The following is a 57,671-nucleotide window of genomic DNA, read 5'->3' on the forward strand; positions in this document are numbered from 1 at the left end:
GATTGTCGAAACCGCCATTCAACAGCATCGCGGCTGGGTGAAAGCGGATGACAGCCCGCTGGGGGGATTGCGGTTAGTTATCTGGCTGCCGCTATATAAACGTTCGTAATTAACGCTGTGGCGCCGGATGGCGGCGTAAGCGCCTTATCCGGCCTACGGAACTCGTAGGCCCGGTAAGCGCAACGCCACCGGGCATCACATCAGCCCTGCAAACGTCGTGACTGATTTTCAATCTTGCCGCTCAGGCGACGCTTTTGCATGGTTCGGGTCCAGCTTTTCGATAATCCCGCCGCCGACAGCAACCGGTGATACTGCTCATCGTCAAACGGCATATGCCAGGCAATGGCGATCGCCTCCTGCACGCTGACATCGCTCACGCGGGAAACCAGCGCCAGCGGCGCATCTGTCGCTACCTTGCCTGGCGCTATCACGCTGTAGAGCCAGCCGGTTTTACCCACGTTTTGTATCTGGCTTGCCATGTCGCTAATCGCAAAATGGTAATTGAGCTTAAAGCACGGCGAACGCGGCTGCGTTACCTGAATGAGCGCCTCTCCCCAGCGAAAAATGTCGCCGATATAAACATTTTGCTCGGTCAGACCGTCGGTGGAAAGGTTCTCGCCAAACGCCGGGGCGACAAACCGTTCCGCCAGTTCCGGAAACTCCTGCGCCCAGTAACGATAATGCTCGCGCGGATAGTGGCACAGCGCGCGGTCGGGACCGCCGTGAATTTTTTTCTCCGCCTGCTCATCACCTTCCAGACCCAGCTCCGTCAGCATGAGTTCGCCATCGACCTGCACTTTCGCGATAGCGCTGGGGCGGCTTCCCGCGTAATCCTGAATTTTGCCTGTGAATACCTCAACCGGATAATGCATCGCGACTCCTTATGCAGATACAAAAAAAGCGAGTCATCAGACTCGCTTCTCACGGGCTTCAATGCAACTTTATTTTTTCGCAGCGAAGCGGGCAGCCGCTTCATCCCAGTTCACTACGTTCCAGAACTCTTTGATATAGTCCGGACGACGGTTCTGGAATTTCAGATAGTAAGCGTGTTCCCAGACGTCCAGACCCAGGATCGGGAAACCGGATGCGCCGGAAATGGCTTCGCCCATCAGCGGAGAGTCCTGGTTAGCGGTAGAAACAACAGCCAGTTTATCGCCTTTCAGCACCAGCCACGCCCAGCCGGAACCAAAACGGCTGGCGGCCGCTTTTTCAAACTCTTCTTTGAATTTCTCAACAGATCTGAAATCACGCTCGATCGCCGCTTTCAGATCGCCCTGCAGAGTGGTGCCTTTTTTCAGCCCCTTCCAGAACAGGCTGTGGTTAGCGTGACCGCCCGCGTTGTTGCGCAGTACGGTTTTTTTGTCCGCGGGTAGTTGATCCAGTTTGGTGATCAGCTCTTCAGCAGACAAGTTAGCGAATTCCGGCAGACTTTCCAGCGCCGCATTGGCGTTATTCACATAAGTCTGGTGGTGTTTGGTGTGGTGAATCTCCATCGTCTGCTTATCGAAATGCGGTTCCAGTGCATCATAAGCGTACGGCAGGGATGGCAGTGTATAACTCATATTCCTCTCCAGTATTGTCGAGCGGCCGGGTGTTAACGCCGCGTAAGCAGTTGGTTCATTATAGTTAATTAAATGATATTGAAAATGATTATCAATGCCGTACTTTTCGTAAGGATATAATTTTTCATAACATTGCCTAAGATGTGAGCCAAATCACCCACTTATCCTGATGATTGCCAGGAAGATCGGAACGACGGCAACTGGCGAAAGGTTAATCATCTGCGCACTTTTTACACTCGTCTCATCGCAGCAGTAACAAGACGATAAAAACGACGAGGATTAAGTGATGAGTAACGCGATTACGATGGGTATTTTCTGGCATTTGATAGGTGCGACCAGTGCAGCCTGCTTCTATGCCCCGTTCAAGCAAGTGAAACAGTGGTCATGGGAAACCATGTGGTCAGTGGGCGGCATTGTCTCCTGGCTTATTCTGCCGTGGACAATTAGCGCCCTCTTACTGCCCGATTTCTGGGCCTATTATGGACAGTTTAACCTCTCCACCCTTTTACCGGTTTTTCTGTTCGGCGCCATGTGGGGCATCGGCAATATTAATTACGGTCTGACCATGCGTTATCTCGGGATGTCGATGGGTATCGGCATCGCTATCGGCATTACGCTTATCGTCGGCACGCTGATGACGCCTGTCATCAACGGTAACGTCGAGGTGTTAATCCATACCGAAGGGGGACGCATGACGCTACTTGGCGTTTTTGTCGCGCTGATCGGCGTCGGAATTGTGACGCGCGCCGGACAGTTAAAAGAACGCAAAATGGGCATTAAAGCAGAGGAGTTCAATCTGAAGAAAGGGCTTCTGCTGGCAGTAATGTGCGGTATTTTCTCGGCGGGGATGTCCTTTGCCATGAACGCGGCTAAACCGATGCATGAGGCCGCTGCCGCGCTTGGCGTTGACCCGCTCTATGCTGCGCTGCCGAGTTACGTAGTGATTATGGGCGGCGGCGCGCTGGTTAACCTCGGTTTCTGTTTTATCCGCCTGGCAAAAGTACAAAATCTGTCGATAAAAGCCGACTTCTCGCTGGCAAGGCCGTTGATTATCAGCAATATTCTGCTGTCCGCGCTTGGCGGTCTGATGTGGTATTTACAGTTCTTTTTCTATGCCTGGGGTCACGCGCGCATTCCGGCGCAATATGACTACATGAGCTGGATGCTGCACATGAGCTTCTATGTGCTGTGCGGGGGGCTGGTCGGTCTGGTGCTAAAAGAGTGGAAAAATGCTGGTCGCCGTCCCGTTGGCGTCTTAAGCCTCGGCTGCGTGGTAATTATTATCGCGGCGAATATTGTCGGTTTAGGCATGGCCAGCTAATCGCTTTGATTACTGAGATGACGCCACTGGCTCGGCGTCATCCCGGTTTCCCGCGTGAACACCACTGAAAAATAGTTACTATCTTCAAAACCGCACTGCATCGAAATCTCGCTAACCATCAGCGGGCTATGCTGAAGCAGATACTGCGCGTGGCAGATACGGATCTGGCGTAAGTATTGGTTAATCGTCATCCCGGTTTGGGCGCGAAACTGCTGCCGCAGCACCCGTTCGCTACATTGTTCCTGCTGGCAAAACGCATCCAACGCAAAGGGACGCTCAAGGCTATTAGCCAAAGCGGTAATTAATTTATCCAACAGGGTTTCTCTGGAGGTTGCCGGAAGATCGTCGGTCGCGTAGCGATGCCGTTTTAACGTCATCACCAGTTGACCAAACAGCAATTCCGCCATCTCATTCGCCAGCGGATCGCGTCCATTATTCTCATGTTCAAGCTGGTTAATGACCTGCCGCGCCTGATTCATTCCCATACTGCCCAGCCGCCAGTGAGGATGCCACTGCGCTCCCTGAAAGCCGGGAATCATCGCCTGCCAGTTTACATTGAGTTTCAAACGCTCCGGGCAGTAAATGATATTTTGCAGCACCAGATCGTTAACGGAGGTATAGGAGTGTTTGTCTTCAGCACGAATGTAAAACAGATCGCCGCGGGTAATTCTATATGGACGGTCATTAAGAACGTGTAGGCCGTTGCCCCGCCAGACCATCACCAGTTCACAAAACTCATGCGTATGTTCCGCAAAAACATCCTGTGGATAGCGATCGGCAACCGTAACGGCCTGCTGCTCATCAGTAAAAAAATCTTTTTTCAAAAGGATTAACTGATTTGCCACCGCAGCACCTCACGTTGAATGCTTGCCGGTTGGCGCTACGCTTATCCTGTCTACCGCTCGCCGCCGTAGGCCAGGTAAGGCGCAGCCGCCATCCGGCATTAAAGGGTATAATTATCAGCACATTGGCGACGAAAAACGTTGATAGCGTTTGCGTTACTGGAGTATCGCATCGCGTCCCTGACGGATATCCCGCGGCGACCAGTTAAATTCGCGGCGAAACAGAGTCGAAAAGTGGTTACTGTCGCCAAAACCGCAGCTATACGCGATTTCTGTCACGCTATGATCGCTATGGCGCAATAAATGCCGGGCTTTGATCAAACGCAGGCGATTAAGGTAACGTTGCGGCGTCAGCCCGGTATGCTGCTTAAGCTGACGATGCAGCGTACGTAGCGACAGCGAAAACTGTTCAGCTACCGCCTCCCAGCAGACCTCCTCCGCAAAATGGTCTTCCAGCCATGCCATCAGTTGGTTAAGTTTGGCGTCGTTATCGGTCGCGCCTTCCATCAGGCTACTGCGGCGTAACAATACCAGTAGTTGCATAAACAAAATTTCGCGATTCGCCACGGCAGGCGCATCCATGCCGTCTCCGGCGCGCTCCATCAATCCGACCAACTGGCGCACCTGCTGCAACGCGCTCTGATTCACCCGCCAGTGAGAAGGATAGTAACCATCCTGCTCCTGCGGCAGCAATTGCTCCAGCCCCGCCAGGAACTGAAAGGCTTGCGGCGAACGCCACAGTACGTTCGTCAGGCATAAGTTGTCGGTATGTTCATATAAATGCCGGTCGTGATCGCGAACAAAACACACGGTACCGCCGCTAATGGTATACGGCAGCCCGTTGAATACATGGATGCCCGTACCGTGTTCCACAATCACAATTTCATGGAAATCATGATGATGTTCAGGGAAAGCGGCTTGCGGCAGACGAGGTTCAATCGCCACGGGAGCTTTACCTGATGGAAAAAAATCCACGCTATGCAGTACCGTCATGATGTATCCCTTCCTGATGAATGAAACTGACTGAAGCCGTTCGCCCAAAAGGCGCGCCAGCCTCGCCTCCAGGCGTTTTCGCCGAATTTCTCCGGCCTGGTGATAGTAATTAAGGGTTATCGGTCTCACCTTAAATTTTTGACGCTAAAGCGCGCAAACATGGTCTTTTTTTCAAGAAAAGGCGGGAAAAAGCGGGAAATGCGGACGACATCACACCGGCCTATTAGTAGAAACTGTGAACGCTATCACGTTCATCTTTGCCTTGTTGCCAGCGGCTCATTTTCCTGTCAGTAACGAGAAGGTAGGCCTTTGAGGGCTTTTTTAGACTGTGTGCAATGACTCTAAGAAGGACCTCATTATGACTTTTCGCCATTGTGTCGCGGTTGATCTCGGCGCATCCAGCGGGCGCGTGATGCTGGCGCGTTATGACCGCAAACACCGTACCCTGACGCTACGTGAAATCCACCGTTTTGTGAACTGCCTACAAAAAACAGACGGGTTTGACACCTGGGACATCGACAGTCTGGAAAAGGATATCCGTCTTGGTCTGAAGAAAGTCTGCGATGAAGGCATTCTTATCGACAGCATCGGCATCGACACCTGGGGCGTCGATTATGTCCTGCTGGATAAACAAGGTCAGCGTGTCGGCCTGCCGGTCTCCTACCGCGATAACCGTACCATGGGCATCATGTCGCAAGCGCTGGTCCAGATCGGCAAAAGCGAAATCTATCGCCGCAGCGGGATTCAGTTTCTGCCGTTTAACACCGTCTATCAGCTACGCGCGCTGACGAAGCAACAGCCTGAGTTAACGGCGCAGGTCGCTCATGCGCTGCTGATGCCCGATTATTTCAGCTACCGCCTGACCGGTGAAATGAACTGGGAATACACCAACGCCACGACCACCCAGTTGGTCAATATCAATACCGATGACTGGGACGATACCCTACTGGCGTGGACCGGCGCGAAAAAAAGCTGGTTCGGTCGCCCCTCGCACCCGGGCAATATTATCGGCGACTGGATTTGCCCGCAGGGCAACCGTATTCCGGTGATAGCCGTCGCCAGTCACGATACCGCCAGCGCCGTTATTGCCTCTCCGCTGGCAAATAAACATAGCGCTTACCTGTCTTCAGGCACCTGGTCGTTGATGGGTTTTGAAAGCAAAATGCCTTACACCACAGATGACGCGCTGGCCGCCAATATCACCAACGAAGGCGGCGCGGAAGGGCGTTATCGGGTACTGAAAAACATTATGGGTTTGTGGCTGCTCCAGCGCGTGCTGAAAGAACGGCGCATTACCGATCTACCTGCGCTTATCGCCCAAACAGAAGCGCTGCCGGCCTGCCGTTTCCTGATTAACCCGAATGACGATCGCTTTATCAATCCTGACGATATGCGCACCGAAATTCAGGCTGCCTGTCGCGAGACCGGCCAGCCCGTTCCCCTCAGCGATGCCGAACTGGCGCGCTGCATTTTCGACAGTCTGGCGCTGTTGTATGCCGACATTCTGCACGAACTGGCAAATCTGCGCGGCGAAGCATTTACCCAACTGCATATTGTCGGCGGCGGATGCCAGAACGCTCTACTCAACCAGTTGTGCGCCGATGCGTGTGGTATTCGCGTGATGGCTGGGCCGATTGAAGCCTCCACCCTTGGCAGTATTGGTATTCAGCTTATGACCCTCGACGAATTAAACAACGTCGATGACTTCCGTCAGGTCGTCAGCGCCAACTACGACCTGACAACCTATATCCCTAATCCTGATAGTGAAATTGCCCGCCACGTTGCGCAGTTTCAACCCAAACGACAGACAAAGGAGCTTTGCGCATGACCACTCAACTGGAACAAGCCTGGGAACTGGCAAAACAACGTTTCGCCGCAGTAGGTATTGATGTCGAGGCGGCGCTGCGCCAGCTCGATCGCCTGCCGGTTTCCATGCACTGCTGGCAGGGCGACGATGTTGCCGGATTCGAGAACCCGGAAGGTTCGCTGACGGGCGGAATTCAGGCGACCGGCAACTATCCGGGCAAAGCGCGTAACGCCACCGAACTGCGCGCCGATCTGGAACAGGCGCTGCGTCTGATCCCGGGGCCAAAACGGCTAAACCTGCACGCCATTTACCTTGAGTCGGATACGCCGGTTGCCCGCGATCGGATCAAACCCGAGCATTTTAAAAACTGGGTAGCGTGGGCAAAAGCCAATAAGCTCGGCCTGGACTTTAACCCGTCCTGCTTTTCGCATCCGCTGAGCGCCGACGGTTTCACCCTGTCGCACGCTAATGACAACATCCGCCAGTTCTGGATCGATCACTGCAAAGCCAGCCGCCGCGTCTCGGCATACTTTGGTGAGCAGCTCGGTACGCCGTCGGTGATGAACATCTGGATTCCGGACGGCATGAAAGACATTACCGTCGACCGTTTAGCCCCGCGTCAGCGCCTGCTGGAAGCGCTGGATGAGGTCATTAGCGAGAAATTCGACCCGGCGCACCACATCGATGCCGTTGAGAGCAAACTGTTTGGCATCGGCGCGGAAAGCTACACCGTCGGCTCCAGTGAGTTCTACATGGGCTACGCCACCAGCCGTCAGACCGCGCTGTGCCTGGATGCGGGACACTTCCATCCCACTGAAGTGATTTCCGACAAAATTTCCGCCGCCATGCTCTACGTGCCACGGCTGCTGCTGCACGTCAGCCGCCCGGTACGCTGGGATAGCGACCACGTAGTGCTGCTGGACGATGAAACCCAGGCAATTGCCAGCGAGATCGTCCGTCATAACCTGTTCGACCGCGTGCATATCGGTCTGGATTTCTTCGACGCCTCTATCAACCGCATCGCCGCGTGGGTTATCGGTACCCGCAACATGAAAAAAGCGCTGCTGCGCGCTCTGCTGGAACCCACAGTTCAACTGCGTCAGCTTGAGGCCAGCGGCGATTACACCGCGCGTCTGGCGCTGCTGGAAGAGCAAAAATCTCTGCCGTGGCAAGCCGTCTGGGAAATGTATTGCCAGCGTCACGACACGCCGGCAGGCAGCCAGTGGCTGGAAAGCGTGCGGGCGTATGAGAAAGACATTCTGAGTAAACGTCGCTAAACATCACAAATTGTAGGCGGATAAGGCGCTTATCCGGCCTACATGACATCCGAGAGGTTTCGGATAATCAACAGGAACACGAACATGCAAAATATTACCGATTCCTGGTTTGTCCAGGGCATGATTAAAGCCACGTCTGATGCGTGGCTAAAAGGGTGGGACGAACGTAATGGCGGTAACCTGACGCTACGTGTGGATGAAGCCGATATCGCGCCTTTTGCGGCTAATTTCCACGAAAAACCACGCTATATCGCGCTAAATCAACCAATGCCGCTGCTGGCGAATACACCGTTTGTCGTTACCGGCTCCGGCAAATTTTTTCGCAACGTTCAGCTCGATCCGGCAGCCAATTTAGGCGTGGTTAAAATTGACAGCGACGGCGCAGGCTACCACATTCTGTGGGGCTTAACCCATGACGCCGTACCCACCTCTGAACTCCCGGCGCATTTCCTCTCCCACTGTGAACGCATCAAAGCCACCCACGGCAAAGACCGCGTCATTATGCATTGCCATGCGACTAACCTGATCGCCCTCACCTACGTGCTGGAAAACAACACTGCGCTGATTACCCGCAAACTGTGGGAAGGCAGCACCGAATGCCTGGTGGTATTCCCGGACGGTGTCGGCATTCTGCCGTGGATGGTGCCAGGCACCGATGAAATCGGCCAGGCCACCGCGCAAGAAATGCAGAAACATTCGCTGGTACTGTGGCCGTTCCACGGCGTGTTCGGAAGCGGACCTACGCTGGATGAAACCTTCGGTTTGATCGATACCGCAGAGAAATCCGCTGAGGTATTAGTCAAAATCTATTCGATGGGCGGTATGAAACAGACGATCGCGCGTGACGAGCTGGCGGCGCTCGCTAAACGCTTTGGCGTGACCCCGCTGGCCAGCGCCATAGCGCTGTATTGATATCCCAGAGCCGGATGGCGGCTGTTGCCTTATCCGGTCTACATTCCAGCGTAGCGCCATCGGGCGACAACGCAATAGGGATCTATTTTCAAGGAGAATGTTTATGAGCTTTATGTTGGCATTGCCGAAAATCAGCCTGCACGGTGCAGGGGCCATTGGCGATATGGTCAATCTGGTCGCCAATAAGCAATGGGGCAAAGCGCTGATCGTCACCGACGGTCAACTGGTCAAACTTGGCCTGTTAGACAGCCTGTTTAGCGCGCTGGATGCGCATAACATGCCTTACCATCTGTTCGATGACGTCTTCCCGAATCCAACGGAAGCGTTGGTGCAAAAAGGGTTTGCGGCCTGGCAGGACGCGAACTGCGACTACATTATCGCCTTCGGCGGCGGCAGCCCAATCGATACTGCAAAAGCAGTGAAAATACTTACCGCCAACCCTGGTCCTTCCATCGCCTACTCCGGCGTCGGCAAAGTGAAAAACGCTGGCGTACCGCTGGTAGCGATTAATACCACGGCAGGCACCGCGGCGGAAATGACCAGCAATGCGGTTATCATCGACTCCGGGCGTCAGGTAAAAGAAGTCATTATCGATCCGAACATCATCCCGGATATCGCGGTGGATGACGCCAGCGTCATGCTGGAGATCCCCGCTTCTGTGACCGCCGCGACCGGGATGGATGCGCTCACCCACGCGGTGGAAGCCTATGTTTCTGTCGGCGCGCATCCGCTTACCGACGCCAATGCGCTGGAAGCGATTCGCCTGATTAGCCAGTGGCTGCCGAAAGCGGTTGATGACGGTCATAATCTCGGCGCGCGCGAGCAGATGGCATTCGGCCAGTACCTGGCGGGTATGGCGTTCAACAGCGCCGGTTTGGGGCTGGTTCACGCGCTGGCGCACCAGCCGGGCGCAACCCACAACCTGCCGCACGGCGTCTGCAACGCTATCCTGCTGCCAATTGTCGAGAACTTTAACCGTCCGAACGCCATCGCGCGTTTTGCCCGCCTCGCACAGGCGATGGGCGTGGATACGCGTGGTATGTCTGACGAAGCCGCAAGCCAGGAAGCGATTAACGCTATCCGCACGCTGAGCAAACGCGTCGGCATTCCAGAAGGTTTCAACAAGCTGGGCGTCACCAAAGAAGATATCGAAGGCTGGCTGGATAAAGCCCTCGCCGACCCGTGCGCGCCGTGTAACCCGCGCGCCGCCAGCCGCGATGAAGTTCGCGAGCTGTACCTGGAGGCGTTATGATTCGCAAAGCCTTTGTGATGCAGGTAAATGCCGACGCGCACGAGGAGTATCAGCGTCGTCATAACCCAATCTGGCCGGAGCTGGAAGCCGTATTAAAATCTCACGGCGCGCATCACTACGCGATTTATCTCGATCAGGAGCGCAATCTGCTGTTCGCTACCGTTGAGATTGAATCCGAAGCGCGCTGGAACGCCGTCGCCAGTACCGATGTTTGCCAGCGCTGGTGGCGACATATGCGCGATGTGATGCCCGCGAATCCGGATAACAGCCCGGTCAGCACAGAGCTGAAAGAGGTGTTCTATCTGGCGTAAACCTTTGCCCGGTGACGGTGGCGCTGACCGGGCCTGGCATTCTCAATTCTGTTCCGCCACCAGGATAGCCTGGGTATCCGGTTCCAGCGCTTTAAAGATATGCGCCTGGTCGCCGGGATAACAAATGTAATCCCCCTCCGCCAGCTCTTCCGGTGCTTCGGTTAAACCGACGAGGGCTTTTCCCTGCGTAACAATAATATGTTCCACCGACCCTGGCGGATGCGGGTGAGAGATCCGGTCGGCCCCCGGCTGCGTCAACAGCAGATAGATATCACGCCGGGCGCCGGGCGGACACGCCGCCAGTAATATCGCCTGATAATGCGCCTGTTCCGCCACCACTTTGGTGCCTTCCCCGCGGCGAATCACCTGCGTTTTTTGTACCTGCGGCTCCAGCAGCCTGGCAAAGGGAATATCGAGCGCGACGCACAGCGACCATAGCGTCTCCAGGCTGGGGTTGCCGTTCCCCGCTTCCAGTTGTGAAAGCGTAGATTTAGCAATGCCTGCGCGCCGCGCAATCTCCGCCAGCGACAGCCCGGTTCGCTGGCGCTCGCGCACCAGGCTTCTGGCGATAACGCTAATAGGTTGTGTCATAAAGCATCCAATGTTCACTATAACGAACGAAACGTTCGTCTTGTAAAGCGAATCTGTTCCGTTCATTATAATGAAAATTCGTTCGATATGACTAAAGAAGATGAAACACTATTTTTCCTGTCTCAAGGGAGACACGATAAAAGCGATATTTTTAGTGTGCCTGGCCGTGGGCGTCGTCGGCATGTCCTATGGCTCGCTGGCGATGGCCTACGGTTTCCCGATGTGGGTGCCGTTTGTACTCTCTATTTTTGTGCTGGCAGGCGCGTCCGAATTTATGTTTATCGGCATTGTCGCCAGCGGCGGCAATCCGCTGGCGGCGGCGGCGGCAGGATTGTTGGTGAATGCCCGCCATGTGCCGTTTGGCGTAACGGTGCGCGATTTGGTTGGCACCCGCGCCGCCAGCTTTTTCGGCTGCCATATCATGAATGATGAGAGCGTGGTGTTCGGCCTGTCGCAAAAAACGCCGGAACAGCGTAAAGCGGCTTACTGGCTGTGCGGGTTAGGCGTCGCCATTTTATGGCCGACAGGGACACTACTCGGCACACTGGTCGGCAAATTGCTGCCCGCGCCGGAGACCATTGGTCTGGATGCCGTATTCCCGGCGATCTTACTGGCGCTGGTGATCCCGGCGTTTAAAAATCGCACCACATTGATTCGTGGTTGTAGCGGTGCCGCGCTGTCGCTTGCCGCCGTTCCCTTTGTGGCTGCCGGATTGCCGGTGTTGCTTTCGCTGCTTGGCCTACTGGCGAGGAAAAAATAATGGGCAATATGACGCTATTTATCATCGGTATTGCTCTTTTATCCGCGGGAACCTATTCGATGCGCCTCGGCGGCGCGAAACTTGGCAGCCGTCTGGCGCTGTCTGAGCGTTCACAGGCACTACTCTCGGATGCGGCAACGGTGCTGTTATTCTCTGTCGCGCTGGCCACAACCTTTTACGAAGGCGAACATTTTGCCGGAATGGCGCGCGTATTGGGCGTCGCCTTCGCCGTATTTTTAGCCTGGCGTAAAATGCCGCTGATTGTGGTGATTATCGCCGCCGCGGTAGTGACGGCACTGCTGCGGCTGGCAGGATTACATTGAACCCATCGTAACCCTGACATGGAAAAATTCATCAGGGTTATACAATGCCGTATAGTGTGTGACACTCCGCAAAATTGAGAAGTAACTCAACGGCATATTGTCACTCCCTCCCGACATATTACCGCTCATCTCTTGACCGTCTCCTCGTTAAAATCAGATTAAACAGATTTTAATGGAGCCCCATCATGACCGCCCTTACAACGAACTGCATCGATCTCAATATTCAGGGCAACAGCGCTTATTCCATTCTCAAACAACTGGCAGAGATGGCGTTCCAGAACGGCTATACCACCGATTGCCATCAGTTCCTGCAAACTCTGCTACTGCGGGAAAAGTTGCATTCCACGGGGTTCGGCTCAGGCATCGCCGTACCGCATGGTAAAAGCGCCTGCGTGAAGCATCCCTTTGTTTTGTTTGCGCGCAAATCTAAAAACGTGGACTGGAAGGCCAGCGACGGCGAGGGCGTGAACTGCTGGATCTGCCTCGGCGTGCCGCAGGCCGGCGAAGACGATCAGGTCAAAATTATCGGCACCCTGTGCCGCAAAATCATCCACCAGGATTTTATCAACCAGTTAAAGCAAGGGAATACCGACCAGGTACTTTCTTTGTTAAATCAAACTCTAACCTCATAAGGAAGCGACAATGGAGTCATCCTTACGTTTAGTGGCGATCACCAACTGCCCGGCGGGAATCGCCCACACCTATATGGTGGCGGAGGCGCTGGAGCAAAAAGCGCGTTCGCTCGGCCATACCATTAAAGTGGAGACCCAGGGTTCAAGCGGCGTTGAAAACCACCTCACCCAGGAGGAGATCGCCGCCGCCGATTATGTGATTCTGGCAATCGGGCGTGGCTTAAGCGCTGAAGACCGCTCGCGCTTCGCCGGGAAAAAGGTCTATGAGATTGCGATTTCCCAGGCGTTAAAAAATATCGAGCAGATTTTTAACGAGTTACCGACACATTCGCAGCTTTTCGCCGTCGATAACGGCGTCAAGTTGGGTAAGCAGGATGTGCAGCAGGGTAGCGTGATGAGCCATCTGATGGCGGGCGTTTCCGCCGCGCTGCCGTTCGTGATTGGCGGCGGGATACTAATCGCTATCGCCAATATGCTGGTGCAGTTCGGTTTACCGTACACCGATATGTCGAAAGGCGAACCGTCGTTTACCTGGGTGGTCGAATCCATCGGCTACCTGGGCTTCACCTTTATGATCCCGATTATGGGGGCCTATATCGCGTGGTCCATCGCCGATAAACCGGCGTTCGCTCCGGCGTTTCTGGTCTGCTATCTGGCCAACGATAAAGGGCTGCTGGGCACCCAGTCCGGCGCGGGTTTTCTCGGCGCAGTGGTGCTGGGGCTGGCGATCGGCTACTTTGTACTGTGGTTTCGCAAAGTCCGTCTCGGTAAAGCGCTTCAGCCGCTGCTCGGCTCGATGCTTATCCCGTTCGTCACGCTACTGCTGTTCGGCGTGCTGACGTATTACGTCATCGGCCCGGTGATGTCCGACGTGATGGGCGGTCTGCTGCACTTCCTGAACACCATTCCACCGACGATGAAAATGGGCGCGGCCTTCCTCGTTGGCGCGATGCTGGCGTTTGATATGGGCGGGCCAATCAACAAAACCGCCTGGTTCTTCTGCTTCTCGCTACTGGAAAAACATATCTACGACTGGTACGCCATTGTCGGCGTGGTGGCGCTGATGCCGCCCGTCGCGGCGGGTATCGCTACGTATCTTGCGCCGAAGCTGTTTACCCAGCAGGAGAAAGCCGCCGCCAGCAGCGCAATTGTGGTAGGCGCTACCGTCGCCACCGAACCCGCGATCCCTTATGCGCTGGCCGCACCGCTGCCGATGATTACCGCCAATACTCTCTCCGGCGGCATTGCCGGCATGCTGGTTATCGCCTTCGGAATCAAACGCCTGGCGCCAGGTTTAGGTATCTTTGACCCGCTGATTGGTCTGATGTCACCGGTAGGGGCATTTTATCTGGTGCTGGCGATTGGTCTGGCGCTGAACATTTCGTTAATTATCCTTTTGAAAGGATTGTGGCTCAGGCGTAAAGCCGCGCAGCAGGAGCTTGCCCATGAACATTGATTTACTTCAGCAGCTATGCGAAGCCAGCGCCGTCAGCGGCGATGAACAGGAAGTTCGCTCGATTTTGATCAATACGCTGGACCCCTGCGTGGATGAAATCACCTTTGACGGCCTCGGCAGCTTTGTCGCCCGCAAAGGCAACCGCGGGCCGAAAGTGGCGATTGTCGGCCATATGGATGAAGTCGGCTTTATGGTGACACATATCGACGATAGCGGTTTTTTGCGCTTCACCACGATAGGCGGCTGGTGGAATCAGTCGATGCTCAATCATCGTGTCACGATTCGCACCCACAAAGGATTGAAAATTCCCGGTATTATCGGCTCCGTTGCGCCGCACGCTTTAACGGAAAAGCAGAAACAACAGCCGCTCTCGTTTGATGAGATGTTTATTGATATTGGCGCGAGCAGCCGTGAAGAGGTGGAAAAACGCGGCATCGCCATCGGCGATTTTATCAGCCCGGAGGCGAATTTCGCCTGTTGGGGCGAGGACAGGATTGTCGGCAAAGCGCTGGATAACCGCGTCGGCTGCGCCCTGATGGCGGAGCTTTTACAGGCGGTAGATAACCCTGAAATTACGCTTTACGGCGTCGGCTGCGTGGAAGAAGAGGTTGGGCTGCGCGGAGCGCAAACCTCGGCGGAGCATATCAAGCCCGACGTGGTGATCGTGATGGATACGGCGGTTGCAGGCGACGTGCCCGGCATCGATAGCATCAAATATCCGCTGAAGCTGGGCGCCGGACCGGGGCTAATGCTGTTTGATAAACGCTATTTCCCCAATCAACGGCTGGTCGCCGCGTTAAAAGAGCGCGCGCAAAGCAGCCAGGCGCCTCTGCAGTTCTGCACCATGAAAACCGGGGCGACAGACGGCGGACGCTACAACGTGATGGGCGGCGGTCGTCCGGTGGCGGCGCTGTGCCTGCCGACCCGCTATCTGCACGCCAACAGCGGCATGATTTCGGCGACGGATTACGACGCGCTGTTCACTCTGGTCCGCGAACTACTGGCCTCGCTGACGGCGGATAAGGTCAGTGCCTTCAGCGATTTTCGTCAGGTGAGATAATGTTAAACGAACGCCAGTTAACCCTTGTCGAGCTCCTTGAACAGCAGCGATGGTCGTTGAGCGAACTGGCGCGACACACTGGCGTTTCGAGCCGCACCATTCTGCGCGATATTGATTACCTGAACTTCACGCTCAGCGATAAAGCGCGTATTCAGCCTGGCGGTAATGCGGGTTATCAACTGGACATTGTGGACAGACGTCGCTTTTTCCAGTTGCTGCAACGGCATGATAATGACGATCGGTTGCTGGCATTCCTGTTATTGCAGGCCTTTTCCACCCGCGCCCAGCTCGCGTCGGCGCTCAATTTACCGGAGACGTGGGTGACGGACAGATTGCCGCGCCTGAAACAGCGTTATGAACGCGCATTCTGCATGGCCAGCCGTCCGGGCGTTGGGCATTTCATCGATGAACCGGAGGAAAAGCGCATTATTCTGCTGGCGAATCTGCTGAAAAAAGATCCGCTGCTGATTCCCTTACCGGGCATTACGCGAACAGTTATTGAACAGTTGCAGCAGGCATGTGAAGAGGTGGATGATTTTCCCCTCGTGCCTGGCGAGTATCTCGCCAGCCTGACGCTGGCGGTTTACGCCCTGCGCAATCAGCTCACTACCGCATGGCCGGAATGTCGGCATACGTCACTGAAAAAGGCGGTGGCGCAGGGAGGGATCGACATGGGCGAGAACGCGTTCGGAACGCTTATCGGCCTTCTGGAAACACAGCAACAGCAGGCAATGACCCTCTCCGCTGACGCCGTATGTTCTCTACTGCAACGCGTCCCCGGTGCCGCCTCGTTGAACATTATTGATACCCAACTCATTGATAACATTACCGGTCATCTGCTCAGATGCGTATCCGCGCCCATATGGTTACCGGAGCATCGTCAGAGCAGTATGAATAACCTGAAGTCCGCGTGGCCCGCCGCGTTCGACATGAGCCTGTGCTTTATCGCCCAGTTGCGTGAGCAGGTAGAGATTCCGCTGTTCGATAGCGATCTGATCGGCCTCTATTTTGCCTGCGCCCTGGAGCGACATCAGAATGAGCGGCGTCCTATCGTTTTGTTATCCGATCAAAATGCGATTGCTACCATTAATCAGCAGGCCATTGAACGGGATGTGCTGAATTGTCGGGTCATGATTGCGCGAACGCCCGGCGAGGTGAAGGCGATAAGTCAGGAGATTGTTCCGGTCCTTATCATCAATAACAGCCACTATTTGCTCGATGAGGGGCAAAAGAATGTACTGTCGTTCAGGAATATCATTACCGCCTCCGCTACCGAGCAGATCAAAAACTTTCTTGCCACGGCCTTTATTCGCCAACAGCCTGAACGCTTCTTTTCTAAGGCAGGAAGTTTTCATTACCCGAATATCCCAGGGGAAGACTGGAATACCATCACCAGGCAAATTTGTGACCGGTTAGTGAGCCAGGCCCACATCACCGAGGATGACGCGCTGCGAATCTGCGCCAGGGAAAACGAAGGCGAGAACCTGATTATCAATCACCTCGCCATCCCCCACTGCTGGAGCGAACGGGAATCACGTTTCCGCGGATTTTTTATCACCCTGGCGCACCCTGTGCAAGTTAATAATGAGCCCGTTGACCGCGTGCTGCTCGCCTGCGCTGCCGCTGCTGCGCGTCACGAGCTGAAAATCTTCAGTTATCTGGCGAGCGTTATATGCCGCCATCCGGCCGACACGGTTCGCAGATTAGACGGCTATGAAGCATTTATTGCGCTGTTAAATCAGTGAGAGCAACAAAACGCCTCAAGAGCGCTCTTTCGACGGTATAGCGATTGTTATTTCAGCAGTTCAGCGGTCATATGTACGCGGTTGCCGGTATATGCCTGGGTAATTTTATAAGCGCTTGCGCCTGCTTGTTCAGCCTGAGCGGCAATCTTCGCTTCGGTGTTTTCCAGCGTCGTACCGGTTGCGGTCACAGACTGGGCAGCAAATGCGCCGAAAGAGGTAGCAAGAGCGATAACTGCGACAAAATTTTTGATTGTTTTCATGATGTAAATCCTTCCGGTTTGTTGTTTGGTTAAGGTGCGGTGCCTTGATAAGATAAATAATAGGCTGATACCTAAACAACTAAAAGCGGAAGGGTTTGCCATTCTATTTCAAATTAATTGAATATAAATTATGCATCGATCAATCGTTGCGGATGGGTATAAACCGTCGCCCGGCCCGGCTTACAGAACCCCACCAGAGTAAGATTACACCGTTCAGCGACGTCAACCGCGAGCGTTGTCGCGGCCGACACGGCAAACAGGATCTCCACGCCGCACATCGCCGACTTCTGTACCATTTCATAACTGGCGCGACTGGAAACCAGCACCGCGCCCTGGTGCCAGCATTCACCTTCAACGGCGCGACGGCCTAAAAGTTTATCAAGCGCGACATGACGCCCGACATCCTCATGACCGCCAGCCAGATCGCCAAATGACGTCACCCATGCAGCAGCATGAGTACAACCGGTCAGCTTACCCGTCGGTTGAAAATCATTCAGATGCTTTAACGCGCGATCAAGGTTAGCGAGATTGAAGGTTTGGGTAAACGGTAGCGGCTGCACTGGCTTACCGATGTCATTGAGCTGTTCAACGCCACACACGCCGCAGCCAGTGCGACCCGCCAGCGCGCGGCGGCGTTCTTTCAGCCCCATAAAGCGGCGGCTGGAAAGTTCTATCTGCACTTCGAGTCCGTTACAGGACGGCACAATGTCCATGCCAAAAACGTCACGCGGGCTGTCAATGATCCCTTCCGACAGAGAAAACCCCATTGCAAAATGCGTCAGATCTTTCGGAGAAGCCATCATAACGACATGCGAAATGCCGTTATACACCAGCGCAACAGGCACTTCCTCGGCAACATCATCAAGTTGGGGGTGCTGCAAATCCTCGCGTTTCCAGAGAGTCAACTGGCGTGAGGTTGTGAAATTAGTCACATTTAGGACTTCTTCAGACAGTATATTGTTCACTTTCTTTTAACCATATAAGAACACACACACCAACATTATGGTATTCTGTCACAACTCCTCCCGGATGGAGGAAAATTTACCCAATTCTGAACTTTTGCGGGCCCGCCCGCAAAGAAAAATAACAACCACTCCCTGAGCGTTTCGGATAGAGAAATGTGAAAGAGAAGTGACAATGTCGAAACAAGGAGCAAACCATGCAGGTCAGCAGAAGGCAGTTCTTTAAGATCTGCGCTGGCGGTATGGCAGGCACCACGGCAGCGGCACTGGGCTTCGCGCCCGGCGTAGCGCTAGCGGAAACACGGCAATATAAACTGCTGCGCACCCGCGAAACCCGTAACACCTGCACCTACTGTTCCGTTGGCTGCGGGCTGTTGATGTACAGCCTCGGCGACGGTGCGAAAAACGCCAAAGCATCTATTTTCCATATCGAAGGGGACCCGGATCATCCGGTAAACCGTGGCGCGCTGTGCCCGAAAGGGGCCGGTCTGGTGGATTTCATCCACTCTGAAAGTCGCCTGAAATTCCCGGAATACCGCGCGCCTGGTTCAGATAAGTGGCAACAGATCAGCTGGGAAGAAGCGTTTGACCGCATCGCTAAACTGATGAAGGAAGATCGCGACGCCAACTACCAGGCGCAGAACGCCGAAGGCGTTACCGTTAACCGCTGGCTCACTACCGGGATGCTGTGCGCTTCCGCATCCAGTAACGAGACGGGTTATTTAACGCAAAAATTCTCCCGCGCGCTGGGTATGCTCGCGGTCGACAACCAGGCGCGTGTCTGACACGGACCAACGGTAGCAAGTCTTGCTCCAACATTTGGTCGCGGTGCGATGACCAACCACTGGGTCGACATCAAGAACGCCAACCTCGTCGTGGTGATGGGCGGTAACGCTGCGGAAGCTCACCCGGTCGGGTTCCGCTGGGCGATGGAAGCTAAAATTCACAACGGCGCGAAGCTGATTGTGGTCGATCCGCGCTTCACGCGTACCGCGTCGGTGGCCGATTTCTATGCGCCAATACGCTCGGGTACTGACATTGCCTTCTTGTCAGGCGTGATGCTGTATCTGCTGACCAACGAAAAATACAATCGTGAATACACCGAGGCCTATACCAATGCCAGCCTGATCGTGCGTGAAGATTTTGGCTTCGATGATGGTCTGTTCACCGGCTATGACGCAGACAAGCGGCAGTACGATAAAACCAGTTGGCACTATGAGCTGGACGAAAACGGCTTTGCCAAACGCGATACGACACTGCAACACCCGCGCTGTGTCTGGAATCTGTTGAAACAGCATGTCTCTCGTTACACGCCGGATGTGGTAGAAAATATCTGCGGTACGCCGAAAGCGGACTTCCTGAAAGTGTGCGAGTACATTGCAGAAACCAGCGCAAAAGATAAAACCGCGTCGTTCCTGTACGCGCTGGGCTGGACGCAGCACTCCATCGGCGCGCAGAATATCCGCACCATGGCGATGATCCAGCTTCTGCTCGGCAACATGGGGATGGCAGGCGGCGGCGTTAACGCCCTGCGCGGTCACTCCAACATTCAGGGGCTGACCGACTTAGGACTGCTGTCGCAAAGTCTGCCGGGCTACCTGACGCTGCCGAGCGAAAAACAGACCGATTTGCAAACCTATCTGGCTGCCAATACGCCGAAACCATTGCTGAAGGATCAGGTCAACTACTGGGGCAACTACCCGAAATTCTTCGTCTCGATGATGAAGGCCTTCTTTGGTGATAAAGCGACAGCGGAAAATAGCTGGGGCTTCGACTGGCTGCCGAAGTGGGACAAAGGGTATGATGTGCTGCAGTACTTCGAGATGATGAAACAGGGCAAGGTCAACGGTTATATCTGCCAGGGCTTTAACCCGGTGGCCTCATTCCCGAACAAAAACAAAGTGGTCGCGTCGCTTTCCAAACTGAAGTACCTGGTGACTATCGATCCGCTCAACACCGAAACGTCCACCTTCTGGCAAAACCACGGTGAGTCGAACGACGTTGATCCCGCGAAAATCCAGACCGAAGTGTTCCGTCTGCCTTCCACCTGCTTTGCCGAGGAAAATGGTTCCATCGTTAACTCCGGTCGCTGGTTACAGTGGCACTGGAAGGGCGCGGACGCCCCGGGGATTGCCATGACCGACGGCGAAATCCTCGCCGGTATCTTCTTACGCCTGCGTAAGATGTACTCTGAACAGGGCGGCGCCAACCCGGAACAGGTGCTGAATATGACCTGGAACTACACCAAACCATACGAACCCGCCTCTGAAGAAGTGGCGATGGAGAGTAACGGTAAAGCATTAGCCGATCTTATCGACCCGGCAACCGGCGCGGTGGTGGTGAAGAAAGGCCAACAGCTCAGTTCGTTCGCGCAACTGCGCGATGACGGTACGACTTCCAGCGGCTGCTGGATTTTCGCCGGTAGCTGGACGCCGGAAGGCAACATGATGGCGCGTCGTGATAATGCCGACCCGTCTGGTCTCGGCAACACGCTGGGCTGGGCATGGGCATGGCCGCTTAACCGCCGCATCCTCTATAACCGCGCCTCCGCAGATCCACAGGGCAATCCGTGGGACCCGAAACGTCAGCTCCTGAAATGGGAAGGCGGAAAATGGGCCGGATGGGATATTCCGGACTACAGCGCCGCCGCGCCGGGCAGCGACGTCGGGCCATTTATCATGCAACCAGAAGGGATGGGCCGCCTGTTTGCCATCGATAAGATGGCGGAAGGGCCGTTCCCGGAACACTACGAACCGTTTGAAACGCCGCTGGGCACTAACCCGCTGCACCCGAACGTTATCTCTAACCCTGCCGCCCGTATCTTTAAAGACGATGCCGACGCGCTGGGTAAAGCGGATAAATTCCCGTATGTCGGAACCACTTACCGTCTGACCGAGCACTTCCACTACTGGACCAAGCACGCGTTGCTTAATGCTATCGCCCAGCCGGAACAGTTTGTGGAAATTGGCGAGAAGCTGGCGAATAAGCTCGGCATCGCGCATGGCGATACCGTGAAGGTCTCCTCGAACCGCGGCTATATCAAAGCCAAAGCAGTAGTGACCAAGCGTATTCGCACGCTGAAAGCGGACGGCAAGGATATCGATACCATCGGTATTCCTATTCACTGGGGCTATGAAGGCGTGGCGAAAAAAGGCTTTATCGCCAATACGTTAACGCCTTTCGTCGGCGATGCGAACACGCAGACGCCGGAGTTTAAATCCTTCCTTGTGAATGTGGAAAAGGTGTAACGGAGACGACCTATGGCTTATCAATCGCAAGACATCATTCGTCGTTCCGCCACTAACGGTTTCACCCCCGCGCCCCAGGCGCGGGACCATCAGGAAGAGGTGGCGAAACTCATCGACGTCACCACCTGTATCGGCTGTAAAGCGTGTCAGGTGGCGTGCTCAGAGTGGAACGATATCCGTGATGAAGTGGGCAATAACGTCGGGGTCTACGATAACCCGGCGGACTTAACCGCTAAATCCTGGACGGTGATGCGCTTCTCGGAAGTGGAACAGAACGACAAACTGGAATGGCTGATCCGTAAGGATGGCTGTATGCACTGCGCCGATCCCGGCTGCCTGAAGGCATGTCCGGCGGAAGGGGCTATCATCCAGTATGCCAACGGCATTGTCGACTTCCAGTCCGAGCAGTGTATCGGCTGCGGCTACTGTATCGCTGGCTGCCCATTCAACGTGCCGCGCCTTAACCCGGAAGATAACCGCGTCTATAAATGTACGCTGTGCGTTGACCGCGTGGTGGTCGGCCAGGAACCGGCCTGCGTGAAGACCTGTCCAACTGGCGCCATTCATTTTGGCTCGAAAGAGGACATGAAAACGCTGGCGGGCGAGCGGGTGGCGGAACTAAAAACCCGGGGTTATGACAACGCGGGTCTGTACGATCCGGCGGGTGTAGGCGGTACGCATGTCATGTACGTGCTACACCATGCCGACAAGCCGAATCTGTATCACGGTCTGCCGGAGAATCCGGAAATCAGCGAAACCGTCAAGTTCTGGAAAGGCGTCTGGAAACCGCTCGCCGCGTTCGGTTTTGCCGCGACCTTTGCCGCCAGCGTCTTCCACTATGTCGGCGTCGGTCCGAACCGTGCGGAAGAGGAAGATGATAACCTGCATGAAGAGAAAGACGAGGTGCGCAAATGAAACGACGTGACACCATCGTGCGCTATACGGCGCCGGAACGCATCAACCACTGGATCGTCGCCTTCTGCTTCGTGCTGGCGGCGGTGAGCGGGCTGGGCTTTTTATTCCCATCCTTCAACTGGCTGATGCATATCATGGGCACCCCACAACTGGCGCGAATTCTGCACCCGTTTGTAGGCGTTGTTATGTTTGCCTCGTTTATCATCATGTTTTTCCGCTACTGGCACCACAATCTAATCAATCGGGATGATATCTTTTGGGCGAAGAATATTCGTAAGATCGTCGTCAACGAGGAAGTGGGTGACACCGGGCGTTATAACTTCGGTCAGAAATGCGTATTCTGGGCGGCGATTATCTTCCTGGTGCTGCTGCTGGTGAGCGGGGTGATTATCTGGCGTCCGTATTTTGCGCCTGCTTTCTCAATCCCGGTGATCCGATTCGCGTTAATGTTGCATTCTTTTGCCGCAGTAGCGTTAATTGTGGTTATCATGGTGCATATCTACGCCGCCCTTTGGGTGAAAGGCACCATTACCGCGATGGTGGAAGGCTGGGTAACCCGGTCGTGGGCGAAGAAACATCACCCACGCTGGTACCGAGAAGTCCGCAAGACAACGGAAAAAGAAACTGAATGAGTATTCGCATAATCCCGCAAGATGAGCTGGGTTCGAGCGAGAAACGTACGGCGGATATGATTCCGCCGTTATTGTTCCCCCGACTCAAAAACGTCTACAACCGCCGCGCCGAACGTCTGCGCGAGCTGGCTGAAAATAATCCGCTGGGCGATTATCTGCGTTTTGCCGCGCTTATCGCGCACGCGCAGGAAGTGGTGCTGTACGACCATCCGCTGGAAATGGATCTAACCGCACGCATTAAAGAAGCGAACGAACAGGGCAAGCCGCCGCTGGATATCCATGTGCTGCCGCGTGACAAGCACTGGCAAAAACTGCTGAATTCGTTGATTGCCGAGCTAAAACCCGAGATGAGCGGCCCCGCGCTGGCGGTGATCGAGAATCTGGAGAAAGCATCAGAGCAGGAGCTGGAGCAGATGGCGAACGCGCTGTTTGCCTCGGATTTTGCCTCCGTCAGCAGCGATAAAGCCCCGTTTATCTGGGCCGCGCTCTCCCTTTACTGGGCGCAAATGGCCAGCCTGATCCCAGGCAAAGCCCGCGCGGAATATGGCGAAGCGCGCCAGTATTGCCCGGTGTGCGGTTCGATGCCGGTCTCCAGCATGGTGCAGATCGGTACCACGCAGGGGCTGCGTTATCTGCACTGTAACCTGTGCGAAACCGAGTGGCATGTAGTACGCGTAAAATGCAGTAACTGCGAACAGAGCCGCGACTTACACTACTGGTCGCTGGAAAATGAGCAGGCCGCGGTGAAGGCCGAAAGCTGTGGCGATTGCGGGACTTACCTGAAGATTCTGTATCAGGAAAAAGACCCGAAAGTCGAAGCCGTTGCCGACGATCTCGCCTCGCTGGTGCTGGACGCGCGCATGGAACAGGAGGGCTTCGCCCGCAGTTCCATCAACCCGTTCCTGTTCCCTGGCGAAGGGGAATAAGTTTTTTACTCAGACCGGGCGAAGTTTGCCGTCCGGTCTACAAGTGATACGGCGTGATCACTCCTGGAATGCCGGCAAAGTCTTTTGTATTACGCGTCACAAGCTCACAACGATGGACTTGTGCAGTGGCCAGAATGATCGCATCCGGGAGTTTCATGCCATACTCCTGCCTGACAATAACGCTTCGTTCCGCGATTTCTTGTGTCACACCAATAACATTAAACGCACTTAATGCAATTCGCGTGCGGTTTTCCTGATGATATTTCTTAGCGCCCACCATCACTTCCATCCATGTGATAAGGCTAATCGCATTCTGTGGCGGATACGCTTCCAGCGCATGTTTCGCTTCAATACGACCGCTAAACAGGTCGATGAGGATATTGGTATCAAAAAGCGCAGACCCTTTGACCATTACCATTCCTCACGAAGTTTACGTTGGTATTCAACGCCATCTTCCTCACAGCCTTGCCAGAGCCCCAATGCTTTCGAAATTGTGGTCTCAGCCCGATCCTGTCTTTCCAGATACTGCTCAACAGCCTCCCGCAAGAGTTCTGCACGAGGTAGGTTGCGTTGCACCTTGAGATCGTCAAGCCGTTTAATCACATCGTCTGATAAATCGAGTAAAATTCTGCCCATATCCATCCCAGCCATCATACTCACATATACCTCCAGTATATCATTCGCGCTTATTTTTCAAACAACATACACCTGAGACTGACGAGAAAATAGTTATTACGCGAACGATTTTTATTTTTGCGAGCCGCTTTCCAGAATCGTACGCAGCCCAATTTTCCCATTTTCATTCGTACCAAATCGGGTTATAAAACTGTATATCCATACAGATAAAGGCAATGAAAAATGGCACTGGAAAGCGGGATTGCGCAGTTAGTGGAGGAATTTATCGCGGCGGGACGCCCCTCTTCTCGCGAACAGAATATTGATGACCGGAGGGCGGGCTACATCGCCAGCACGACACTGGCAGGAGAAACTGAAACCCGCGTCCAGGTTGAAGATATTGAACTCAATGCCATGACGTTTCGCGTGGTTTCGCCGCTCAATGCCACAGGGAAATTACCCTGCATCATTTATTATCATGGTGGTTGCTTTGTCAGCGGCGGTTTTGCCACTCACGATAACCAGTTAAGGCAGTTAGCTTTTTACAGCCGTTGTCGCGTGATTGCGGCGCAGTACCGACTTGCACCAGAGCACACCTTCCCGGCCGCACATAACGATGCCGAAACCGGAGCCAATACTATCTGGAAATATGCCCAGAAACTGGGGATAGATCGCGAGAACATTACGCTTGCCGGTGACAGCGCGGGTGGGCATCTGGCGCTGGTCACTGCGCTACGCCTGAAAGCCGCCCGTCAATGGCAACCTGCACAGCTGATTCTGATCTACCCCATGCTGGACGCAACCGCCAGGTTTGCGAGCTACACCTGTAATGGGCTGGATTACATTATCACGCGTGACACGCTGCTTTCAGGCTACGAGATGTATATGCCGCGAACCGATCCACTGCATCCTGAAGCCAGTCCGCTCTGGCGTGAGGACTTCGCCGGTCTGCCATCCACGCACATCATTACTGCCGAATTCGACCCACTGCGCGATGAGGGCGAGGCCCTGTATCAACGGTTCCAGGAACAGGATGTGGAATGTACTTGCCAGCGCTCTCGGTGTCATTCATGGCTTTTTCCAGCTCGGAGGCGTGAGCCAGGCGGCACGAAGCGCCATGCGAGATATGGCCTGGCGTGTTGTAAGCCATCAACAGGCAAAATGACCTAAAATTCAATTTTGTTTTCAACTTGAAAACTTTATGACGTTGCGCTAAATTATTTTCAGGTTGAAAACTTTGTAATGGAACTACATTGTGCATGTTATCAGCCGAAAACCGTTCAATGAAGCGATGCTCATGTATCCAAACCATGAGCTTGCCCTCACTGAGTTGCTGAATGTTCTTGAGAAAAAAACATTCACTCAGCCTGAAGAGATGAAGCGGTATATTCCTTCACTGGATAATTTTAAGTACAGAGATAAATGGTGGGTGATTGATGTTTCTGGTAATAGCCTGAGACTCATTTCCTACATAGATTTCAGGTTACATAAGATATTTGTGAAACATATCGTTTCCCATGCCGAATATGACAAACTGACCGCATATTATCGGGGTAATAAAGAATGAGAACTCATCGTCAGATGGATGCAACCAGCGCAAAAAAGATCGTTGATACCTTCAGCGATGCGGTAAAAACCGTCCCACTGATGGGGGAAGACCGAAATGACAATGAGTATCGCAGGGCACTAGCGCTAGTGGAGTTTCTGGTCGACCACGACGATCTTGAAAACCCACTATTTGAATTGCTCTGTGCCCGAATCAGTGAATACGAAAAACATGCGCCGGAATTCAAAGCACTCAACCAACACCTGGAGAAAACGCCCCCTGGCGTTTCAGTATTGCGAACGCTCATGGATCAATACGGTCTCAAAGCAGCAGATCTTGCCAACGAACTTGGTTCTAAATCGAACGTCAGCAACATCTTAAATGGCCGCAGAGCACTAACGGTTAATCATATTAAAGCGCTTACACAACGCTTTAAACTACCAGCGGATGCCTTCATCGAGTAGTTGGATATGTCCAGCTACTCTTCCTCATTCCCGCCCTCTTCATACGGGCCGAATGGTTTCGCAGGTAGCACGATATAAATACCTTCGAAAATTGCCCCGGTGGTATCGCCACCCAAGAGTTCAACCTGCAACTGGACACGCGCTTTTTTACCCCGCGCCAGCCTGTCCAAATCACCGCTTAACGACCCCAAATCAGCCACTGCGTTTGGCTTTCCGCTAATCGGTTTGCTGTAGCGAATATGGGCGTCGGCAAGAATAATCGTCCCACCCAGGTGGCGTTCACGGAGCATCAGCCAGATAAGCCCCCATCCGGTCAGCGTCGCCAGGGAGAACAGGCTGCCGGCAAACACCGTGTGATGCGGATTTTGATTACCGGTTTCCGGCATCGTGGTAATAAATTTTTGCCCGGTGTACTGCTGAATGCGCACCCCCATCTTTTCACTCAATGGAATGTGCTCATACCAGGCCTGCTGAAGCTGCCCGCACCAGTCGCCGCGATGCAGGATATCATCCAGCGAGGCTACCGGTTTAATCATCAGAAAATGGCGGATTGGCGTGGTTGTGGGCGTAGTAATCTCCCCCTGATTGACAAATCCGAGTTTGGCAAAGAACTCAACCGCATCTTCGCGCGCGCTGCAGGTGACGCGCTTAACGCCTTCCTGACGGGCGACAGACTCCAGAGTCATCGCCATTAATGTCCCCAGCCCTTTATCCTGTACCGAGGGATGTACAGCCATAAAACGGATAGAGGCCTCGTTATCTGCATTGATGTACAGGCGGCCCACTGCCACTAAATTTCCTTCTTCGTCCACCACCATTTGATGGTGCGCCAACGCATCCCAGCCATCCCGTTCCGACCCTTTCGGCTGGTGCAGCGGTTTACGCAGCATCTCCCAGCGAAACTGGTAGTAACGTTCTAATTCTTCTTCTGTTTGCGGAACCCGAAGGTGATACATAGCAGTACTCTCTCTTGTTATCCGCGGCCACGCCGGAAGTTGGCTCATACCTGAATCCAGAATGTCACGGGACCGTCATTAACCAGCTCAACCTGCATATCGGCAGCGAAGCGTCCGGTTTGCGTGTGTATTGCCTGCTGGCGGCAACGTTCGACAAAATATGCATAAAGCGCCTGCGCGCGCTCCGGCGCAGCGCCGCCGGAAAAGCTCGGTCGCATACCACGCTCGGTATCGGCCGCCAGCGTAAACTGCGACACCACCAGCACGCTGCCGCCAGCCTGTTGTACGTTCAGATTCATCTTGCCGTCGGCATCGCTGAAGATACGGTATCCCAGCACGCGCTCGCACAGACGATTCGCTTTTTGTTCGTCATCTTCTTTTTCGACACCCAATAACACCAAAAGTCCTGGGCCAATTTCACCCGTCACCTCGTCCTCCACGGTGACGCTGGCACGGGTTACGCGTTGAATTAATGCAATCATGGTTGGTCAGCTTCTTCTTGTTCTGCGGCTTGTTTGAGTTTTCGGTATTCCCCGAGAGTGACAGTTATTTCTGCGCCAAGCAAGACTATACACCAGGTCCAGTATACCCAGACAAACAGGATTGGGATCACCGCCAGTACGCCATAAATAAGCTGATATGACGGGAACATGGTGATATAAAGCGCGAAACCTTTCTTTCCGGCCTCGAACAGTAAAGCCGCGACAAACGCGCCGACAAGGGCGTCACGGTTCGGTACACGAGTCGTTGGGACAATACTGTAAAGTAACCAGAATGAGAGCCACGAAAGCAGCAACGGAAGGATGCGCAATACATTGTCGATGACCGTATTCAGCTCGCTGGCCCAGCGTAAAGAAAGCAGATAGGAGCTGATCGCCAGGCTGGCGCCAGCGAGTAGCGGGCCGAGCGTAAGGATCATCCAGTATACCGCAAAAGAGTACACTTTTGGTCGTGTGCGTTTGCTGCGCCAGATAGTATTTAAGGCGCTATCAATGGCATACATCAACAGCAATGCCGTCACAATCAGTCCACAGGCGCCCACCGCCGTCATTTTGTTGGAGTTAGCGACAAACTGCTCAATATAGCGCTGAATCACATCCCCGGTGGCTGGCATAAAGTTAGCGAAGATAAAATGGCGTAACTGAATGCTGACATCAGAAAACATCGGAAACGCAGCGAAAAGAGCAAAAACGACGGCAATAAGCGGTACTAAGGAGAGTAATGAGACATAGGCGAGATTTCCCGCCAGAGTCGTCATATTATCCTCATCGATACGCTGCCATAATAGCTTGAGCCAGGCCCGAACAGGGCGTGTATGGCATCCAGCTTTTTGGTGAACGGTTTTTAGCATAACAGCTTCGCGAAATAGTCAGGGATAGTAGTTTTATCCTTCACCAGGATGCTGGTGATCCCCAACTGGTTGGCCCCTTCTATATTATCGGCGTTGTCGTCGAAAAAGACCGCATCAGCGGCGGAAAATCCCTCCTTCTGCAGGACGTGCTGATAAATACGCGCTTCGGGCTTACGCATTCCCAAATCCTGCGATAAATAGATATGGTCGGCGGCAGCGCGAACCTCCGGATATTCCTCCGGCCAGAAGTGGGTATGCAGTCGGTTAGTATTGGATAACACCACCACTCGATGCCCCTGCTCGCGCAGTTTATGCATGATAGCAATCACTTCGGGCCGTAATCCGACAAATACCGCCTGCCAGCCGTGCGAGAACTGTTCATAACTGAGCGATAATGCCATTTCATGGCAGAAAGCTTCAGCAAACGCTTCGTCAGTTATCTCACCGCGTTCATGTTGGTGAAAAGTCTCGCCCATCGTAAATTTTTGCTTCAGCGAAGCCAGCGGTACTCGACTCAGGTCGCTCCACACACCTAATACGCGGTTAAAGTCGATATCGACAATCACATTACCTAAATCAAAGATATAGAGCATGGCATTCTCCTTGCTAACCGGGGATGAATAACTGTAGCGGGAAAGGAGAAGTTTGACTATGTATCCCTTTATAAATCAATTAACAAAAAGACAATAGAAACGCAGACGATGTTCAATATCGCCTGCATCACAGCGCCGTTTTATTGGCCGGATAAAGCGCTGACGCGACCATCCGGCGCAAGGGCGCTTGTCACGCTGAAACGGCGTCGTCCAGCGAAGGACTCACCTGAACCACTTCGATTTGCTGGGATTGAAGTAAATTCTGTAATGCCGGACCGGGATACTCATCCGTAAACAGAGCGGTAATCTGTGACACATTGCCGATCTCAACCGCCGCAGAAGCATGGTATTTCGTATGATCGGCGGCAAGCAGGATGTGTCGCGAGTGGGCCATCATCGTTTTCACTACGCTGGCTTCGTTAACATCAAACTCCAGCAACGCGCCATCGCTCTCTATCGCGCCTACGCTGGTGACGAGATAGTCCGCCCGGAACCCCGCGACAAACGCCGTCGCGGATGGCCCGATAATGCCGCTATTATGCGGTCGCAGAGTGCCGCCAGGCACCATCACTTCAAAGCGAGGGTTATTATAAAGAATGTGCGCGACGCGCAGGCTATTGGTGATAATGCGCAGATGATTATGGTTGAGCAGCGCGCGCGCCACCTGCTCAACCGTCGTTCCAATCGTGATAAATATCGTGGAGCCATCCGGAATATAGTCAGCCACGGCTTCCGCAATGGCTTTTTTCTCTTGCGTCCAGGAGACCTCTCGCTGCTCAAAGGCGGTATTGACCACACTGGACGCTCTGCCAGCGCCACCGTGATGACGCGTAATCAGCCCCTGCTCGCTTAATTTACGAATATCGCGGCGAACCGTCTGGGTAGAGACCTCCAACAAACTGGCTAACTCATCGATATTCATATAGCCGCGCTCATCAATGAGCATTAACAGTCGATCGTGTCGCGGATTACCGGTCAGTTCGGTAAGACTCATGAGCATTCCTCTAAAAGCTTCCTACTGCCCATATTATACAAAAAGTGACAGGAAAGATCGGGTTTGCTCACAATCAGGGATACCCGCCCGGCCACCCGGGCGCGTACACTTCAGCGCAGCAACGCCGCTGGCGAATCTGACAGCCTCTTCGATGGCGTATCCGCTTGCCAGGCCAAATGCCAGTGCACCATGAAAAACATCGCCCGCGCCGGTAGTATCCACCACCTCCACGGTAAAACCCGGTTGGTGGCGTACCGTCGTTTTTTCCAACCAGTTGCAGCCTTCACTGCCTCGCGTGACATAGACATGTCCATTTGTGAGCGTTTGTGATTTTTTTAGCGCATCCATGGTTTCACTCATCCCCGTCAAACGTGCCAGTCCCGGCTCGGAGAAGGCGGCGTGGTCACTTAACGCCACCAGCTCGCTAATATCCTGCGGCGTAATATCGCCATCCAGAACGGTCATGACGCCAGCCTGACGCGCCAGCGTAAAGGCCTGCTTCGCGCCGTCATGCCAGCGCACATCCGCCAACACCACATCCCACTGCGAAAAATCGATGTCGTTAAGCCAGTCGGCGTCAGGTAATAAATCCGGGCTGGGATAATTAACGATGATCCGCTCTCCTTTGGCGTCCACCATAATCGCTGACTGCGACGACATCGCCTGCGTATAGCGGCGGGTATAGCGGGTATTAACCCCCAGGGACTCCAGCTCCGCCAGCAGACTGTTTCCGGTGTCGTCATCGCCCACACGGCCAATAAAGTCCACCTGCGCGCCCAATTTCGCCGCAGCCACGGCAGCGGTCGCCGCAGGCCCGCCGCCCACTTCCGTATAGCGCTTCGCCACATATTTACCCCCTTCTGTCGGTAATCCTTCCACGTAATAGATGCGATCCATCACGGTAATACCTACACAAGCAATACGAATCATGGTCATTCCTCAGGCATTTGAGATAGGCCCATTTTAATTTCACGAAATGTTTAAAAAGTGACGGCTGTCAATTTTTTGACCATAAATTACAAATACGATCAAAAACAGACAGAAAAAATGCTCACACATGACAAAAAATGACACCATCGTGTTCAGGAGAACGATATGGCAGTTATAGCATTTATCGGGTTGGGGCAGATGGGCTCCCCTATGGCGAGTAACCTGCTAAAGCAGGGCCATCAACTCAGCGTCTTCGATGTTAATCCCGACGCCGTACAGCGTCTGGTAGACAAAGGCGCGCAACCTGCAAGCAGCCCGGCTCAGGCAACCATCGGCGCTGAATTTGTTATCACCATGCTCCCGAACGGCGAGCTGGTTCGTTCCGTTTTATTTGGCGAGCAAGGCGTTTGCGAAACCCTTTCCCGTGAAGCGCTGGTCATTGATATGTCCACTATTCATCCGCTGCAAACCGACAAGCTGATTGCCGACATGCAGAGCAAAGGGTTCAGCATGATGGACGTGCCGGTAGGCCGGACATCCGACAACGCGATTACCGGCACATTGTTGCTGCTGGCAGGCGGTACGGCGCAGCAAGTAGAACACGCTACTCCTGTGCTGATGGCGATGGGTAATGAGCTGGTCAACACCGGCGGCCCGGGAATGGGTATTCGCGTAAAACTGATCAACAACTACATGAGTATTGCGCTAAATGCGCTCTCCGCCGAAGCCGCCGTGCTATGTGAAGCGCTGGGGCTTTCCTTCGACGTGGCTTTAAAAGTGATGAACGGCACTGCAGCAGGCAAAGGGCATTTCACCACCACCTGGCCGAATAAAGTGATGAAAGGGGATCTGTCTCCCGCCTTCATGATCGATCTGGCGCACAAAGATCTTGGCATCGCGTTGGATGTCGCCAATCAACTGCACGTACCGATGCCGCTCGGCGCCGCCTCCCGTGAAGTTTATAACCTGGCGCGGGCCGCAGGCCGCGGTCAGGAAGACTGGAGCGCCATCCTGGAACAGGTGCGCATCAGCGCCGGGCTGACCGCCAACGTAAAAAAGTAACGACTGTATAAAGGAAAATTGAATGAACAACTACACCATCAAAGACATTACGCGAGCGTCCGGCGGGTTTGCCATGCTGGCTGTCGATCAGCGTGAGGCAATGCGTTTAATGTTTGCTGCTGCTGGTGCGAAAACACCCGTTGTCGATAGCGTGCTGACGGATTTCAAAGTGAATGCGGCGAAAATTCTCTCCCCGTATGCCTCTGCCGTTCTGCTGGATCAGCAGTTCTGTTATCGCCAGGCCGTAGAACAAAATGCGGTCGCTAAAAGCTGCGCCATGATCGTCGCGGCGGATGATTTCATCCCGGGCAACGGTATTCCCGTTGATAACGTGGTCGTTGATAAAAAAATTAATGCGCAGGCGGTAAAACAGGATGGCGCAAAAGCCTTAAAACTGTTGGTGCTGTGGCGCAGCGACGAAGACGCGCAGCAGCGTCTGGATATGATTAAAGAATTCAATGAATTATGCCACTCCAATGGTTTGCTGAGCATTATCGAACCGGTTGTACGCCCGCCGCGCTGCGGCGACAAGTTCGATCGCGAGCAGGCGATTATCGATGCGGCCAAAGAGTTGGGCGACAGCGGTGCCGACCTTTACAAAGTTGAAATGCCGCTCTACGGCAAAGGCGCGCGCTCCGATCTTCTTACCGCCTCACAGCGCCTGAATGGGCATATCAATATGCCGTGGGTCATCCTCTCTTCCGGTGTGGACGAAAAACTGTTCCCTCGCGCAGTCAGGGTCGCGATGGAAGCTGGCGCATCCGGGTTCCTGGCGGGACGCGCGGTCTGGTCATCGGTGATTGGTTTACCGGATACCGAGCTGATGTTACGTGATGTTTCCACCCCTAAATTGCAACGCCTGGGCGAGATCGTCGATGAAATGATGGCGAAACGCCGTTAATACGAGGATGAAAGAATGAAATGGTTTAACACGTTGAGCCACAACCGCTGGCTGGAGCAGGAAACCGACCGCATCTTTAATTTCGGTAAAAATGCCGCGGTGCCGACAGGCTTCGGCTGGCTGGGAAATAAAGGACAAATCAAAGAAGAGATGGGCACCCATCTTTGGATCACGGCACGTATGCTGCACGTTTATTCCGTGGCGGCGTCCATGGGCCGACCGGGCGCTTATGATCTGGTCGATCACGGTATCAAAGCCATGAACGGGGCGCTGCGCGATAAAAAATACGGCGGCTGGTATGCCTGCGTTAACGATCAGGGAGTGGTGGATGCCTCTAAACAGGGTTATCAACACTTCTTCGCCCTGCTGGGCGCGGCCAGCGCCGTCACTACCGGCCATCCTGAAGCCAGAAAATTGCTGGATTACACCATTGAAGTTATTGAGAAATACTTCTGGAGCGAAGAAGAGCAGATGTGCCTGGAGTCCTGGGATGAAGCCTTCAGCAAAACCGAAGACTACCGTGGCGGCAACGCCAATATGCACGCCGTCGAAGCGTTCCTGATTGTTTATGACGTCACCCATGACCGTAAATGGCTCGACCGCACGATCAGAGTCGCCTCCGTCATCATTCACGATGTCGCCAGAAAAGGTGATTATCGTGTTAATGAACACTTCGATTCGCAGTGGAACCCAATCCGCGATTACAACAAAGAAAATCCGGCACATCGCTTCCGCGCTTATGGCGGTACGCCAGGTCACTGGATTGAGTGGGGCCGCTTATTGCTTCATATCCATGCTGCGCTGGAAGCCAAATGCGAACAACCCCCAGCCTGGTTACTGGAGGACGCTAAAGGTTTGTTCCATGCCACTATCCGTGACGCCTGGGCGCCGGACGGCGCTGACGGCATCGTTTACACCGTTGGCTGGGACGGTAAGCCGATCGTACGGGAGCGTGTACGCTGGCCAATTGTGGAAGCAATGGGCACGGCATATGCGCTCTACACGGTGACGGGCGACCGTCAGTACGAAACCTGGTATCAGAAATGGTGGGACTACTGCATTAATTACCTGATGGACTATGAAAATGGTTCCTGGTGGCAAGAGCTGGACGCCGATAACAAAGTGACCACCAAAGTGTGGGACGGCAAGCAAGATATTTATCACTTGCTGCACTGTCTGGTCATTCCTCGTCTGCCACTCGCGCCGGGCCTGGCTCCAGCAGTCGCGGCGGGCTTGCTGGATATCAACGCCAAATAAAGTGACATAAAAATACGGCATATCAACAAGCTATTGTTAGATATGCCGTTGTTTTATAGGGGTAGCTCTATGCATAGTGGTGGAAAAACGATTTTACTCACAGCGGGTGATTACCGTGCACAAATCGTTACCGTCGGCGCGGGCCTGGCTGGGTTAACGTATCAGGATCGTCATTTAGTCATTCCGCATGACCCAGCGGAAATGCCGATGGCTCACCTGGGAAAAGTACTTATTCCCTGGCCTAACCGTATCGCGAACGGCTGTTATCAGTATGGCGGGCATGAATATCAGTTGCCAATCAATGAACACGCTTCTAACGCTTCTATTCACGGTTTCCTGGCGTGGCGTAACTGGCAGGTTAGCGAATTGACGACGACAAAAGTCACGCTGACGGCGTTTCTACCGCCGAGTTATGGCTATCCGTTTTCGTTAATATCGCAGGTGATTTACTCGCTGAACAACGAAAGCGGACTCTCCGTAGAAATCATCAGTAAAAACATCGGGGACAAATCCGCGCCGTATGGCGTCGGCATCCATCCTTATTTGACCTGTAACTTAGCGCCTGTTGATGGCTATATGCTGCAGCTTCCCGCTAAACAAGTTTTTGCTATTGATGAGCATTCTAATCCAACCCATTTACATGCTGTTGACGAACTGGATTTGAATTATTTAAACCAGAGATTCCTCGGCGGTAAGCAGATTGACCATACATTCAAAACTGACAGGACCGAATGGGAAATGCACATTACTGACCCGCAACAAGCCCTGTCAGTAAGTTCACGCTCCAATCAACCGTGGCTACAGATTTATAGCGGCGAAAAATTATATCGTAGAGGTTTAGCCGTTGAACCCATGAGCTGTCCGCCAAATGCGTTTAACTCAGGAATAGATTTAATTCAGCTCTCCCCGGAACAACAGCATCATCTGTTTTTTAATATTCGAGGGGAATATATATAGCAAAAAAAACAACCCGAACTTAATGAACATATTTAATTCCTATCAATAATCAGGACCAGATTTCGAAGGTTCGATTACCCAAGAAGGAACAACTATGGATTTTTTTAATTTATTCACACCAGACGGTGTGATGTTAGATGCAGGCGTTGTGTATATCGTTATTGCTTTAATGTTTCTTTATACCTTTGTGGGGATATGTGCTGGTTTTGGTGGCGGGCTAACAACCATGCCGCTCATTACTCTGATGTTACCGGTAAAAATGGCAACCCCATTATCCGTTATTGTCGGTACGGCAACGGCCATTTATGCAACCTGGTTGTCACGTAAGGAAACCGACTGGCGGTCTGCCGCCGTGCTTATCTTCTTTTCATTTTTAGGTATTCCGCTAGGGTTATATGCCCTCTCCTATTTACCTGATCATATGATGAAAATAGGTCTGGGCGGATTCTTAATCCTCTACTCGTTTTACAGTATGTTTATTCCTCGTCTACCCGTCTACGACCGCCGTTGGATCGCCGCGCCTTTAGGCGCTGTCGCCGGAGCACTGGGGGCAGCTTTTTCCACCAACGGACCACCGGTGGTCATGTATGGCATGTTACGCAATTTAGGCCCGGCAGCTTTTCGCGGTACGCTGAACGCCTTTTTTACGGCAAATAACATTGCGGTAGTTGGCGGCCTGGCATCTAGTGGAATATTAACGATATCCACCTTTAAGCTGGTCATTTTCTGTATTCCGACAATGGTTCTGGGATCGCTGGTTGGGCAATATGTTCATAAGCGTATATCAGTTAAGGTATTCCGCGTTCTTGTATTTTTACTATTGATTGCCTCAGGTGCAATGCTTATTAAAGGCGCAATGGGTATTTCTACCCTTACCGCAATCCTGCCGCCGTTTGCTCTTTTGGCTGTATTACAACTGTTATTTGGTAAAAAAATAGCTGAAATTCGTAAGGCGGACGAAGGCAAATAAAAAGCGTTTACTTTTGTGCTCTGACGAAAATCAGCGCTCGTTACGACACCATCATAGTACTCGAATTCCACTATTTCATGGAGACTAAAATATTATGAGTACATTACACCAGAATCTATTAAATATACAAATAAATAAATCCATTAATGGCTTTACGCTCTACTATCACCAGCATTTACTCCTCCGCCATACGACCGAAAACCCCTGTCTGTGGATTGGCGCGGGCGTTGCCGACATTGACATGTTTCGCGGCAACTTCAGCATCAAAGACAAACTTAACGAGAAGATTGCATTAACAGAGGCCACGGTCAGCGAGCTACCCGACGGCTGGCTGGTACAATTCAGCCGTGGCGCAACAATTAGCGCCACTCTTCGCATCTCCGCCGATGAGGCAGGACGCCTGAAGCTGGATCTGCAAAACGACGACCTGCACCACAACCGTATCTGGTTACGTCTCGCAGCTAATCCAGACGACCATATCTATGGCTGCGGCGAACAGTTCTCTTATTTCGATTTGCGCGGCAAGCCGTTCCCGCTGTGGACCAGCGAACAGGGCGTTGGCCGTAACAAAACCAGCTATGTCACCTGGCAGGCCGACTGTAAAGAGAACGCCGGCGGCGACTATTACTGGACCTTCTTCCCGCAACCGACCTTTGTCAGCACGCAAAAATATTACTGCCACGTCGATAATAGCTGTTATATGAATTTCGACTTCAGCGCGCCGGAGTATCACGAACTGGCGCTGTGGGAAGGTAAAACTACGCTGCGTTTTGAGTGCGCCGACACCTACATCGATCTGCTGGAAAAACTGACGGCGCTGTTAGGTCGCCAGCCGGAGCTGCCTGACTGGGTTTACGACGGCGTCACGCTCGGCATCCAGGGCGGCACGGAAGTTTGTCAGCAAAAACTGGATACCATGCGCAACGCGGGCGTAAAAGTGAATGGTATTTGGGCTCAGGACTGGTCCGGCATTCGCATGACCTCTTTCGGCAAACGCGTGATGTGGAACTGGAAGTGGAATAGTGACAGCTATCCGCAACTGGATAGCCGTATCAAACAGTGGAAAGAAGAAGGCGTACAGTTCCTCTCTTATATCAACCCGTACGTCGCCAGCGATAAGGACCTCTGCGCCGAAGCCGCTAAACACGGTTATCTGGCGAAAGACGCCGCGGGCGGCGACTATCTGGTCGAATTTGGCGAATTCTATGGCGGCGTGGTCGATCTGACCAATCCTGAAGCTTACGACTGGTTCAAAGACGTCATCAAAAAGAACATGATCGCGCTCGGCTGCAGCGGCTGGATGGCGGATTTCGGCGAATATCTGCCGACCGACACGTATCTGCACAACGGCGTCAGCGCCGAGATCATGCATAACGCCTGGCCTGCGCTGTGGGCGAAATGTAACTATGAAGCGTTACAGGAGACCGGCAAACTCGGCGAGATCCTGTTCTTTATGCGCGCCGGTTATACCGGTAGCCAGAAGTATTCCACCATGATGTGGGCAGGCGACCAGAACGTTGACTGGAGCCTTGATGATGGTCTGGCCTCCGTGGTCCCGGCGGCGCTATCGCTGGCGATGACCGGCCACGGCCTGCATCACAGTGATATCGGCGGCTACACCACGTTATTCGACATGAAACGCAGCAAAGAGTTGCTACTGCGCTGGTGCGATTTCAGCGCCTTCACGCCGATGATGCGCACCCACGAAGGCAACCGCCCCGGCGATAACTGGCAGTTCGACGGCGACGCGGAAACCATTGCCCACTTTGCCCGCATGACTACCATCTTTACCACGCTGAAACCGTATCTCAAGCTGGCGGTGGCGCAGAACGCGGCTACCGGTCTGCCGGTCATGCGTCCGCTATTCCTGCACTACGAGAACGATACCACAACCTACACCCTGAAATATCAATATCTGCTCGGTCAGGATCTGCTGGTCGCGCCGGTTCACGAACAGGGGCGCCGCGACTGGACGCTGTACCTGCCGGAAGATCTCTGGGTGAATATCTGGACCGGCGAAGCCCACCACGGCGGTGAAATTACCGTGGATGCGCCCATTGGCAAGCCGCCGGTCTTCTATCGCGCGAAGAGCGAGTGGGCTTCACTTTTTGCTTCTTTACGGAATATCTAATACGGCTCGCCCGCAGGGAAAACTGCGGGCAGATGGAGAAGAATAATGAGTCAAACATCATCGAATCCGGCAACCCTACGCTTGCCGTTTAAAGAAAAACTTGCCTATGGCCTGGGAGATTTAGGTTCCAATATCCTGTTAGATATCGGGACCCTTTATTTACTCAAATTTTATACCGATGTGCTGGGTTTACCCGGGACTTACGGTGGGATCATTTTCCTGATCGCCAAATTTTTTACCGCATTTACCGATATGGGTACCGGCATTATGCTCGACTCGCGGCGTAAAATTGCTCCGAAGGGCAAATTCCGTCCGTTCGTGCTTTACGCGGCATTTCCGGTAACGCTACTGGCAATTGCTAACTTTGTCGGCACACCGTTTGAGGTGACGGGAAAAACCGTCGTCGCAACGATACTGTTTATGTTCTACGGGCTGGTTTTCAGCATGATGAACTGCTCGTATGGCGCGATGGTGCCCGCGATTACCAAGAACCCGGATGAACGCGCCTCGCTTGCCGCCTGGCGTCAGGGCGGCGCCACTCTCGGCCTGCTGCTGTGTACCGTTGGCTTTGTGCCGGTCATGAACCTGATCGAAGGCAATGCCCAGCTCAGCTATATTTTCGCCGCCACGATATTTTCATTGTTTGGCCTGCTATTTATGTGGCTGTGCTACACCGGCGTTAAAGAGCGCTACGTCGAAGTAAAACCTGTCGATAACGCGCAAAAGCCCGGATTATTACAGTCGTTCCGCGCTATCGCCGGTAACCGTCCGCTGTTTATTCTGTGTATCGCCAACCTTTGTACTCTCGGCGCCTTCAACGTCAAACTGGCGATTCAGGTTTATTACACCCAGTACGTTCTTAACGACCCGATCCTTCTCTCCTGGATGGGCTTCTTTAGCATGGGCTGTATTTTTATCGGCGTCTTTTTGATGCCCGGCGTAGTAAGGCGTTTTGGCAAGAAGAAAGCCTATATCGGTGGGTTGTTAATATGGGTGGCGGGCGATCTGCTCAACTACTTCTTTGGCGGCGGCTCGGTCAGTTTTGTCGCCTTCTCCTGCCTGGCGTTCTTCGGCTCCGCCTTCGTCAACAGCCTGAACTGGGCGCTGGTTTCCGACACAGTGGAATACGGTGAATGGCGTACCGGCGTCCGCTCGGAAGGAACGGTTTACACCGGCTTTACCTTCTTCCGTAAGGTCTCCCAGGCGCTGGCAGGGTTCTTCCCCGGCTGGATGCTGACGCAAATCGGTTATATCCCGAATGTGGTGCAATCGGCGGGAACCGTCGAAGGCCTACGCCAGTTGATCTTTATTTATCCGTGCGTGCTGGCGGTCATCACCATTATTGCGATGGGCTGTTTCTACAACCTCAACGAGAAGATGTACGTGCGAATTGTGGAAGAGATTGAGGCCCGGAAACATACGGTCTAACAACAATAAAATATAACGCCTTGCGGGGCGTTTTGAGAGGCGATTATGTCTAATCATGATCCACTAACGCTAAAGTTGAGCCTGCGGGAAAAATGCGCCTATGGCGTGGGCGATTTCGGTTCGAATCTGATGCTGTGTATCGGTACGCTGTATCTACTGAAGTTTTATACCGATGCACTCGGGATGCCTGCATATTACGGCGGAATTATCTTTCTGGTAGCGAAATTCTTCACCGCTTTTACCGATATGCTCACCGGCGTATTGCTGGATTCACGCCGTAATATTGGCGCAAAGGGAAAGTTTCGCCCTTTTATTCTGTATGCGTCATTTCCGGTGGCTCTGGTTGCTACTGCGCAATTCTTTGCCACTCACTTTACTTTACCCGTTAAAACAGCATTCGCGACGTTGCTGTTTATGTTGTTCGGTCTGTTCTACAGCCTGATGAACTGCTCATACGGCGCGATGGTCCCCGCTATTACCAAAAATCCGCATGAGCGCGCCCAGCTCGCCGCATAGCGACAAGGCGGCGCTACCATTGGCCTTCTTCTTTGTACCGTAGGTTTTATGCCCATTCAGGCGCTGTTTACCCGTTCCCCTTCGCTGGGTTATCTGGTTGCAGCAGTCATCTTTTCGGTCTGCGGGCTGTTCAGCATGTGGTGGTGCTTTAGCGGGGTGAAAGAACGGTATATCGAAACCGTGCCTGACACGCATAAACCTAGCATATTGAAATCCTTCTGTGCGATTTTTCGTAATCCGCCGCTGCTGGTGCTCTGCGTCGCCAATTTGTGCACGCTGGCCGCCTTTAATATCAAACTGGCCATTCAGGTTTATTACACTCAGTACGTGCTGAACGATATTCATTTGTTGTCATGGATGGGTTTTTTCAGCATGGGCTGTATCCTGATTGGCGTCTTATTAGTCCCTGCTGCGGTAAAACGCTTCGGGAAAAAACAGGTTTATCTTGGTGGTCTGATACTGTGGGCCGTTGGCGATATCCTGAATTTTATCTGGGGTGGTACGTCATTCCTGTTTGTTATTTTCTCTTGTGTCGCGTTTTTCGGTACTGCTTTCGTCAACAGCCTGAACTGGGCGCTGGTTCCGGATACGGTTGACTACGGCGAATGGAAAACAGGTATTCGCGCTGAAGGCTCGGTTTATACGGGTTATACCTTTTTCCGCAAAATTTCCGCTGCGCTTGCTGGCTTTTTGCCAGGTATTATGCTGACGCAAATCGGTTATATCCCCAACATAGCTCAAGGTGACACCACGTTGCTTGGTTTACGTCAGCTCATTTTTTTATGGCCTTGCGGTCTTGCCATTATCGCAGCACTAACGATGGGCTTTTTTTATAAGCTCAATGAACAACGTTTCGCTTTTATTATCGAGGAAATTGCCCAACGAAAGAAAACAGGTAATCAGACTGTCGCGACTAATAATAAACAAAGCATTTCTACTGTAAATAATTAAACGACGCTTGCCGCTTTATCCATCCCGATGGATGGCGGCTTCCCTACATTGGAGAAATGGATTTATTATGAAATCTCTGAATACTCTAGTGATATTAACCTCTGTAGTATCTACCTCTGTTTTTGCTGGCGCTTATGTAGAAAACCGTGAGGCTTATAACCTGGCGTCTGACCAAATGGAGTTTATGCTGCGCGTCGGCTATAACTCCGATATGGGGGCTGGGATTATGTTGACCAATACCTATACCCTACAGCGTGATGATGAATTAAAACACGGTTATAATGAGATTGAGGGCTGGTATCCGTTATTTAAACCTACAGATAAATTAACCATTCAGCCTGGGGGATTAATAAACGACAAAAGCATTGGTTCCGGCGGCGCGGTCTATCTGGATGTTAACTATAAATTCACCCCGTGGTTTAATCTTACGGTACGTAACCGATATAATCACAATAGTTATAGCTCAACCGATTTGAATGGCGAACTGGATAATAATGACAGCTATGAAATCGGTAACTACTGGAATTTTATCATTACCGATAAATTTTCTTATACCTTTGAACCACACTATTTTTATAACGTTAATGATTTTAATAGTAGTAATGGTACGAAGCATCATTGGGAAATCACTAATACTTTCAGATACCGGATTAGCCAGAACTGGCTGCCGTACTTAGAGTTACGCTGGTTGGATCGCAATGTGGAACCCTATCATCGCGAACAAAACCAGATTCGCATTGGGGCCAAATATTTCTTCTAAACGAATGTATTAAAAAGCCGCTGAATTTCAGCGGCTTTTTTGGTGCCGGATGGCGACTTACGAGAAACTCGTATTACTCTTCTTTCGGACCACGGTTCGCACGGCGGCGATCGTTTTCCGTCAGGTGACGTTTACGGATACGGATAGAGGTTGGGGTTACTTCTACCAGTTCGTCGTCATCAATGAACTCCAGCGCTTGCTCAAGGCTCATTTTAATTGGCGGAACCAGAATAACCGCTTCATCCGTACCGGACGCACGCATGTTGGTCAGTTTCTTACCGGTCAGGCAGTTTACCGTCAGGTCGTTGGAGCGACTGTGAATACCGATAATCTGGCCTTCGTAAACTTCCGCGCCGTGACCCAGGAACAGCTTACCGCGATCCTGCAAACCGAACAGCGCAAACGCAACCGCTTTACCCTGACCGTTGGAGATCAGTACGCCGTTCTGACGCTGACCCACTTCACCCGGACGAATATCGTCGTAATGGCTGAAGGTGGAGTACAGCAGACCAGTACCGGAAGTCATGGTCATGAATTCTGAACGGAAACCAATCAGCCCGCGGCTTGGGATCACGTAGTCAAGACGTACGCGACCTTTACCGTCTGGATTCATGTTTTTCAGGTCGCCTTTACGCTCGCCCAGCGCCTGCATGACAGAACCCTGATGCTGCTCTTCGACGTCCAGCGTCACGTTTTCGTAAGGCTCTTGTTTACGACCGTCGATTTCACGGAAGATAACTTTCGGACGGGAAACCGCCAGTTCGAAACCTTCACGACGCATATTTTCAATCAGCACGGACAGGTGCAGTTCGCCACGACCGGATACACGGAACGCATCCGCATCTTCGGTTTCTTCAACGCGCAACGCCACGTTATGCACCAGCTCTTTGTTCAGGCGGTCAAGAATCTGACGAGAAGTCACAAACTTACCTTCTTTACCGCAGAACGGCGAGGTGTTAACGCAGAAGAACATAGACACGGTCGGCTCATCAACGGACAGCGCCGGCAGCGCTTCAACGTTCTGCGGGTCACAGATGGTGTCGGAAATGTTCAGCTCGCCCAGACCGGTGATCGCAATGATATCGCCCGCTTCGGCGATATCACTGTCGATACGCTCCAGACCCAGATGCGTCAATACCTTACCCACTTTCGCGTTACGGGTTTTCCCTTCACTATCGATGATAGTGACCTGCTGGTTCGGCTTCACTTTGCCGCGTTTGATGCGGCCAATGCCGATAACGCCAACGTAGTTGTTGTAGTCAAGCTGGGAGATCTGCATCTGCAACGGACCATCGAGGTCAACGTCCGGTGCCGGAACATGATCAACGATCGCCTGATACAGCGGGGTCATGTCTTCCGCCATATCTTCGTGGTCCAGACCCGCGATACCATTCAACGCTGACGCGTAGATGATCGGGAAGTCCAGTTGCTCGTCGGTCGCATCAAGGTTAACAAACAGGTCGAATACCTGGTCGACAACCCAGTCAGGACGCGCGCCAGGGCGGTCAACTTTGTTGATAACCACAATCGGTTTCAGGCCATGAGCAAAGGCTTTTTTGGTCACGAAGCGCGTTTGCGGCATCGGGCCGTCAAATGCGTCAACCACCAGCAGCACAGAGTCAACCATGGACATGACGCGCTCTACTTCACCACCGAAGTCAGCGTGCCCGGGAGTATCAACGATGTTGATACGGTAATCATTCCATTTAATAGCGGTGTTTTTAGCGAGGATAGTAATACCACGCTCTTTCTCCAAATCGTTGGAGTCCATCACTCGCTCTTGAGTTTCGGCACGCGCGTCGAACGTACCGGATTGCTGGAGCAGCTTATCAACCAGGGTAGTTTTACCATGGTCAACGTGCGCGATGATGGCGATGTTACGCAAATTTTCGATCACAACTTTGCCTCAGGCATTAGAAATAGCGCGTTATTGTACACGGATTAATCGCACTACAAAACAGGATCACAAACATCCTCCGCAAACAAGTATTGCAGAGTCTCTTTGTGATCGCTTTCACGGAGCGTTAAAAGGGTGGCTTGCGTTCTATTGCACCAATGTGGTGCTTAATGTTCACATTAAAGCACTATTTTGGTGCAACATAGTCACCGTGGTGCAGCCCTTTTGCACGATGGTGCGCATGATAACGCCTTTTGGGGGCAATGTGAAAGTTGGCACAGATTTCGCTTTATATTTTTACGGCGACACGGCCAGCAGAATTGAAGATCTCGTTACCACGACGACCGACCATGACCAATCCGGGAGAGTACAAGTATGTCCGCTGAACACGTTTTGACGATGCTGAACGAACACGAAGTGAAGTTTGTCGATCTGCGCTTCACCGATACCAAAGGCAAAGAACAGCACGTCACGATTCCTGCTCATCAGGTAAATGCCGAATTCTTTGAAGAAGGCAAAATGTTTGACGGCTCCTCTATCGGCGGCTGGAAAGGCATTAACGAATCCGATATGGTGCTAATGCCGGATGCGTCCACTGCGGTTATCGACCCGTTCTTCGCCGACTCCACCCTGATTATCCGTTGCGATATCCTGGAACCTGGCACTCTACAAGGTTATGACCGTGACCCGCGTTCCATCGCGAAACGCGCGGAAGACTACCTGCGCGCGACCGGTATCGCCGATACCGTTCTGTTTGGGCCGGAACCTGAATTTTTCCTGTTTGACGATATCCGCTTCGGTACGTCCATTTCCGGTTCTCACGTAGCCATCGACGACATCGAAGGTGCCTGGAACTCCTCCACCCAATACGAAGGTGGCAACAAAGGCCACCGTCCGGCAGTCAAGGGGGGTTACTTCCCGGTACCGCCAGTCGACTCCGCACAGGATATCCGATCTGAAATGTGTCTGGTCATGGAGCAAATGGGCCTGGTCGTCGAAGCGCACCACCACGAAGTAGCGACCGCGGGCCAGAACGAAGTGGCAACCCGCTTTAATACCATGACCAAAAAAGCCGACGAAATTCAGATTTACAAATATGTCGTGCATAACGTGGCTCACCGCTTCGGTAAGACAGCAACCTTTATGCCAAAACCAATGTTCGGCGATAACGGTTCCGGTATGCACTGCCACATGTCGCTGGCGAAGAACGGCACCAACCTGTTCTCTGGCGACAAATATGCCGGCCTGTCTGAACAAGCGCTGTACTACATCGGCGGCATCATCAAACACGCCAAAGCCATCAACGCCCTGGCGAACCCAACCACCAACTCCTATAAGCGTCTGGTCCCGGGTTATGAAGCGCCAGTGATGCTGGCCTACTCCGCCCGTAACCGTTCCGCCTCCATCCGTATTCCGGTGGTGGCATCTCCGAAAGCGCGCCGTATCGAAGTTCGCTTCCCGGACCCGGCGGCTAACCCGTATCTGTGCTTTGCCGCCCTGCTGATGGCCGGTCTGGACGGGATTAAGAATAAGATTCATCCGGGCGAAGCCATGGACAAAAACCTGTATGACCTGCCGCCGGAAGAAGCGAAAGAGATCCCACAGGTGGCGGGTTCTCTGGAAGAAGCGCTGAACGCGCTGGATCTGGACCGCGAGTTCCTGAAAGCAGGCGGCGTGTTCACTGATGAAGCGATCGATGCGTATATTGCGCTGCGTCGCGAAGAAGATGACCGCGTGCGTATGACCCCGCACCCGGTAGAGTTTGAGCTGTACTACAGCGTTTAAGTTGCCGTGGAAACGTTTAGCCTGTTGCTGACAGGTTTGAGGTTGATGGCAAACATTGAGATGTCCGATGGTGCAAGCTTTCGGGCCTACCGGGTAACCACCTTGTAGGCCCAATAAGGTGAAACCGCTATCCGGCACGACGTTTGTCAGCAATCTGTAGCCCATCTCACGATGGGCTTTTTTCTCCACCAACAGTCTGATCTCACGCGCTTTTTAGTGGTAAAAAGCTATAATGCACTAAAATGGTGCAACCTTTTCCAGGAGACTGCTGAATGGCAACCGGCATGCAGCCCGATGCTGGGCAGATCCTCAATTCGTTAATCACCAGCGTGCTGGTGGTCGACGACGCGCTGGCAATCCATTACGCCAACCCTGCCGCGCAGCAGTTGCTCGCGCAAAGCTCACGTAAACTGTTTGGGACGCCGTTACCTGAACTGTTGAGCTATTTTTCGTTAAACATTGACCTGATGCGCGAAAGTTTAGCGGCAGGACAAGGCTTTACCGATAACGAAGTGACGCTGGTGATTGATAGTCGCTCGCATATTCTCTCTTTGACCGCCCAACGTCTGCCCGACGATTTTATTCTGCTCGAAATGGCGCCGATGGATAACCAGCGCCGTCTGAGTCAGGAACAGTTGCAGCACGCACAGCAAATCGCCGCCCGCGATCTGGTGCGCGGTCTGGCGCACGAAATCAAAAATCCGCTCGGCGGCCTGCGCGGCGCGGCGCAGTTACTCAGCAAGGCGCTGCCCGACCCGGCGCTAACGGAATATACCAGGGTCATCATTGAACAGGCTGACAGGCTACGCAACCTTGTCGATCGTTTGCTGGGGCCGCAGCACCCGGGAATGCACATTACCGAGAGCATACATAAAGTCGCAGAGCGCGTGGTCGCGCTGGTGTCGATGGAGCTACCGGATAATGTCCGGCTTATCCGCGATTACGACCCCAGCCTGCCGGAACTGCCGCACGATCCGGAGCAAATTGAGCAAGTGCTACTAAATATTGTCCGCAACGCCTTGCAGGCGCTGGGGCCGGAAGGCGGCGAAATTACGCTGCGTACGCGTACCGCCTTCCAGTTAACACTGCACGGCGAACGCTATCGCCTGGCGGCGCGTATAGACGTTGAAGACAATGGGCCGGGCATTCCTCCCCATTTACAGGATACGCTGTTCTACCCGATGGTCAGCGGCCGCGAAGGCGGCACCGGGCTTGGGTTATCTATCGCCCGTAATCTTATCGATCAACACGCCGGCAAAATTGAATTTACCAGTTGGCCGGGGCATACCGAGTTTTCGGTTTACCTGCCGATTCGGAAATAGAGGTGTTTATGCAACGAGGAATAGTCTGGGTCGTCGATGATGATAGTTCCATCCGTTGGGTGCTTGAACGTGCTCTCGCCGGGGCAGGGTTGACCTGTACCACCTTTGAGAATGGCAATGAAGTGCTGGCTGCGCTGGCCAGTAAAACGCCGGACGTCCTGCTGTCGGATATCCGAATGCCGGGAATGGACGGGCTGGCGCTGTTAAAACAGATTAAACAACGTCATCCGATGCTTCCGGTCATCATTATGACCGCGCATTCCGATTTGGATGCCGCCGTGAGCGCCTATCAGCAGGGGGCGTTTGATTATCTGCCTAAACCGTTTGATATTGATGAAGCCGTCGCTCTGGTCGAGCGCGCGATTAGCCACTATCAGGAGCAGCAGCAGCCGCGTAATATTGAGGTTAACGGCCCGACGACGGACATGATAGGTGAAGCACCCGCCATGCAGGATGTGTTTCGCATTATTGGTCGGCTGTCGCGTTCTTCGATTAGCGTGCTGATTAACGGCGAATCAGGGACCGGTAAAGAACTGGTCGCCCATGCGCTACATCGCCATAGCCCACGCGCCAAAGCGCCGTTTATCGCGCTCAATATGGCGGCCATCCCGAAGGATTTGATCGAATCCGAACTGTTTGGTCATGAGAAAGGCGCTTTTACCGGGGCGAATACCATCCGGCAGGGCCGTTTCGAGCAGGCTGACGGCGGTACTCTCTTTCTGGACGAAATTGGCGATATGCCGCTGGATGTCCAGACTCGTCTGTTACGCGTGCTGGCTGACGGACAGTTCTACCGCGTGGGCGGGTACGCGCCAGTAAAAGTGGATGTGCGCATTATCGCCGCCACCCACCAGAACCTCGAACTACGCGTTCAGGAAGGGAAATTCCGCGAAGACCTGTTCCACCGCCTGAACGTGATTCGTATCCATCTCCCGCCGTTGCGCGAGCGTCGTGAGGATATTCCGCGCCTGGCGCGCCATTTTTTGCAGGTCGCCGCCCGTGAGTTAGGCGTAGAAGCCAAATTATTACATCCGGAAACCGAAACGGCGTTAACGCGCCTGGCATGGCCTGGTAACGTGCGTCAGTTAGAAAATACCTGCCGCTGGCTCACCGTCATGGCCGCCGGGCAGGAGGTATTGATCCAGGATTTACCGGGTGAACTGTTTGAAGCTTCGGCGCCGGATAGCCCGTCCCACCTGCCACCGGATAGTTGGGCCACATTACTGGCGCAATGGGCGGACCGCGCCTTGCGATCCGGTCATCAAAATCTGCTTTCTGAAGCGCAGCCAGAACTGGAAAGAACGTTACTGACCACGGCGTTACGCCATACGCAGGGCCATAAACAGGAAGCCGCCAGGTTGCTCGGTTGGGGGCGAAACACCCTAACGCGGAAGCTGAAAGAACTGGGAATGGAGTAATTATGTAAAGATTAATAATTGAGCGCAAAACGCTGCTATTTTGCACTTTACTGTTCCAATGAGTTCAGTATGATCATGCCCGGCAAACGGGGGGATTCATTATGTTAGAATCTATTATTAATCTGGTATCGAGTGGGGCGGTCGACAGCCACACGCCACAAACTGCGGTAGCCGCCGTATTGTGTGCCGCGTTGGTGGGACTGTTCAGCTAACGGGTTCGCCGGGTAGCGGTTACGCCTTACCCGGCCTACTTGCCCCGTAAGGCAGCACGGCTATATGACGCGCGAGAACTGTTGCATCCGCGCTTTCTGGCGCAGATAAGCATCAAAGCACATGCAAATATTGCGAATCAGCAGGCGACCTTTCGCCGTCACCTGAATCCCCTTCTCGCTGATATCCACCAGCCCGTCTTTCGCCAGCGGTGACAGTAATTGCAAATCTTCGGCAAAATACTCAGCGAAATGCAAACCCCACTGCTGTTCGACGGCGTTAAAATCCAGGCGGAAGTTACAAATCAGCGCCTTGATAACATCGCGACGAATGCAATCATCACGGGTCAGCGTAATACCACGCCATAGCGCATTGCCCCGCTCATCCACTTGCTGGTAATAACGCTTCAGCTCTTTCTGGTTCTGCATGTAGCCATCGCCAATCATGCTGATGGCAGAAACGCCCATTCCCAGCAGATCGGTATCGCCCTGGGTGGTATACCCCTGAAAATTACGGTGCAGCATACCTTCGCGCTGCGCGACGGCCAGCTCGTCGTCCGGACGGGCAAAATGGTCCATCCCGATAAACTGATAACCGGCCTGAGTAAGCGATACGATCGTCTCCTGCAAAATATCCAGTTTCTGCTGCGCGCTGGGTAAATCGGCATCTTTAATTTTACGCTGGGCGGCAAAAAGCGTTGGCAGATGCGCATAGTTAAAGACGCTCAAACGATCAGGGTTCAGTTCCGTCACACGCTTCAGCGTGAAAGCGAAGCTTTCCGGCGTCTGTTTCGGTAGACCGTAGATCAAATCGATATTCGTCGAGGTAAAGCCGATATCGCGGGCGTGATTAAGCAGCGCAAAGATGAACTCTTCATCCTGTTCGCGGTTAACCAGGCGCTGCACCTCTTTATTAAAATCCTGTACGCCCATACTCAGGCGGTTAAAACCTTCCGCGCGTAAATGATCGAGCACATCCAGTTCAATTTCACGGGGATCGACTTCGATCGAGATTTCCGCGTCGGTATTAAAGTGGAAATTTTCACGCAACAGCGTCATTAAGCGACTGATTTGCGCTTTATTCAGGTAAGTTGGCGTACCGCCGCCCCAGTGAAGCTGGCTAACCTGACGGCCTGCAAACAGCGGCGCGCGATGGCGGATTTCCTGCTCAAGCGCGTCAAGATACTGGTCAGCTTTATGCTGTTGGCGGGTGACAATCTTGTTGCAGCCGCAGAAATAACACAACTTGTGGCAAAACGGGATATGCACGTACAGCGAGAGCGGACGTTCAGGATAGCGCGCCACAGCCTGCGAGAATGCTGCGTCCTTGAAGTCTTCAGAGAACTCCAGCGCGGTTGGGTACGAGGTATACCGTGGCCCGGAATAGTTATATTTCTGGATCAGGGCCAGATCCCAGTCTATTTGCTGTTCAGACATGCTTACTCCTTCCGATGGCGTCTCTGGCGGGTACGGCGTACCGACTTCACGCCATGACGGGCGGCAAGCCGGTTGCGCAACCATTTCTGTCGCCGCGACAATCGCTGTAGTTTAACGAATAACCACACCAGATAACATATAACCGGAAGGGTTATAAGCAGGACGGGCAAACCCACGGTGTAAACCCGTTAATTGCCGCCTCTTAGCAGGCGCATCATATCTTCCTGCTTCTCGTCCTCTTCTTCGTCTTCCTCGTCATCGTAAGACAGACCAAGCTTCTGCATCAGTTCATCAATACGATCCAGTTTGGCATCTACCCAGGCTTGATCTTCAGTCCCCAGGGTTTCGCCCGCTTCCAGACGTTCTAACAGCGCATCCAGGCGCTCATCCGTTTCCAGTAAATCCAACTCCGCCTGCGGTGAAAGCATAGGTTTCTCACTTTTTGGTTTATGCTGTTGGGTCACTTTTTCAGTCACGCCCAATGGAACAGGTGTTTTACTGCCAAGACGTGGATCTTTCTGTTGATTCTGATTGCCGCCGCCCGAAGCGGAATTGCCGCCCGCCGCGCGACTTCCCGGAGCATGACCGCGATGTTTTTTCAGGCGTTTACGGTCGCGCGCCTCCTGGTTTAACTCTTCACGCGTTTTACGACGCTGTTTGCCAAAGGCTTTACTGCGCGGTGCAGAGGTTGGTTTTTTCATGATGTCAGATCTTTAAGCCGTTTTATTCAGTATAGAATTGAGGCGGAATCTAGCAGAAAGCAAGCAAAGAAAAAAGGCGACAGAGTAATCTGCCGCCTTTTTTCTTGACCCACGCCCCTTAACGGGTTCCACCATCCCTGTTGGCTATCAACACGCCCTGTTTTTCCCTTAGCCTGGAACATTCCATGTTGTTTCCATTTCCTTTTACTAACGTCTCCGGACGTTTGTCTTCCTGACAATCCTGAGTCTTCGCCTCCTGGCGCTCCTGACCCTCATCCTGAGTCGTTGATCCTGTTAGCGTCCTCGCTATGCGCGTTACTTTACTCTTTTGGGGTAAACTCACAAGATACCAACGCGGCAATTTCCTCTTTTTCAGACAATTACCCCTCTATAAATTTATGATTTAACTGTATTAACTGGTTTTTAACATTACAACGACTCTGTCATATCGCATAGGGACAATGGGCAATATCTCACGAAGTGTATGGCTTTTGCTTACAGCGTCGGCACGCCGAAAAATCCGCCTTTTGCTGGCGTTCAGGTATAATCGCGACAAAGCTTTGACTGACGGAGACGACCGCTTTGACTAACCTGAATTATCAACAGACGCATTTTGTGATGAGTGCGCCTGATATTCGCCATTTACCTTCCGATTCCGGAATTGAAGTGGCTTTTGCTGGCCGTTCCAATGCAGGTAAATCCAGCGCCCTGAACACCCTGACCAACCAAAAGAGCCTGGCGCGCACCTCTAAAACGCCAGGCCGCACCCAACTGATTAACCTGTTTGAAGTGGTAGATGGCAAACGACTGGTCGACCTGCCAGGCTATGGCTACGCGGAAGTCCCGGAAGAGATGAAGCGCAAATGGCAACGCGCGCTGGGGGAATATCTGGAGAAACGTCAAAGCCTACAAGGCTTAGTCGTTTTAATGGATATCCGCCATCCGTTGAAAGACCTCGACCAACAGATGATCCAGTGGGCTGTAGAGAGCAATATCCAGGTTCTGATACTGTTGACCAAGGCGGACAAACTGGCCAGCGGCGCGCGCAAGGCGCAGTTGAATATGGTACGTGAAGCCGTGCTGGCTTTTAATGGCGATGTGCAGGTAGAAGCGTTTTCCTCGTTGAAAAAGCAGGGAGTAGATAAGTTACGTCAGAAGCTGGATAGCTGGTTTAGCGAGTTAGCGCCGGTAGAAGAGGCGCAGGACGCCGAATAAACGGGTAGGACGGATAAGCGCCATCAGGCCATAAATGCCGGATGGCGACCAAACGCGTCTTATCCGGCTCATAACCTTTTCTTCCGTCCAATAAAAAACGCCCCAGTCATAAACTGACTGGGGCGGCTAAAATATTCAGCCAAATCCGATTACGTGAAGTAAAAGGTCTGAAAGATAGAACATCTTACCTCTGTACCCTACGTGAATAACTTTACTCTTTTTTGAGCAACACAGAAAGACTTTTTCGTAATTTTTTTTCATTCTTTACATAGGGAATTCTAATATCTATCACAAAACCCCCTCACTTATGTTGCTTAATTACGAAAAAAGCGCGTTATCCTCTAAACGCTTAGTGCGCTTGATCCCAATTTTCTCCGCTGCCGACCTCCACCAGCAACGGCACATCAATACGCGTACAGTTTTCCATCAACTGATGGATACGTTTTGATACCGCATCTAAATCGTCTTTATGCACTTCGAACACCAGTTCATCGTGTACCTGCATAATCATCCGCACGCGCGGCTGCTCGGCCTGTAGCCAGGCATCAACGGCAATCATTGCACGCTTGATGATATCGGCTGCCGTTCCCTGCATGGGGGCATTGATCGCCGCACGCTCTGCCCCCGCACGCCGCGCCGCGTTGCTGGATTTAATATCCGGCAGGTAAAGGCGGCGTCCCTCCAACGTTTCCACGTAGCCTTGTTCTTTTGCCTGAGCGCGGGTGCGCTCCATATATTCCAGCACGCCAGGGTAGCGTTCGAAGTAGAGATCCATATACTTCTGCGCCTCTTTACGCGGGATATTAAGCTGGCGAGAAAGACCAAAGGCGCTCATACCGTAAATCAGGCCAAAGTTAATGGCTTTCGCACTTCGGCGCTGTTCCCCGGTCACGCTATCCAGCGGCAGGCCAAATACTTCCGCCGCCGTTGCGCGGTGGATATCTTTCCCTTCGGCGAACGCCGTGAGCAGTCCTTTATCACGGGAAAGATGCGCCATAATACGCAACTCAATCTGTGAATAGTCCGCAGACACGATGAGATAATCCTCAGGCGCAATAAATGCCTGACGAATGCGGCGGCCTTCGTCGTTGCGCACCGGAATATTTTGCAGGTTCGGATCGGTCGACGATAAACGTCCCGTCGCCGTTACCGCCTGATGATAGGACGTATGGACGCGCCCGGTTTTCGGGTTAATCATCAGCGGCAGCTTATCGGTATAGGTAGATTTTAGCTTCGCCAGACCACGATACTCCAGAATCACTTTCGGCAGTGGATAGTCCAGCGCCAGCTCTTCCAGCACCTCTTCCGATGTTGACGGCGCACCGCCAGGCGTTTTCTTCAGCGGCTTAATACCCTGCTTTTCAAACAGGATGGTCTGTAACTGCTTCGTTGAGGACAGGTTGAACGCCTCGCCCGCTATGTCATGCGCTTTCTTTTCCAGTTCCGCCAGACGTAGCGTAATTTCTTCCGAATGTTTGTGCAAAACAGCAGGATCGATTTTTACGCCGTTGCGCTCAACGCGCGACAGTACCGGCACCAACGGCATTTCGATGTTTTCGAAAACATTCAGTGGGCCTTTGTGCTGCTGGAGCTCAGGCCACATTTTGAGATGCAACTGTAGCGTGACATCCGCATCTTCTGCCGCATAGCGTCCCGCTTCCTCCAGCGCGATCTGATTAAAGGTGAGCTGGTTTTTGCCTTTCCCGGCAATTTCTTCAAAGGTGATCGTTTTGTGCTTCAGCCAACGATCGGACAAGCTGTCCATATCATGGCGTCCGGCGACGCTGTTCAGAATGTAAGACTCAAGCATGGTATCAAAGGCGATACCGCGCAGCTCAATGCCATAGTTCTGCAAGACACCACGATCGTACTTGAGGTTTTGCCCCACTTTGCGCGCTTTTTCATCTTCCAGCAACGGCTTCAGCAGTTCCAGCGCACGCTGGCGGGAGATTTGATCCGGAGCGTCCAGATAATCATGCGCGACAGGCACATACGCGGCAACGCCAGGCTCGATAGCAAACGAGAGGCCCACCAGGTTGGCGGCGATATTATCCAGGCTGTCGGTCTCCGTGTCGAAAGCGAAAACTGGCGCTTTTTTCAGCTTTTCAATCCAGCTTTCCAGCGTGGCTTCGTCCAGAATAGTGACATAATTTTCATAAGAGAGCGCCGCTGTCGGCTCGCTGGGCGATTCATCAATAACGACCGTTTCCTGCGGTTTCGCCACCGGTTTCGCGCCCTTTGCCTGTAGCCACTTGCCTGACTCGACGTCCGCCGTCCAGCGCTTAAACTCATATTTTTTAAACAGGCCCAGCAGTTCATCCGCAATCGGCTGCTGAACTTCAAGCTGTTCGCAGGTCAACTCCAGCTCAACATCCGTTTTAATGGTGGCTAGTTTATAAGACAGGTACGCTACGTCTTTATTCTGCGCTAACTTACCGGCCATCGTTTTGGCACCGCGGAAAGTGAGACCGGCAATTTTTTCCGGCTCGGCGTACAGCGTATCCAGGCCGCCCAATCCCTGAAGCAAGGCTTGTGCCGTCTTCTCGCCCACGCCAGGTACGCCCGGAATATTATCCGAGGAGTCCCCCATCAGCGCCAGAAAGTCGATAATCAGTTCAGGCGGCACACCATACTTATTAACGACTTCATCCGGGCCGAGAATGGTGTTGGTCATGGTGTTGATCAGCGTAATATTCGGCGTCACCAACTGTGCCATATCTTTATCGCCAGTGCTGATTAATACTGGACGCCCCACCTTCTCCGCTTCTCGCGCCAGTGTACCGATAACGTCATCTGCTTCTACGCCAGAGACCGCCAGCAGGGGTAGCCCCATTGCTTTAACCATGGCATGTAACGGCTCTATTTGCGCACGCAGATCATCTGGCATAGGAGGACGATGCGATTTGTAATGTTCAAAGAGCTCATCACGGAAGGTTTTTCCTTTGGCGTCAAACACCACCGCAGCATGCGTCGGCTGATACTGCATGATCAGGCTGCGCAACATGTTGAGGACACCATACATTGCGCCCGTAGGTTCTCCCGCACTGTTGGTTAACGGCGGAAACGCATGATAGGCGCGATAGAGATAGGATGAGCCATCTACGAGAATAAGTGGGTTTTCTGGGATCTGAACCATAATGTCCGTGCCTGTTTAACAGATTATGGTTAAAGGATGCCACATACAGGAGGAAAACTTGAGTTTTTCGCCGTATTTGCAGAAAAGTTTTGTGGATCTTCAGGATCGCTCGCAAAACAATCTGTGGATAACTTTGTGTATAAATTCTTGCCATTGCTTTAAAATCAGCGCGATAGTCTTCACATCTTAATAATTACCTATTATTTTCAATTAGTTGTTAACATCACACTTTTCTTATTATCTGATTCATGCCGTTATCATAATGTGGATAGTTGTTACGAGTGTTTCTATTTCACTCCGCGCCATCATTAGCATCGTTTTCTGATAGAATCAGCCTCTTGCGCCGTTTTCGCGCACCGTTTATGGCTAACTTTTGAATAATTCATTATGACGAGAATACTCGCGGCGATCACGCTCCTATTGAGTATCGTATTGACCATCCTGGTCACCATAGTTTGCTCAGTACCGATCATCGTTGCCGGAATGGTAAAGCTCCTTTTGCCTGTTCCCGGCGTCTGGCGTAAGGTCTCCATTTTCTGCAATTTCATGATGTATTGCTGGTGTGCTGGTCTTGCAGCGCTGCTACGCCTTAATCCGCATTTGCAATGGGATGTAGAAGGGTTAGAAGGACTGAGCAAGAAAAATTGGTATTTACTGATTTGTAATCATCGTAGCTGGGCCGATATCGTTGTGCTTTGCGTTCTGTTCCGCAAGCATATCCCAATGAATAAGTACTTTCTTAAACAGCAATTGGCCTGGGTGCCTTTCATCGGACTGGCGTGCTGGGCATTAGATATGCCGTTTATGAAGCGCTATTCCCGTAGCTACCTGCTCCGCCATCCTAATCGACGCGGCAAAGATGTTGAAACGACTCGTCGCTCTTGCGAAAAGTTTCGCCGGTATCCCACCACTATCGTTAACTTTGTTGAAGGCTCGCGATTTACGCATGAGAAACGCCAGCAAACGCATTCACCCTATCAACATCTGTTGCCACCAAAAGCAGCCGGTATTGCAATGGCGATTAACGTCTTAGGCGCACAGTTCGATAAGCTGCTTAATATTACGTTGTGTTACCCAAACAACGATCGCCACCCCTTCTACGATATGCTAAGCGGTAGGCTGACGCGTATTGTTGTTCGGGTGCAACTGGAACCCATAAATGAAGGACTGCACGGCGATTACGTGAACGACAAAATATTCAAACGCCGTTTTCAACGTTGGCTTAATACGCTGTGGGATAAGAAAGATATACAGATAGAAGGGATTAAAACGTCTTATAAAAACGCCGGTCAGTGACCGGCGTTCTTTTTATTTTTTATCAACCAAATATTTCACAGTATCAGCATACTGCTGAACAAAAACATCCATACTGCTGGTATCCATGCCTTGTGGGTTAATCTGGTATTTGCCATTTACGAACATCGCCGGAACGCCCTGCAATTGCAGGTCAGACGCGGCTTTCTCCTGTTGCGCAACCAGTGATTTCACCACGAAGCTGTTCCATGCCGCATCGTAATCTTCGCCTTTGACGCCCGCATCAACGAACACTTTACGGATATCCGCGGCAGATTGTACTGTCTGGGTTTTCTGTACGGCTTCAAACAGCGGGACCGTGACTTTATCTTCTACACCCAACGCCATCGCCACCGCCCATGCCTGGGTGAGATCCTTGCCCAACGGCCCCAGGAACTCAACGTGGTACTTGGTCATTTTGGTGCCTTCCGGAAGCTTTTTCTTCACGTTGTCAGACACATGAAGCACTTCTTCAAACTGATAACAATGTGGGCAGTAGAAGGAGAAGAACTCCAGCACCTGGGGTTCGCCAGCGACCGGTTTATCCAGCGTGATATACTGTTTACCGTCGCTGATCTGTGCTGCCGAGGCGCTAAAAGCTAAAACCATACCAGCCAGCGCCAGCCAAATCTTTTTCATGATCAACTCTCTCCGATTAATACATTGGCGTTAATTGTAAAGGGGGTTCGTGCAAAATTTTTGTCTGCTCAATAAAAGTCGTTGTCTGTCGCTGCCAGTAATCTTCCCCTGTTAACCAGGGAAAGTTTTTCGGAAACGCAGGATCGCCCCAACGACGAATCAACCAGGCAAGATAATAAACTAAACGCATAGCGCGTAAAGGTTCAATGAGACCGATTTCAGACGTATCGAACTCACTAACTTCTTCATAAGCTTCAATAATGGTTTCAAGCTGCATTCGCTGTTCGGCTTTGTCGCCATTCAGCAGCATCCATAAATCCTGTATCGCCGGGCCGTTACGGGCATCATCTAAATCGACAAACAGCGGTCCATCACGCCATAGAATGTTGCCGGCATGACAATCGCCGTGCAATCGCAGCGTGGTGAAATCAGTGCGCCAGCATTCGGTAA

General features: G+C 52.8%; 55 protein-coding genes and 2 pseudogenes (2 of these 57 cut by a window edge). 35 read left to right on the top strand and 22 right to left on the bottom strand.

The features are described 5' to 3' along the window. On the top strand, positions 1-109 hold the 3' portion of the coding sequence (gene cpxA, locus F4V72_RS20625; protein ID WP_000580434.1) for an envelope stress sensor histidine kinase CpxA. 1,265 nt of this gene lie to the left of the window's left edge; 109 of the gene's 1,374 nt are visible here — the last part of the coding sequence; its start codon lies beyond the left edge, outside the window; it ends in the stop codon at positions 107-109. 91 nt (positions 110-200) lie between these two features. Here the strand turns inward: cpxA and yiiM are convergent, their stop codons facing one another. After that, a complete protein-coding gene (gene yiiM / locus F4V72_RS20635; RefSeq protein ID WP_136058577.1) occupies positions 201-872 on the bottom strand; it encodes a 6-hydroxyaminopurine reductase in 672 nt (223 codons plus the stop codon). A gap of 69 nt (positions 873-941) precedes the next feature. Then, complete coding sequence (sodA, locus tag F4V72_RS20640) at positions 942-1,562, bottom strand: superoxide dismutase [Mn] (protein WP_136058578.1); 621 nt, start codon at positions 1,560-1,562, stop codon at positions 942-944. A 286-nt stretch (positions 1,563-1,848) separates the two neighbouring features. Here sodA and rhaT point away from each other — a divergent pair, with 286 nt between their 5' ends. Then, positions 1,849-2,883: an L-rhamnose/proton symporter RhaT gene (gene rhaT, locus F4V72_RS20645; protein ID WP_053528788.1), complete on the top strand. Its 1,035-nt coding sequence runs from the start codon at positions 1,849-1,851 to the stop codon at positions 2,881-2,883. Here the strand turns inward: rhaT and rhaR are convergent. Both rhaR and rhaS read right to left on the bottom strand, forming a co-directional pair. Next, the gene (gene rhaR / locus F4V72_RS20650) at positions 2,880-3,728 is read right to left on the bottom strand and encodes an HTH-type transcriptional activator RhaR (protein ID WP_053509986.1); all 849 of its coding nucleotides are present in this window, start codon (positions 3,726-3,728) and stop codon (positions 2,880-2,882) included. The genes rhaT and rhaR overlap by 4 nt on opposite strands. 153 nt (positions 3,729-3,881) lie before the next feature. Further along, positions 3,882-4,718: an HTH-type transcriptional activator RhaS gene (rhaS, locus tag F4V72_RS20655; RefSeq protein ID WP_070802449.1), complete on the bottom strand. Its 837-nt coding sequence runs from the start codon at positions 4,716-4,718 to the stop codon at positions 3,882-3,884. A gap of 358 nt (positions 4,719-5,076) precedes the next feature. Here rhaS and rhaB point away from each other — a divergent pair, with 358 nt between their 5' ends. The 5 genes from rhaB to rhaM all read left to right on the top strand — a co-directional run bounded on the left by rhaB (position 5,077) and on the right by rhaM (position 10,277). Next, the gene (gene rhaB, locus F4V72_RS20660) at positions 5,077-6,546 is read left to right on the top strand and encodes a rhamnulokinase (RefSeq protein WP_079836849.1); all 1,470 of its coding nucleotides are present in this window, start codon (positions 5,077-5,079) and stop codon (positions 6,544-6,546) included. Next, a complete protein-coding gene (gene rhaA / locus F4V72_RS20665; protein ID WP_063389964.1) occupies positions 6,543-7,802 on the top strand; it encodes an L-rhamnose isomerase in 1,260 nt (419 codons plus the stop codon). Before rhaB ends, rhaA begins: the two co-directional genes overlap by 4 nt. Before the next feature lie 84 nt (positions 7,803-7,886). Next, positions 7,887-8,714: a rhamnulose-1-phosphate aldolase gene (gene rhaD, locus F4V72_RS20670; protein WP_053528793.1), complete on the top strand. Its 828-nt coding sequence runs from the start codon at positions 7,887-7,889 to the stop codon at positions 8,712-8,714. Positions 8,715-8,817: 103 nt separating this feature from the next. Then, positions 8,818-9,966, top strand: a complete 1,149-nt coding sequence (fucO, locus tag F4V72_RS20675) for a lactaldehyde reductase (RefSeq protein WP_079796604.1) — start codon at positions 8,818-8,820, stop codon at positions 9,964-9,966. Further along, on the top strand, positions 9,963-10,277 hold the full coding sequence (rhaM, locus tag F4V72_RS20680) for an L-rhamnose mutarotase (protein ID WP_023249125.1): 315 nt from the start codon (positions 9,963-9,965) through the stop codon (positions 10,275-10,277). Before fucO ends, rhaM begins: the two co-directional genes overlap by 4 nt. A gap of 42 nt (positions 10,278-10,319) precedes the next feature. Here the strand turns inward: rhaM and F4V72_RS20685 are convergent, their stop codons facing one another. Beyond that, complete coding sequence (locus F4V72_RS20685) at positions 10,320-10,868, bottom strand: helix-turn-helix domain-containing protein (protein WP_001517951.1); 549 nt, start codon at positions 10,866-10,868, stop codon at positions 10,320-10,322. A gap of 100 nt (positions 10,869-10,968) precedes the next feature. Here F4V72_RS20685 and F4V72_RS20690 point away from each other — a divergent pair, with 100 nt between their 5' ends. From F4V72_RS20690 to F4V72_RS20715, 6 genes are all read left to right on the top strand, one after another. Continuing rightward, positions 10,969-11,628: an AzlC family ABC transporter permease gene (locus tag F4V72_RS20690; RefSeq protein WP_023249124.1), complete on the top strand. Its 660-nt coding sequence runs from the start codon at positions 10,969-10,971 to the stop codon at positions 11,626-11,628. After that, positions 11,628-11,951, top strand: a complete 324-nt coding sequence (locus F4V72_RS20695; protein WP_053528795.1) for an AzlD domain-containing protein — start codon at positions 11,628-11,630, stop codon at positions 11,949-11,951. The genes F4V72_RS20690 and F4V72_RS20695 overlap by 1 nt, the downstream gene beginning before the upstream one ends. Before the next feature lie 185 nt (positions 11,952-12,136). Next, positions 12,137-12,583, top strand: coding sequence for a PTS fructose transporter subunit IIA (locus F4V72_RS20700; RefSeq protein WP_023249123.1), 447 nt, complete (start codon positions 12,137-12,139; stop codon positions 12,581-12,583). A 10-nt stretch (positions 12,584-12,593) separates the two neighbouring features. Continuing rightward, entirely contained in the window at positions 12,594-14,039 is a 1,446-nt protein-coding gene (locus tag F4V72_RS20705) for a PTS fructose-like transporter subunit IIBC (protein ID WP_023249122.1), read from the top strand. After that, the gene (locus tag F4V72_RS20710) at positions 14,029-15,099 is read left to right on the top strand and encodes an aminopeptidase (RefSeq protein ID WP_070789956.1); all 1,071 of its coding nucleotides are present in this window, start codon (positions 14,029-14,031) and stop codon (positions 15,097-15,099) included. The genes F4V72_RS20705 and F4V72_RS20710 overlap by 11 nt, the downstream gene beginning before the upstream one ends. Beyond that, the gene (locus F4V72_RS20715) at positions 15,099-16,844 is read left to right on the top strand and encodes a putative frv operon regulatory protein (RefSeq protein WP_053509962.1); all 1,746 of its coding nucleotides are present in this window, start codon (positions 15,099-15,101) and stop codon (positions 16,842-16,844) included. Before F4V72_RS20710 ends, F4V72_RS20715 begins: the two co-directional genes overlap by 1 nt. A 47-nt stretch (positions 16,845-16,891) precedes the next feature. Here the strand turns inward: F4V72_RS20715 and F4V72_RS20720 are convergent, their stop codons facing one another. Beyond that, the gene (locus tag F4V72_RS20720; protein ID WP_079836853.1) at positions 16,892-17,104 is read right to left on the bottom strand and encodes a YdgH/BhsA/McbA-like domain containing protein; all 213 of its coding nucleotides are present in this window, start codon (positions 17,102-17,104) and stop codon (positions 16,892-16,894) included. 128 nt (positions 17,105-17,232) lie between these two features. Continuing rightward, positions 17,233-18,069, bottom strand: a complete 837-nt coding sequence (gene fdhD, locus F4V72_RS20725) for a formate dehydrogenase accessory sulfurtransferase FdhD (protein ID WP_088734595.1) — start codon at positions 18,067-18,069, stop codon at positions 17,233-17,235. 194 nt (positions 18,070-18,263) lie between these two features. On the opposite strand from fdhD, the gene fdnG reads away from it, so the two are divergent. Genes fdnG through fdhE form a run of 4 tightly spaced genes read left to right on the top strand, consistent with a single transcriptional unit; the run spans position 18,264 to position 23,787 of the window. Further along, positions 18,264-21,314: a formate dehydrogenase-N subunit alpha gene (gene fdnG / locus F4V72_RS20730; protein WP_077918494.1), complete on the top strand. Its 3,051-nt coding sequence runs from the start codon at positions 18,264-18,266 to the stop codon at positions 21,312-21,314. A 12-nt stretch (positions 21,315-21,326) separates the two neighbouring features. After that, positions 21,327-22,229, top strand: a complete 903-nt coding sequence (gene fdxH, locus F4V72_RS20735) for a formate dehydrogenase subunit beta (RefSeq protein ID WP_000331364.1) — start codon at positions 21,327-21,329, stop codon at positions 22,227-22,229. Further along, a complete protein-coding gene (gene fdoI / locus F4V72_RS20740) occupies positions 22,226-22,861 on the top strand; it encodes a formate dehydrogenase cytochrome b556 subunit (RefSeq protein WP_000829028.1) in 636 nt (211 codons plus the stop codon). The genes fdxH and fdoI overlap by 4 nt, the downstream gene beginning before the upstream one ends. Continuing rightward, positions 22,858-23,787, top strand: a complete 930-nt coding sequence (fdhE, locus tag F4V72_RS20745; RefSeq protein ID WP_053509958.1) for a formate dehydrogenase accessory protein FdhE — start codon at positions 22,858-22,860, stop codon at positions 23,785-23,787. Before fdoI ends, fdhE begins: the two co-directional genes overlap by 4 nt. Before the next feature lie 37 nt (positions 23,788-23,824). Here the strand turns inward: fdhE and F4V72_RS20750 are convergent, their stop codons facing one another. Continuing rightward, positions 23,825-24,199 (bottom strand): type II toxin-antitoxin system VapC family toxin, encoded by a 375-nt coding sequence (locus F4V72_RS20750; RefSeq protein WP_023249114.1) that lies wholly within the window; start codon positions 24,197-24,199, stop codon positions 23,825-23,827. Further along, positions 24,199-24,441: a CopG family transcriptional regulator gene (locus tag F4V72_RS20755; protein ID WP_001523745.1), complete on the bottom strand. Its 243-nt coding sequence runs from the start codon at positions 24,439-24,441 to the stop codon at positions 24,199-24,201. The genes F4V72_RS20750 and F4V72_RS20755 overlap by 1 nt, the downstream gene beginning before the upstream one ends. Before the next feature lie 204 nt (positions 24,442-24,645). Between F4V72_RS20755 and F4V72_RS20760 the strand changes: the two are divergent. The 3 genes and pseudogenes from F4V72_RS20760 (at position 24,646) to F4V72_RS20770 (ending at position 26,412) form a co-directional block, all read left to right on the top strand. Beyond that, a pseudogene (locus F4V72_RS20760) lies at positions 24,646-25,572 on the top strand (alpha/beta hydrolase). Positions 25,573-25,657: 85 nt separating this feature from the next. Beyond that, positions 25,658-25,969 (top strand): type II toxin-antitoxin system HigB family toxin, encoded by a 312-nt coding sequence (locus F4V72_RS20765; RefSeq protein WP_000558166.1) that lies wholly within the window; start codon positions 25,658-25,660, stop codon positions 25,967-25,969. Continuing rightward, complete coding sequence (locus tag F4V72_RS20770; protein WP_001259011.1) at positions 25,966-26,412, top strand: helix-turn-helix domain-containing protein; 447 nt, start codon at positions 25,966-25,968, stop codon at positions 26,410-26,412. The genes F4V72_RS20765 and F4V72_RS20770 overlap by 4 nt, the downstream gene beginning before the upstream one ends. 14 nt (positions 26,413-26,426) lie before the next feature. Here the strand turns inward: F4V72_RS20770 and fabY are convergent, their stop codons facing one another. The 6 genes from fabY to F4V72_RS20800 all read right to left on the bottom strand — a co-directional run bounded on the left by fabY (position 26,427) and on the right by F4V72_RS20800 (position 31,236). Beyond that, positions 26,427-27,368, bottom strand: a complete 942-nt coding sequence (gene fabY, locus F4V72_RS20775) for a fatty acid biosynthesis protein FabY (RefSeq protein WP_024134888.1) — start codon at positions 27,366-27,368, stop codon at positions 26,427-26,429. 44 nt (positions 27,369-27,412) lie between these two features. Then, positions 27,413-27,850, bottom strand: a complete 438-nt coding sequence (gene dtd, locus F4V72_RS20780) for a D-aminoacyl-tRNA deacylase (protein WP_136058579.1) — start codon at positions 27,848-27,850, stop codon at positions 27,413-27,415. After that, on the bottom strand, positions 27,847-28,719 hold the full coding sequence (locus tag F4V72_RS20785; RefSeq protein WP_053528799.1) for a virulence factor BrkB family protein: 873 nt from the start codon (positions 28,717-28,719) through the stop codon (positions 27,847-27,849). Before F4V72_RS20785 ends, dtd begins: the two co-directional genes overlap by 4 nt. Further along, positions 28,713-29,312 (bottom strand): glucose-1-phosphatase, encoded by a 600-nt coding sequence (yihX, locus tag F4V72_RS20790; protein WP_000965699.1) that lies wholly within the window; start codon positions 29,310-29,312, stop codon positions 28,713-28,715. Before yihX ends, F4V72_RS20785 begins: the two co-directional genes overlap by 7 nt. A gap of 190 nt (positions 29,313-29,502) precedes the next feature. After that, positions 29,503-30,306, bottom strand: coding sequence for a DeoR/GlpR family DNA-binding transcription regulator (locus tag F4V72_RS20795; protein ID WP_023249108.1), 804 nt, complete (start codon positions 30,304-30,306; stop codon positions 29,503-29,505). Between the two features lie 33 nt (positions 30,307-30,339). Next, positions 30,340-31,236, bottom strand: a complete 897-nt coding sequence (locus F4V72_RS20800) for a sugar kinase (protein WP_111764805.1) — start codon at positions 31,234-31,236, stop codon at positions 30,340-30,342. A gap of 165 nt (positions 31,237-31,401) precedes the next feature. Between F4V72_RS20800 and yihU the strand changes: the two genes are divergently transcribed. The 9 genes and pseudogenes from yihU (at position 31,402) to ompL (ending at position 42,169) form a co-directional block, all read left to right on the top strand. Then, a complete protein-coding gene (yihU, locus tag F4V72_RS20805; RefSeq protein ID WP_053509954.1) occupies positions 31,402-32,298 on the top strand; it encodes a sulfolactaldehyde 3-reductase in 897 nt (298 codons plus the stop codon). A gap of 22 nt (positions 32,299-32,320) precedes the next feature. After that, positions 32,321-33,199 (top strand): sulfofructosephosphate aldolase, encoded by an 879-nt coding sequence (gene yihT / locus F4V72_RS20810; RefSeq protein WP_136058580.1) that lies wholly within the window; start codon positions 32,321-32,323, stop codon positions 33,197-33,199. 15 nt (positions 33,200-33,214) lie between these two features. Next, on the top strand, positions 33,215-34,456 hold the full coding sequence (yihS, locus tag F4V72_RS20815) for a sulfoquinovose isomerase (protein ID WP_053509952.1): 1,242 nt from the start codon (positions 33,215-33,217) through the stop codon (positions 34,454-34,456). 69 nt (positions 34,457-34,525) lie between these two features. After that, a complete protein-coding gene (locus F4V72_RS20820; protein ID WP_023249103.1) occupies positions 34,526-35,413 on the top strand; it encodes an aldose-1-epimerase in 888 nt (295 codons plus the stop codon). Between the two features lie 94 nt (positions 35,414-35,507). Further along, a complete protein-coding gene (locus F4V72_RS20825) occupies positions 35,508-36,383 on the top strand; it encodes a sulfite exporter TauE/SafE family protein (protein WP_023249102.1) in 876 nt (291 codons plus the stop codon). A gap of 94 nt (positions 36,384-36,477) precedes the next feature. Continuing rightward, a complete protein-coding gene (locus F4V72_RS20830; RefSeq protein WP_023249101.1) occupies positions 36,478-38,514 on the top strand; it encodes an alpha-glucosidase in 2,037 nt (678 codons plus the stop codon). Positions 38,515-38,559: 45 nt separating this feature from the next. Then, positions 38,560-39,942: an MFS transporter gene (locus F4V72_RS20835; protein WP_136058581.1), complete on the top strand. Its 1,383-nt coding sequence runs from the start codon at positions 38,560-38,562 to the stop codon at positions 39,940-39,942. A gap of 45 nt (positions 39,943-39,987) precedes the next feature. After that, a pseudogene (locus F4V72_RS20840) lies at positions 39,988-41,409 on the top strand (MFS transporter). 67 nt (positions 41,410-41,476) lie between these two features. Beyond that, entirely contained in the window at positions 41,477-42,169 is a 693-nt protein-coding gene (gene ompL, locus F4V72_RS20845; RefSeq protein WP_079836855.1) for a porin OmpL, read from the top strand. Between the two features lie 73 nt (positions 42,170-42,242). On the opposite strand, the gene typA is transcribed toward ompL, so the two are convergent. Further along, positions 42,243-44,066 carry a ribosome-dependent GTPase TypA gene (gene typA / locus F4V72_RS20850; protein ID WP_000572063.1) on the bottom strand — a complete coding sequence of 608 codons (1,824 nt, stop codon included), beginning with the start codon at positions 44,064-44,066 and terminating at the stop codon, positions 42,243-42,245. A gap of 375 nt (positions 44,067-44,441) precedes the next feature. On the opposite strand from typA, the gene glnA reads away from it, so the two are divergent. The 4 genes from glnA to F4V72_RS20870 all read left to right on the top strand — a co-directional run bounded on the left by glnA (position 44,442) and on the right by F4V72_RS20870 (position 48,803). Beyond that, a complete protein-coding gene (gene glnA / locus F4V72_RS20855) occupies positions 44,442-45,851 on the top strand; it encodes a glutamate--ammonia ligase (protein WP_079813793.1) in 1,410 nt (469 codons plus the stop codon). Positions 45,852-46,123: 272 nt separating this feature from the next. Further along, the gene (gene glnL, locus F4V72_RS20860; RefSeq protein ID WP_053509938.1) at positions 46,124-47,173 is read left to right on the top strand and encodes a nitrogen regulation protein NR(II); all 1,050 of its coding nucleotides are present in this window, start codon (positions 46,124-46,126) and stop codon (positions 47,171-47,173) included. Between the two features lie 8 nt (positions 47,174-47,181). Then, on the top strand, positions 47,182-48,591 hold the full coding sequence (glnG, locus tag F4V72_RS20865; protein WP_001188779.1) for a nitrogen regulation protein NR(I): 1,410 nt from the start codon (positions 47,182-47,184) through the stop codon (positions 48,589-48,591). Positions 48,592-48,692: 101 nt separating this feature from the next. Then, complete coding sequence (locus tag F4V72_RS20870; protein WP_088734609.1) at positions 48,693-48,803, top strand: YshB family small membrane protein; 111 nt, start codon at positions 48,693-48,695, stop codon at positions 48,801-48,803. A 60-nt stretch (positions 48,804-48,863) separates the two neighbouring features. On the opposite strand, the gene hemN is transcribed toward F4V72_RS20870, so the two are convergent. From hemN to F4V72_RS20885, 3 genes are all read right to left on the bottom strand, one after another. Next, the gene (gene hemN / locus F4V72_RS20875; protein WP_023249096.1) at positions 48,864-50,237 is read right to left on the bottom strand and encodes an oxygen-independent coproporphyrinogen III oxidase; all 1,374 of its coding nucleotides are present in this window, start codon (positions 50,235-50,237) and stop codon (positions 48,864-48,866) included. 188 nt (positions 50,238-50,425) lie between these two features. Further along, the gene (gene yihI / locus F4V72_RS20880) at positions 50,426-50,938 is read right to left on the bottom strand and encodes a Der GTPase-activating protein YihI (RefSeq protein ID WP_023249095.1); all 513 of its coding nucleotides are present in this window, start codon (positions 50,936-50,938) and stop codon (positions 50,426-50,428) included. A gap of 118 nt (positions 50,939-51,056) precedes the next feature. After that, positions 51,057-51,281, bottom strand: a complete 225-nt coding sequence (locus F4V72_RS20885; protein WP_023249094.1) for a hypothetical protein — start codon at positions 51,279-51,281, stop codon at positions 51,057-51,059. Between the two features lie 239 nt (positions 51,282-51,520). Here F4V72_RS20885 and yihA point away from each other — a divergent pair, with 239 nt between their 5' ends. Next, positions 51,521-52,153, top strand: coding sequence for a ribosome biogenesis GTP-binding protein YihA/YsxC (gene yihA / locus F4V72_RS20890; protein ID WP_053528809.1), 633 nt, complete (start codon positions 51,521-51,523; stop codon positions 52,151-52,153). A gap of 349 nt (positions 52,154-52,502) precedes the next feature. Here yihA and polA read toward each other — a convergent pair whose 3' ends face one another. After that, a complete protein-coding gene (gene polA / locus F4V72_RS20895) occupies positions 52,503-55,289 on the bottom strand; it encodes a DNA polymerase I (RefSeq protein WP_064055738.1) in 2,787 nt (928 codons plus the stop codon). A 387-nt stretch (positions 55,290-55,676) separates the two neighbouring features. Between polA and F4V72_RS20900 the strand changes: the two genes are divergently transcribed. Then, positions 55,677-56,585 carry an acyltransferase gene (locus F4V72_RS20900; protein ID WP_053509931.1) on the top strand — a complete coding sequence of 303 codons (909 nt, stop codon included), beginning with the start codon at positions 55,677-55,679 and terminating at the stop codon, positions 56,583-56,585. Between the two features lie 12 nt (positions 56,586-56,597). Here the strand turns inward: F4V72_RS20900 and dsbA are convergent, their stop codons facing one another. Together dsbA and F4V72_RS20910 are read right to left on the bottom strand one after the other, a co-directional pair. Then, on the bottom strand, positions 56,598-57,221 hold the full coding sequence (gene dsbA, locus F4V72_RS20905) for a thiol:disulfide interchange protein DsbA (protein ID WP_000725358.1): 624 nt from the start codon (positions 57,219-57,221) through the stop codon (positions 56,598-56,600). Between the two features lie 16 nt (positions 57,222-57,237). Then, positions 57,238-57,671 carry the 3' portion of a serine/threonine protein kinase gene (locus F4V72_RS20910; RefSeq protein WP_053509929.1) on the bottom strand. The gene runs 553 nt beyond the window's last position, so only the last 434 of its 987 coding nucleotides appear in the window; its start codon lies beyond the right edge, outside the window — the gene reads right to left on this strand; the stop codon is at positions 57,238-57,240.

Origin of the sequence: Salmonella enterica subsp. diarizonae, assembly GCF_008692785.1 — a bacterium.
Taxonomy (GTDB): domain Bacteria; phylum Pseudomonadota; class Gammaproteobacteria; order Enterobacterales; family Enterobacteriaceae; genus Salmonella; species Salmonella diarizonae.

Bases quoted from the DNA above. Each gene is read 5' to 3' on its own strand.
- yiiM (WP_136058577.1), bottom strand. From the start codon at position 872: ATGCATTATCCGGTTGAGGTATTCACAGGCAAAATTCAGGATTACGCG.
- sodA (WP_136058578.1), bottom strand. From the start codon at position 1,562: ATGAGTTATACACTGCCATCCCTGCCGTACGCTTATGATGCACTGGAA.
- rhaT (WP_053528788.1), top strand. From the start codon at position 1,849: ATGAGTAACGCGATTACGATGGGTATTTTCTGGCATTTGATAGGTGCG.
- rhaS (WP_070802449.1), bottom strand. From the start codon at position 4,718: ATGACGGTACTGCATAGCGTGGATTTTTTTCCATCAGGTAAAGCTCCC.
- rhaB (WP_079836849.1), top strand. From the start codon at position 5,077: ATGACTTTTCGCCATTGTGTCGCGGTTGATCTCGGCGCATCCAGCGGG.
- rhaA (WP_063389964.1), top strand. From the start codon at position 6,543: ATGACCACTCAACTGGAACAAGCCTGGGAACTGGCAAAACAACGTTTC.
- rhaD (WP_053528793.1), top strand. From the start codon at position 7,887: ATGCAAAATATTACCGATTCCTGGTTTGTCCAGGGCATGATTAAAGCC.
- fucO (WP_079796604.1), top strand. From the start codon at position 8,818: ATGAGCTTTATGTTGGCATTGCCGAAAATCAGCCTGCACGGTGCAGGG.
- rhaM (WP_023249125.1), top strand. From the start codon at position 9,963: ATGATTCGCAAAGCCTTTGTGATGCAGGTAAATGCCGACGCGCACGAG.
- F4V72_RS20685 (WP_001517951.1), bottom strand. From the start codon at position 10,868: ATGACACAACCTATTAGCGTTATCGCCAGAAGCCTGGTGCGCGAGCGC.
- F4V72_RS20690 (WP_023249124.1), top strand. From the start codon at position 10,969: ATGAAACACTATTTTTCCTGTCTCAAGGGAGACACGATAAAAGCGATA.
- F4V72_RS20695 (WP_053528795.1), top strand. From the start codon at position 11,628: ATGGGCAATATGACGCTATTTATCATCGGTATTGCTCTTTTATCCGCG.
- F4V72_RS20700 (WP_023249123.1), top strand. From the start codon at position 12,137: ATGACCGCCCTTACAACGAACTGCATCGATCTCAATATTCAGGGCAAC.
- F4V72_RS20705 (WP_023249122.1), top strand. From the start codon at position 12,594: ATGGAGTCATCCTTACGTTTAGTGGCGATCACCAACTGCCCGGCGGGA.
- F4V72_RS20710 (WP_070789956.1), top strand. From the start codon at position 14,029: ATGAACATTGATTTACTTCAGCAGCTATGCGAAGCCAGCGCCGTCAGC.
- F4V72_RS20715 (WP_053509962.1), top strand. From the start codon at position 15,099: ATGTTAAACGAACGCCAGTTAACCCTTGTCGAGCTCCTTGAACAGCAG.
- F4V72_RS20720 (WP_079836853.1), bottom strand. From the start codon at position 17,104: ATGAAAACAATCAAAAATTTTGTCGCAGTTATCGCTCTTGCTACCTCT.
- fdxH (WP_000331364.1), top strand. From the start codon at position 21,327: ATGGCTTATCAATCGCAAGACATCATTCGTCGTTCCGCCACTAACGGT.
- fdoI (WP_000829028.1), top strand. From the start codon at position 22,226: ATGAAACGACGTGACACCATCGTGCGCTATACGGCGCCGGAACGCATC.
- fdhE (WP_053509958.1), top strand. From the start codon at position 22,858: ATGAGTATTCGCATAATCCCGCAAGATGAGCTGGGTTCGAGCGAGAAA.
- F4V72_RS20750 (WP_023249114.1), bottom strand. From the start codon at position 24,199: ATGGTCAAAGGGTCTGCGCTTTTTGATACCAATATCCTCATCGACCTG.
- F4V72_RS20755 (WP_001523745.1), bottom strand. From the start codon at position 24,441: ATGATGGCTGGGATGGATATGGGCAGAATTTTACTCGATTTATCAGAC.
- F4V72_RS20770 (WP_001259011.1), top strand. From the start codon at position 25,966: ATGAGAACTCATCGTCAGATGGATGCAACCAGCGCAAAAAAGATCGTT.
- fabY (WP_024134888.1), bottom strand. From the start codon at position 27,368: ATGTATCACCTTCGGGTTCCGCAAACAGAAGAAGAATTAGAACGTTAC.
- dtd (WP_136058579.1), bottom strand. From the start codon at position 27,850: ATGATTGCATTAATTCAACGCGTAACCCGTGCCAGCGTCACCGTGGAG.
- F4V72_RS20785 (WP_053528799.1), bottom strand. From the start codon at position 28,719: ATGCTAAAAACCGTTCACCAAAAAGCTGGATGCCATACACGCCCTGTT.
- yihX (WP_000965699.1), bottom strand. From the start codon at position 29,312: ATGCTCTATATCTTTGATTTAGGTAATGTGATTGTCGATATCGACTTT.
- F4V72_RS20795 (WP_023249108.1), bottom strand. From the start codon at position 30,306: ATGAGTCTTACCGAACTGACCGGTAATCCGCGACACGATCGACTGTTA.
- F4V72_RS20800 (WP_111764805.1), bottom strand. From the start codon at position 31,236: ATGATTCGTATTGCTTGTGTAGGTATTACCGTGATGGATCGCATCTAT.
- yihU (WP_053509954.1), top strand. From the start codon at position 31,402: ATGGCAGTTATAGCATTTATCGGGTTGGGGCAGATGGGCTCCCCTATG.
- yihT (WP_136058580.1), top strand. From the start codon at position 32,321: ATGAACAACTACACCATCAAAGACATTACGCGAGCGTCCGGCGGGTTT.
- yihS (WP_053509952.1), top strand. From the start codon at position 33,215: ATGAAATGGTTTAACACGTTGAGCCACAACCGCTGGCTGGAGCAGGAA.
- F4V72_RS20820 (WP_023249103.1), top strand. From the start codon at position 34,526: ATGCATAGTGGTGGAAAAACGATTTTACTCACAGCGGGTGATTACCGT.
- F4V72_RS20825 (WP_023249102.1), top strand. From the start codon at position 35,508: ATGGATTTTTTTAATTTATTCACACCAGACGGTGTGATGTTAGATGCA.
- F4V72_RS20830 (WP_023249101.1), top strand. From the start codon at position 36,478: ATGAGTACATTACACCAGAATCTATTAAATATACAAATAAATAAATCC.
- F4V72_RS20835 (WP_136058581.1), top strand. From the start codon at position 38,560: ATGAGTCAAACATCATCGAATCCGGCAACCCTACGCTTGCCGTTTAAA.
- ompL (WP_079836855.1), top strand. From the start codon at position 41,477: ATGAAATCTCTGAATACTCTAGTGATATTAACCTCTGTAGTATCTACC.
- glnA (WP_079813793.1), top strand. From the start codon at position 44,442: ATGTCCGCTGAACACGTTTTGACGATGCTGAACGAACACGAAGTGAAG.
- glnL (WP_053509938.1), top strand. From the start codon at position 46,124: ATGGCAACCGGCATGCAGCCCGATGCTGGGCAGATCCTCAATTCGTTA.
- glnG (WP_001188779.1), top strand. From the start codon at position 47,182: ATGCAACGAGGAATAGTCTGGGTCGTCGATGATGATAGTTCCATCCGT.
- F4V72_RS20870 (WP_088734609.1), top strand. From the start codon at position 48,693: ATGTTAGAATCTATTATTAATCTGGTATCGAGTGGGGCGGTCGACAGC.
- hemN (WP_023249096.1), bottom strand. From the start codon at position 50,237: ATGTCTGAACAGCAAATAGACTGGGATCTGGCCCTGATCCAGAAATAT.
- yihI (WP_023249095.1), bottom strand. From the start codon at position 50,938: ATGAAAAAACCAACCTCTGCACCGCGCAGTAAAGCCTTTGGCAAACAG.
- polA (WP_064055738.1), bottom strand. From the start codon at position 55,289: ATGGTTCAGATCCCAGAAAACCCACTTATTCTCGTAGATGGCTCATCC.
- F4V72_RS20900 (WP_053509931.1), top strand. From the start codon at position 55,677: ATGACGAGAATACTCGCGGCGATCACGCTCCTATTGAGTATCGTATTG.
- dsbA (WP_000725358.1), bottom strand. From the start codon at position 57,221: ATGAAAAAGATTTGGCTGGCGCTGGCTGGTATGGTTTTAGCTTTTAGC.